General features: G+C 72.4%; 44 protein-coding genes, 3 tRNA genes and 1 pseudogene (1 of these 48 running past the window's edge). 21 read left to right on the forward strand and 27 right to left on the reverse strand.

Annotated features, from left to right (window positions below; all coding sequences use genetic code 11):
- Positions 1-807, forward strand: the 3' portion of a protein-coding gene (locus ACFY2B_RS30615; protein ID WP_376531589.1) for a rod shape-determining protein. The gene continues 231 nt to the left of window position 1, outside the view; 807 of the gene's 1,038 nt are visible here — the last part of the coding sequence; its start codon lies off the left edge, out of view; it ends in the stop codon at positions 805-807.
- A gap of 897 nt (positions 808-1,704) precedes the next feature.
- Positions 1,705-3,291 (forward strand): benzoylformate decarboxylase, encoded by a 1,587-nt coding sequence (mdlC, locus tag ACFY2B_RS30620; protein ID WP_390766309.1) that lies wholly within the window; start codon positions 1,705-1,707, stop codon positions 3,289-3,291.
- Between the two features lie 368 nt (positions 3,292-3,659).
- On the opposite strand, the gene ACFY2B_RS30625 is transcribed toward mdlC, so the two are convergent.
- The 3 genes from ACFY2B_RS30625 to ACFY2B_RS30635 form a co-directional block, all read right to left on the reverse strand.
- Positions 3,660-3,736, reverse strand: a tRNA-Ile gene (locus tag ACFY2B_RS30625).
- A 178-nt stretch (positions 3,737-3,914) separates the two neighbouring features.
- A tRNA-Asn gene (locus ACFY2B_RS30630) sits at positions 3,915-3,987 on the reverse strand.
- A gap of 5 nt (positions 3,988-3,992) precedes the next feature.
- A tRNA-Asn gene (locus ACFY2B_RS30635) sits at positions 3,993-4,065 on the reverse strand.
- Positions 4,066-4,225: 160 nt separating this feature from the next.
- Between ACFY2B_RS30635 and ACFY2B_RS30640 the strand changes: the two genes are divergently transcribed.
- From ACFY2B_RS30640 to ACFY2B_RS30655, 4 genes are all read left to right on the forward strand, one after another.
- On the forward strand, positions 4,226-4,531 hold the full coding sequence (locus tag ACFY2B_RS30640) for a YtxH domain-containing protein (RefSeq protein WP_376531583.1): 306 nt from the start codon (positions 4,226-4,228) through the stop codon (positions 4,529-4,531).
- Positions 4,532-4,826: 295 nt separating this feature from the next.
- Positions 4,827-6,278 (forward strand): FGGY family carbohydrate kinase, encoded by a 1,452-nt coding sequence (locus ACFY2B_RS30645; RefSeq protein WP_390766310.1) that lies wholly within the window; start codon positions 4,827-4,829, stop codon positions 6,276-6,278.
- A 137-nt stretch (positions 6,279-6,415) separates the two neighbouring features.
- Positions 6,416-8,149, forward strand: coding sequence for an ABC transporter ATP-binding protein (locus tag ACFY2B_RS30650; protein ID WP_390766311.1), 1,734 nt, complete (start codon positions 6,416-6,418; stop codon positions 8,147-8,149).
- The gene (locus ACFY2B_RS30655) at positions 8,149-10,074 is read left to right on the forward strand and encodes an ABC transporter ATP-binding protein (protein WP_390766312.1); all 1,926 of its coding nucleotides are present in this window, start codon (positions 8,149-8,151) and stop codon (positions 10,072-10,074) included. The genes ACFY2B_RS30650 and ACFY2B_RS30655 overlap by 1 nt, the downstream gene beginning before the upstream one ends.
- A gap of 51 nt (positions 10,075-10,125) precedes the next feature.
- Here the strand turns inward: ACFY2B_RS30655 and ACFY2B_RS30660 are convergent, their stop codons facing one another.
- The gene (locus ACFY2B_RS30660) at positions 10,126-11,415 is read right to left on the reverse strand and encodes a sigma-70 family RNA polymerase sigma factor (protein ID WP_390766352.1); all 1,290 of its coding nucleotides are present in this window, start codon (positions 11,413-11,415) and stop codon (positions 10,126-10,128) included.
- 243 nt (positions 11,416-11,658) lie between these two features.
- Between ACFY2B_RS30660 and ACFY2B_RS30665 the strand changes: the two genes are divergently transcribed.
- The gene (locus ACFY2B_RS30665; RefSeq protein WP_390766313.1) at positions 11,659-11,955 is read left to right on the forward strand and encodes a hypothetical protein; all 297 of its coding nucleotides are present in this window, start codon (positions 11,659-11,661) and stop codon (positions 11,953-11,955) included.
- 3 nt (positions 11,956-11,958) lie between these two features.
- Here the strand turns inward: ACFY2B_RS30665 and dnaG are convergent, their stop codons facing one another.
- The 4 genes from dnaG to ACFY2B_RS30685 form a co-directional block, all read right to left on the reverse strand.
- A complete protein-coding gene (gene dnaG / locus ACFY2B_RS30670; protein ID WP_390766314.1) occupies positions 11,959-13,869 on the reverse strand; it encodes a DNA primase in 1,911 nt (636 codons plus the stop codon).
- 29 nt (positions 13,870-13,898) lie between these two features.
- The gene (locus tag ACFY2B_RS30675) at positions 13,899-15,164 is read right to left on the reverse strand and encodes an NAD(P)/FAD-dependent oxidoreductase (protein WP_390766315.1); all 1,266 of its coding nucleotides are present in this window, start codon (positions 15,162-15,164) and stop codon (positions 13,899-13,901) included.
- A gap of 136 nt (positions 15,165-15,300) precedes the next feature.
- Positions 15,301-16,632 (reverse strand): deoxyguanosinetriphosphate triphosphohydrolase, encoded by a 1,332-nt coding sequence (locus tag ACFY2B_RS30680; RefSeq protein ID WP_390766316.1) that lies wholly within the window; start codon positions 16,630-16,632, stop codon positions 15,301-15,303.
- A gap of 128 nt (positions 16,633-16,760) precedes the next feature.
- Positions 16,761-17,639 (reverse strand): sirohydrochlorin chelatase, encoded by an 879-nt coding sequence (locus ACFY2B_RS30685; protein WP_390766317.1) that lies wholly within the window; start codon positions 17,637-17,639, stop codon positions 16,761-16,763.
- 243 nt (positions 17,640-17,882) lie between these two features.
- Between ACFY2B_RS30685 and ACFY2B_RS30690 the strand changes: the two genes are divergently transcribed.
- The gene (locus tag ACFY2B_RS30690; RefSeq protein ID WP_390766318.1) at positions 17,883-18,560 is read left to right on the forward strand and encodes a vancomycin high temperature exclusion protein; all 678 of its coding nucleotides are present in this window, start codon (positions 17,883-17,885) and stop codon (positions 18,558-18,560) included.
- A 169-nt stretch (positions 18,561-18,729) separates the two neighbouring features.
- Here the strand turns inward: ACFY2B_RS30690 and ACFY2B_RS30695 are convergent, their stop codons facing one another.
- Positions 18,730-19,599, reverse strand: a complete 870-nt coding sequence (locus ACFY2B_RS30695; RefSeq protein WP_390766319.1) for an SDR family oxidoreductase — start codon at positions 19,597-19,599, stop codon at positions 18,730-18,732.
- 111 nt (positions 19,600-19,710) lie between these two features.
- Between ACFY2B_RS30695 and ACFY2B_RS30700 the strand changes: the two genes are divergently transcribed.
- Complete coding sequence (locus ACFY2B_RS30700) at positions 19,711-20,283, forward strand: TetR/AcrR family transcriptional regulator (protein ID WP_390766320.1); 573 nt, start codon at positions 19,711-19,713, stop codon at positions 20,281-20,283.
- 210 nt (positions 20,284-20,493) lie between these two features.
- On the forward strand, positions 20,494-22,716 hold the full coding sequence (locus ACFY2B_RS30705; RefSeq protein ID WP_390766321.1) for a molybdopterin oxidoreductase family protein: 2,223 nt from the start codon (positions 20,494-20,496) through the stop codon (positions 22,714-22,716).
- On the opposite strand, the gene ACFY2B_RS30710 is transcribed toward ACFY2B_RS30705, so the two are convergent.
- Positions 22,703-23,122, reverse strand: a complete 420-nt coding sequence (locus ACFY2B_RS30710; protein ID WP_390766322.1) for a gamma-glutamylcyclotransferase family protein — start codon at positions 23,120-23,122, stop codon at positions 22,703-22,705. The two genes, ACFY2B_RS30705 and ACFY2B_RS30710, sit on opposite strands and share 14 nt — an antisense overlap.
- Before the next feature lie 168 nt (positions 23,123-23,290).
- Between ACFY2B_RS30710 and ACFY2B_RS30715 the strand changes: the two genes are divergently transcribed.
- From ACFY2B_RS30715 to ACFY2B_RS30730, 4 genes are all read left to right on the forward strand, one after another.
- Positions 23,291-24,934: a M4 family metallopeptidase gene (locus tag ACFY2B_RS30715; protein ID WP_390766323.1), complete on the forward strand. Its 1,644-nt coding sequence runs from the start codon at positions 23,291-23,293 to the stop codon at positions 24,932-24,934.
- An 83-nt stretch (positions 24,935-25,017) separates the two neighbouring features.
- Positions 25,018-25,926 (forward strand): aminoglycoside phosphotransferase family protein, encoded by a 909-nt coding sequence (locus tag ACFY2B_RS30720; protein ID WP_390766324.1) that lies wholly within the window; start codon positions 25,018-25,020, stop codon positions 25,924-25,926.
- A gap of 363 nt (positions 25,927-26,289) precedes the next feature.
- Positions 26,290-26,859 carry a hypothetical protein gene (locus ACFY2B_RS30725; protein ID WP_390766325.1) on the forward strand — a complete coding sequence of 190 codons (570 nt, stop codon included), beginning with the start codon at positions 26,290-26,292 and terminating at the stop codon, positions 26,857-26,859.
- A gap of 218 nt (positions 26,860-27,077) precedes the next feature.
- The gene (locus tag ACFY2B_RS30730) at positions 27,078-27,695 is read left to right on the forward strand and encodes a class F sortase (protein ID WP_390766326.1); all 618 of its coding nucleotides are present in this window, start codon (positions 27,078-27,080) and stop codon (positions 27,693-27,695) included.
- Between the two features lie 21 nt (positions 27,696-27,716).
- Here the strand turns inward: ACFY2B_RS30730 and ACFY2B_RS30735 are convergent, their stop codons facing one another.
- Positions 27,717-28,499 (reverse strand): sulfite exporter TauE/SafE family protein, encoded by a 783-nt coding sequence (locus ACFY2B_RS30735; RefSeq protein WP_390766327.1) that lies wholly within the window; start codon positions 28,497-28,499, stop codon positions 27,717-27,719.
- Between the two features lie 244 nt (positions 28,500-28,743).
- On the opposite strand from ACFY2B_RS30735, the gene ACFY2B_RS30740 reads away from it, so the two are divergent.
- The 6 genes and pseudogenes from ACFY2B_RS30740 (at position 28,744) to ACFY2B_RS30765 (ending at position 35,584) form a co-directional block, all read left to right on the forward strand.
- A complete protein-coding gene (locus ACFY2B_RS30740) occupies positions 28,744-29,961 on the forward strand; it encodes an NAD(P)/FAD-dependent oxidoreductase (protein ID WP_390766328.1) in 1,218 nt (405 codons plus the stop codon).
- Positions 29,962-30,107: 146 nt separating this feature from the next.
- Entirely contained in the window at positions 30,108-32,660 is a 2,553-nt protein-coding gene (nirB, locus tag ACFY2B_RS30745) for a nitrite reductase large subunit NirB (RefSeq protein WP_390766353.1), read from the forward strand.
- Entirely contained in the window at positions 32,657-33,028 is a 372-nt protein-coding gene (gene nirD, locus ACFY2B_RS30750) for a nitrite reductase small subunit NirD (protein WP_390766329.1), read from the forward strand. The genes nirB and nirD overlap by 4 nt, the downstream gene beginning before the upstream one ends.
- A gap of 158 nt (positions 33,029-33,186) precedes the next feature.
- Positions 33,187-34,021: pseudogene (locus tag ACFY2B_RS30755) on the forward strand (alkaline phosphatase PhoX); the annotation flags it as partial.
- A 115-nt stretch (positions 34,022-34,136) separates the two neighbouring features.
- Positions 34,137-34,718 carry a TetR/AcrR family transcriptional regulator gene (locus ACFY2B_RS30760; protein WP_390766330.1) on the forward strand — a complete coding sequence of 194 codons (582 nt, stop codon included), beginning with the start codon at positions 34,137-34,139 and terminating at the stop codon, positions 34,716-34,718.
- A gap of 86 nt (positions 34,719-34,804) precedes the next feature.
- Entirely contained in the window at positions 34,805-35,584 is a 780-nt protein-coding gene (locus ACFY2B_RS30765) for an SDR family NAD(P)-dependent oxidoreductase (protein WP_390766331.1), read from the forward strand.
- Positions 35,585-35,828: 244 nt separating this feature from the next.
- Here ACFY2B_RS30765 and ACFY2B_RS30770 read toward each other — a convergent pair whose 3' ends face one another.
- Positions 35,829-36,446, reverse strand: a complete 618-nt coding sequence (locus tag ACFY2B_RS30770) for a TetR/AcrR family transcriptional regulator (protein ID WP_390766332.1) — start codon at positions 36,444-36,446, stop codon at positions 35,829-35,831.
- Positions 36,447-36,600: 154 nt separating this feature from the next.
- Between ACFY2B_RS30770 and ACFY2B_RS30775 the strand changes: the two genes are divergently transcribed.
- Entirely contained in the window at positions 36,601-37,185 is a 585-nt protein-coding gene (locus ACFY2B_RS30775) for a hypothetical protein (RefSeq protein WP_390766333.1), read from the forward strand.
- Positions 37,186-37,593: 408 nt separating this feature from the next.
- Here the strand turns inward: ACFY2B_RS30775 and ACFY2B_RS30780 are convergent, their stop codons facing one another.
- The 15 genes from ACFY2B_RS30780 to ACFY2B_RS30850 form a co-directional block, all read right to left on the reverse strand.
- Positions 37,594-38,829 (reverse strand): tyrosine-type recombinase/integrase, encoded by a 1,236-nt coding sequence (locus ACFY2B_RS30780; protein WP_390766334.1) that lies wholly within the window; start codon positions 38,827-38,829, stop codon positions 37,594-37,596.
- 63 nt (positions 38,830-38,892) lie between these two features.
- Entirely contained in the window at positions 38,893-39,081 is a 189-nt protein-coding gene (locus ACFY2B_RS30785) for a helix-turn-helix domain-containing protein (RefSeq protein ID WP_390766335.1), read from the reverse strand.
- 241 nt (positions 39,082-39,322) lie between these two features.
- Positions 39,323-40,468 (reverse strand): DUF3631 domain-containing protein, encoded by a 1,146-nt coding sequence (locus tag ACFY2B_RS30790; RefSeq protein WP_390766336.1) that lies wholly within the window; start codon positions 40,466-40,468, stop codon positions 39,323-39,325.
- A gap of 349 nt (positions 40,469-40,817) precedes the next feature.
- Positions 40,818-41,723: a bifunctional DNA primase/polymerase gene (locus tag ACFY2B_RS30795; protein ID WP_390766337.1), complete on the reverse strand. Its 906-nt coding sequence runs from the start codon at positions 41,721-41,723 to the stop codon at positions 40,818-40,820.
- 89 nt (positions 41,724-41,812) lie between these two features.
- Positions 41,813-42,118 carry a hypothetical protein gene (locus ACFY2B_RS30800; RefSeq protein WP_390766338.1) on the reverse strand — a complete coding sequence of 102 codons (306 nt, stop codon included), beginning with the start codon at positions 42,116-42,118 and terminating at the stop codon, positions 41,813-41,815.
- Between the two features lie 16 nt (positions 42,119-42,134).
- Positions 42,135-42,440: a hypothetical protein gene (locus ACFY2B_RS30805; protein WP_390766339.1), complete on the reverse strand. Its 306-nt coding sequence runs from the start codon at positions 42,438-42,440 to the stop codon at positions 42,135-42,137.
- Positions 42,441-42,643: 203 nt separating this feature from the next.
- Positions 42,644-44,773: an ATP-binding protein gene (locus tag ACFY2B_RS30810; protein WP_390766340.1), complete on the reverse strand. Its 2,130-nt coding sequence runs from the start codon at positions 44,771-44,773 to the stop codon at positions 42,644-42,646.
- 97 nt (positions 44,774-44,870) lie between these two features.
- Complete coding sequence (locus tag ACFY2B_RS30815) at positions 44,871-45,110, reverse strand: hypothetical protein (protein WP_390766341.1); 240 nt, start codon at positions 45,108-45,110, stop codon at positions 44,871-44,873.
- Between the two features lie 183 nt (positions 45,111-45,293).
- Positions 45,294-45,470, reverse strand: coding sequence for a pRL2-8 (locus ACFY2B_RS30820; protein ID WP_390766354.1), 177 nt, complete (start codon positions 45,468-45,470; stop codon positions 45,294-45,296).
- Positions 45,467-45,784, reverse strand: a complete 318-nt coding sequence (locus ACFY2B_RS30825) for a hypothetical protein (RefSeq protein ID WP_390766342.1) — start codon at positions 45,782-45,784, stop codon at positions 45,467-45,469. Before ACFY2B_RS30825 ends, ACFY2B_RS30820 begins: the two co-directional genes overlap by 4 nt.
- Positions 45,785-45,786: 2 nt before the next feature.
- Positions 45,787-46,134: an RRQRL motif-containing zinc-binding protein gene (locus tag ACFY2B_RS30830; RefSeq protein WP_390766343.1), complete on the reverse strand. Its 348-nt coding sequence runs from the start codon at positions 46,132-46,134 to the stop codon at positions 45,787-45,789.
- Positions 46,134-47,252, reverse strand: coding sequence for a conjugal transfer protein (locus ACFY2B_RS30835; protein ID WP_390766344.1), 1,119 nt, complete (start codon positions 47,250-47,252; stop codon positions 46,134-46,136). Before ACFY2B_RS30835 ends, ACFY2B_RS30830 begins: the two co-directional genes overlap by 1 nt.
- On the reverse strand, positions 47,249-47,920 hold the full coding sequence (locus tag ACFY2B_RS30840; RefSeq protein WP_390766345.1) for a GGDEF domain-containing protein: 672 nt from the start codon (positions 47,918-47,920) through the stop codon (positions 47,249-47,251). Before ACFY2B_RS30840 ends, ACFY2B_RS30835 begins: the two co-directional genes overlap by 4 nt.
- Positions 47,917-48,171 carry a DUF6303 family protein gene (locus ACFY2B_RS30845; RefSeq protein ID WP_390766346.1) on the reverse strand — a complete coding sequence of 85 codons (255 nt, stop codon included), beginning with the start codon at positions 48,169-48,171 and terminating at the stop codon, positions 47,917-47,919. Before ACFY2B_RS30845 ends, ACFY2B_RS30840 begins: the two co-directional genes overlap by 4 nt.
- Positions 48,172-48,185: 14 nt before the next feature.
- A partial coding sequence (locus tag ACFY2B_RS30850) for a Pycsar system effector family protein (RefSeq protein ID WP_390766347.1) occupies positions 48,186-48,586 on the reverse strand: 401 nt, incomplete at its 5' end.

Consider the following 48,586-nt stretch of genomic DNA (forward strand, 5'->3'; position numbering starts at 1 on the left):
GTCGACATCGAGATGGCCCAGCGGATGCTGCGCCACCTGCTCGGCGACAAGATCCGCCGGGCCCTGCGCCGCAAGACCCGGCTGCGCGCAGCCGCCTGCACCCCGCACGACGCCGATCCACTGGCCCAGCGGGCGACGGTCGAGACGCTCGTCGGTCTCGGCGCCCGGCGGGTCGAACTGGTGGACACGCTGATCGCGGCGGCCGTGGGCTGCGGGCTGCCCGTCGAGCGCCCGCAGGGCACGATGATCGTCGTGTGCGGAGCCGCCGCCACCCAGGTCGCCGTCCTCTCGCTCGGCTCGATCGTCACCGCCGAGCGGATCCCGGTCGGCGGCGAGGCGGTCGACAACGCGATCGTGCAACACCTGCGGCTCCAACACGAGTTGATGCTGCCCAGCCAGTCGGTACGACCCCTGCAACTGGCCCTGTCCGGCAACGGCCTCACCCCGCACGGCCCGGAGTCGACCGAGATCCACGGCCGGGACGTGGCCACCGGCCTCGCGCGCAGCGTGCGGGTCGACACCGCCGCCGTGCGCGACGCCATCCAGACCCCGCTGACCGCCGTGCTCGACGGCATCGGCAAGGTGCTCCGGGGCTGCCCGCCCGACCTGGTCGCCGACCTGGTCGACGTGGGGATCGTGATGGTCGGCGGTTCGGCGCTGCTCCCCGGCCTCGACAAGATGCTGCGGGACGCGACCGGGATGCCGGTGAACATCGCCGAACGGCCCGACGTGTGTGCCGTCCAGGGCATCGGCGCCATGCTGGAGGGCAAGATCGAACCACTGATCCTGGACCCCCTGGCCGCCTGAACCGGCCGCCGCATCAGGGCCGCCCAGCGCACCACGACCGACCGCCGCACCACGGCCAGCCGCCGGACGACCGACGGCCCCCTTCCTCGGGACCTTCTCTCAGAACACCCGTCAGTACGGCAGGATGCGCCCCGAAGGGGTCCTGCGGTCGATCTCCTGCCCGCGGGGGGCGGCGGGCCGACGGCTGACACGAACCCGGATCCGGCGGTCCATGGCGCCCTCCTCATGCTGCGCGGTGTCTCGTCCTGATCGTCCTGCCCGGCTCGGGCCGTGCCGAAGCCCACGAGCCCGCACGAAAACGGAAGTTCGGTCACTGGGACCACAGCAGCACGACCGGCCACCCCGGACGGCCGCTCCGGCCGGACGGCCGCGCCCGCGCCTTCCGACCCGCCCGACAAGCCGCCGCGACCGGCCACTTGACCCGACGGACCGTCGTGCGAGGTCCGGCCCGGCAGCAGCGGCGCGGGGTCCGGGGGGAGTTGGGCCCCGGCCGTTTTCCGGCCCCGGAGGCGAGCGAGGTGGGCGCACCACGAACCCCGACCCCACGCCCGAAGGCGGCTGACCGACCCCGTCACCACGCACGGACACACCACGCGCGGAGACAGCACGCCCGAAAGCACCACGCGCGGACGCAGGTGATCCAACCCCGCCCCACCGGTCCCCGGCCCCGAGCCGAGCCGACCGACGCGAAGCCGCCGCCAGCGGCTGCCGGCTGCCGGCTGCCGCCAGTCGCCGCCAGCCGCTGCTCAGAAGATGCAACGCGTCTCCTGGCCGGTTACTCTGAGTCATGTCGAGGTGGTCGACAAGCTCCTACGACGGCCTTCCGCCGGAGCCACGGTTCCACGGTTCCTTCGGGCGGGCGGCCCCGGACGGCGGCCTGGCTGTGCGGGAGACGTGATGGCGACGGTACGGGAGTGCAGCTTCGAGCTGCTGCGCTCGCTTGGCATGACGACGGTGTTCGGCAATCCCGGGTCGAACGAGCTGCCGTTCCTGGACGGACTGCCCGCGGGATTCCGCTATGTCGAGGGCCTGCAAGAGGCCGCCGTACTGGGCATGGCCGACGGATACGCGCAGGTGACGGGCCGTGCCACGCTGGTGAATCTGCACGCGTCGGCCGGGCTGGGCAATGCCCAGGGGATGCTGGTGAACGCCCGTACGGCGGGCTCGCCGCTGGTGCTGACGTCCGGGCAGCAGGTGCGGGCGGCGCTGCCGGTGGAGCCGCTGCTGACGATCGTCGACGCCACCGTCCAGCCCCGCCCGCTGGTCAAGGGCAGCTGGGAACCCGCCCGGCCGCAGGACGTACCCGCCGCGCTGGCGCGGGCTGCCCGGCTCGCGGTGCTGCCCCGGTCCGGGCCGACCTTCGTCTCCGTACCCCTCGACGACTGGGCGGCCCGAGCCGACGACGCCGAAGCGGTCCGGCTGCTGGGCGGCCGGACGATCGCCACCCGCTCGGCGGCCGACCCCGAGGCCCTGGCCCGGCTCGCCGAGCGGTTGGCGCAGGCCCGCAACCCCGTGCTCGTCGTGGGAGAGGACACCGACGCCTGCGGCGGCTTCGACCTCGCGGTCCGGCTCGCCGAGCGCCGTGCCCTGCCCGTCTGGCACGCCCCCTCGCCCTACCGGTGCGCCTTCCCGACCCGGCACCCGGCCTTCCGCGGCCTGCTCACCCCGGGCCAGGCACCCCTCGCCCGGCAGTTGGACGGCCACGACCTCGTCCTGGTCGTCGGCGCGCCGGTGTTCCGCTACCACCCGTACCTGCCCGGCCCCGTCGTCCCCGACGGCGCACAGCTGGTGCTGGTCACCGCGGACACCGACGCGATCGCCCGCGCCCCGGTCGGCGACGCGGTCCTCGGCGACCCGGCGCTGGTCCTGCGCCGGCTCCTCGACATGCTCCCGCAGGCCGACCGGCCCGCGCCGGAGCCGCGCGCGGCGCCCGAGCCGGCCCGGGGACCGGGTCTGGGCCCGGAAGTGATCGCGGACATCGTCGCGCGGGTCATGCCGGACGACACCACGGTCGTCTGGGAGTGCCCCGTCATCGAGGCGGCGCTGTGGCAGCGCATGCCCGTCACCCGGCCTGCTCAGTGGTTCGGTCCCGGCGGCGGAGGACTCGGTTTCGGCATGTCCGCCGCCGTCGGCGTCCAGCTCGCCCGCCCCGGCGCTCCGGTCCTGGCCGTCGTAGGCGACGGTTCCGCCCAGTACACCCTCCCCGCCCTGTGGACCGCGGCCCAACTGAACCTCCCCGTGACCTGGCTGATCGTCAACAACGGCGCGTACGCCGTCCTCAAGGACTTCGGCCGCCTCCTGAACACCCCCGGCTCCCCCGGCCTCGACCTGCCCGGCATCGACCACGTCGCCCTCGCCGCCGGTTACGGCGTCCGCGCCGAACGCGCCACCGACGCCACGGCGCTCACCGACCTGCTCTACTCGGCCCTGCGCTCCCCGGACCCGGTCCTGGTCGACGCCCCGTTCAACCACCGCGGGAGGTGACGGACTTCGCCCGCGGTTCGTACGGGTTCACCCGAAGGGAGAACGGCCGACCGCAGCAACGGCCTCGGACGGGGACGCGGCCACCGGCTCGGCCGTCCGCTGCGTTCAAGACGCCAGGCGGTCGGCGGGTGACATCTGGTCCGTGGGGGCGCGGACCCGGCCCGGCTCCGGCCCCTCGGCGGGATCACCCCGGCCGGACGGCCCGCCGGACCCCGCCGCGCAGCGGCCTCCGCCCACCGGTCCGGCCGCGGGTCCTCTGCCTGTTCCCAGGATCTTGGACTGAATGAATGAACGGGGACCGCGGCGCTGGCGTGGCAGCCCCCGCCCCTACGTTTCCGCAGCTAGAAACGGTCCTGCCGCACGTGTGGTGGTGGGGCGGGTGGGACTCGAACCCACGGCCGACGGATTATGAGTCCGCTGCTCTAACCGGCTGAGCTACCGCCCCATAGCGGCGTGTCGCGTACAAGTGTGCGCGCCGTCTGCCGCAGCATAGCCGCTCATACGATCTCCTGCCTCGGATGGTCGGCTCTACATGACCTTGAGGACTCCCCTTCGGACCGGACGGTTCCCGGGACACGGAACAGACATGAAAAAGGACCCCTACGGGGTCCTCGTTCAGCATGCTCCCCCGACTGGACTCGAACCAGTAACCTGCCGGTTAACAGCCGGCTGCTCTGCCAATTGAGCTACGGAGGACCGAGCTCCCCCGACTGGACTCGAACCAGTAACCTGCCGGTTAACAGCCGGCTGCTCTGCCAATTGAGCTACGGAGGAATGCCTCGTTGCATCGAACGTACCCACCCGGGTATCCGCCAGGGGGCGCGCGCTCGCTGCGACACATAGATTAGCGCAAGCAGGGGGGTGCTCCGCCAATCGGTAGTCTCCTGCGCCGAATGCCGCACCAGCAGACCTATGCAAGGGAAGGGTGGCCGCCATGCGCTACCGGCTCACATTCGTCGCAGGACTCGCCCTGGGCTACGTACTGGGCACCAGGGCCGGCCGCGAGCGCTACGAGCAGCTGAAGAAGTCCGCTCGGCAGTTCGCGCAGAACCCCGCCGTCCGCAACACCGCGGAGACCGCGGCCCAGCAGGGGCGGCAGATCGCGGGCCGGGCGCTGCACACGGTGAGCGACAAGGTCGGCGACCGCATGCCCGACTCGGTGGCCCACCGGGTCCGCACCCTCCGCGACCGCACCACAGCCACCTCCGGCGAGGACGACTGGGGCACCAGCAACACCTAGCCCGCAGGGCCGCGGGGGAACCGCGCCCCCGACCACGCCCCACCCACACCCCGCACAACCCCCGCGACCCACCCCCCAGGGGCGCGGGGAACCGCGCACCCCACCACGCCCCACCCACACCCGGCACAAAAGCCGCACCCCACCCCCTCAGGGGCGCGGGGAACTGCGCAACCAGCCACAACCCACCCGCACCCGGCACGACAGCCGTACCCCACACCACTCCCCCGCCCCCACGACACCCCCACCCCACCGCCCCCGGCCAAAGCACGCGCAGCGATACGGCAGAATTCGGTCCATGGGGATAGTCGCCGGCCTGGACAGCTCGCCCGATTTCACGCGCATCGTCGTCTGCGACACGGACACGGGAGCCGTGCTCCGGCAGGGCTATGCGCCGCACCCCGTGGAGAACGCCGACGGTGGGCGCCCTTCCGACATCGACCCGCAGGCGTGGCTGCTCTCCCTCGGGGAGGCGGCCGGCGGCGGGCTGCTGGAGGGCGTTCAGGCGATCGGCGTCTCCGCGCAGCAGAACGCGCTGATCCCGCTCGACGCACAGGGCAACACGGTGCGTCCCGCGCTGGTGGGCGGCGACAAGCGGGCGCAGGTCGCGGCGGCGGACCTGGTCGACGCGCTCGGCGGGCGGGAGGCGTGGGCGCAGGCGGTGGGCTGTGTGCCGCAGGCCGCGCAGCCGGTGACCAAGCTGCGCTGGCTCGCCAAGAGCGAATCCGACAACGCCGGGCGCACCGCGCTGCTGCTCCAGGCCCACGACTGGCTGGTGTGGCAGTTGCTGGGCCGGCCGGCCCGGCGGACCACCGACCGGGGCGGGGCCTCCGGGACCGGCTACTGGTCCGCGGCCACCGGTGCCTACCGGTCCGACCTGGTCGAGCTGGCGCTGGGTCATCAGGCCGCGCTCCCCGAAGTGATCGGTCCCGCGGACGCGGCCGGCCGGACACCCGAGGGGCTGCTGATCTCCGCCGGTACCGGCGAGACGATGGCCGCCGCCTTCGGGCTGGGTATCGGTCTGGGTGACGCGGTGGTGTCGCTGGGCGCCTCCGGCTCGGTGATGGCCGTCCATCCCGAGGCGCTCGCCGACCAGTCCGGGATGATCACCTCGCTCGCCGACGCCACCGGCCTGCACCTGCCGGTCGTCACCACTCTGAACGCCGTACGGGCCCTGCGCGGTACCGCCGAACTGCTCGGTCTGGACGGCCTGGATGCCCTGTCGGAGCTGGCGACGAAGTCGACGCCGGGGGCGCACGGGCTGGTGCTGCTGCCCTACCTGGAGGGCGAGCGGACCCCGCAGTTGCCGCACACCGCCGGGACCCTGGCGGGTCTGCGTCGGGAGTCGATGAAGCCGGAACATCTGGCGCGGGCCGCCTTCGAGGGCATGCTGTGCGGTCTCGCGGACGCGCTGGACGTGCTGCGCGGGCGGGGCGTGGAGGTGCGGCGGGTCTTCCTGCTCGGGGCGGCGGCGGAACTGCCCGCGGTGCAGGCCGCGGCGCCCTCGCTGTTCGGCACCCAGGTCGTGGTGGTGCGCCCGGCCGACTACGCCGCGATCGGCGCCGCCCGGCAGGCCGCCTGGGCGCTGGGCGTGTCCCAGGGCACGCTCGACCCGCGTACCCCGCCGGTCTGGCAGGACGCGGAGGCACAGACCCTGGAGCCGGGTGACGACCTGGCCGTGGGGCAGGCGGTGCGGCAGCAGTACGTATCGGTACGGGAACAGCTCCACCCCGGGGCATTTCAGGCATAGCGGGCGAACTTTGCTCATTCTCGACCCGAGCCGGTGCCGCAACTGGATTAATCGGTTGAGGTAACGCGGGTGGAGTGTCCGACGATAGGGGCCAAGGGCGCACCGACCCGCCCACCGCCGACTCCGAGAGACCCAGCGTGCTCATACGACTTCTGCGAACCTATCTGAGGCCCTACAAAAAACCGATAGTCCTCCTGGTGCTGCTGCAACTCCTGCAGACCTGCGCCACCCTCTACCTGCCCACACTCAACGCGCACATCATCGACAACGGCGTCGTGACGGGTGACACGGGTTACATCCTGTCCTTCGGCGCGCTGATGATCGGCATTTCACTCGCCCAGGTCGTGTGCAACATGGGCGCCGTCTACTACGGCGCGCGAACCGCGTCCGCGCTCGGCCGGGACGTGCGGGCCGGCATCTTCGACAAGGTGCAGTCCTTCTCCGCGCGTGAGGTCGGCCACTTCGGCGCGCCGTCGCTCATCACCCGTACGACGAACGACGTGCAGCAGGTCCAGATGCTGGTACTGCTGACGTTCACGCTGATGGTGTCCGCGCCCATCATGTGCGTGGGCGGCATCATCCTGGCGCTCGGCCTGGACGTTCCCCTGTCGGGGGTCCTGGTGGCGGTCGTACCGGTGCTGGGCATCTGTGTGACGCTGATCGTGCGCCGGCTGCGTCCGCTGTTCCGGTCCATGCAGACGCGGTTGGACACGGTGAACCAGGTGCTGCGCGAGCAGATCACCGGCAACCGGGTCATCCGCGCCTTCGTCCGGGACGAGTACGAGCAGGTCCGGTTCGGCAAGGCCAACGGCGACCTGACCGAGATGCAGTTGGCCACCGGGCGGATGCTGGCGCTGATGTTCCCGATCGTCATGACCGTGGTGAACGTGTCCTCGATCGCCGTGGTGTGGTTCGGCGCGCACCGCATCGACAGCGGCGGGATGCAGATCGGCGACCTGACCGCGTTCCTCGCCTATCTGATGCAGATCGTCATGTCCGTGATGATGGCCACCTTCATGTTCATGATGGTCCCGCGCGCGGAGGTCTGCGCCGAGCGCATCGAGGAGGTCCTGGGGACCGAGTCCAGCGTGGTGCCGCCGACGGCGCCGGTCACGGAGCTGCGCCGGCACGGGCATCTGGAGATCCGCGGGGCCGGGTTCCGCTATCCGGGTGCCGAGGAGTCGGTGCTGAGATCCATCGACCTGGTGGCCCGGCCGGGCGAGACGACCGCCGTGATCGGCTCCACGGGCAGCGGCAAGTCGACACTGCTCGGGCTGGTCCCGCGGCTGTTCGACGCCACCGACGGCGAGGTGCTCGTGGACGGCGTGGACGTGGCGAGCGTCGATCCGGCGCTGCTCGCGAAGACGGTCGGGCTGGTGCCGCAGAAGCCGTACCTGTTCGCCGGCACCGTCGCCACCAACCTGCGCTACGGCAATCCGGACGCCACCGACGAGGAACTGTGGCAGGCGCTGGAGGTGGCGCAGGCCAAGGACTTCGTGCAGAAGCTGGAGGGCGGCCTCGACGCGCCGATCGCGCAGGGCGGCACCAATGTCTCCGGCGGTCAGCGCCAGCGGCTGGCCATCGCCCGTACCCTGGTGCAGCGCCCGGAGATCTACCTCTTCGACGACTCCTTCTCCGCCCTCGACTACGCCACCGACGCGGCCCTGCGCGCCGCGCTCGGCCGGGAGACCTCGGAGGCCACCGTGGTGATCGTCGCCCAGCGGGTGGCGACCATCCGGGACGCCGACCGGATCGTGGTCCTGGACGAGGGCCGGGTCGTCGGCACCGGCCGCCACCACGAGCTGATGGCGGACAACGAGACGTACCGGGAGATCGTGCTCTCCCAGCTCACGGAAGCGGAGGCTGCCTGATGGCCGGGCCCATGGGACGCATGACGGCCGGTGCTCCGGACCAGCGGTCGATGGACTTCAAGGCGTCGAGCAGACGGCTCATCGCCCGGTTCCGGCCCGAGCGCTTCATGCTCTACGTCATGCTGCTGTGCACCGTCGTGAGCGTGGCCCTCAGCGTGATCGGCCCGAAGATCCTCGGCAAGGCCACCGACCTGGTCTTCGCGGGCATCATCGGCCGCCAGATGCCGGCCGGGGCCACCAAGGAGCAGGTGCTCCAGTCGATGCGCGAGCGGGGCGAGGGCACCGTCGCGGACATGCTGAAAAGCACCGACTTCACGCCCGGCAAGGGCATCGACTTCGACGCCGTCGGCAAGGTCCTGCTGTTCGCGCTGGGCACCTTCCTGGTGGCCGGTCTGCTGATGGCCGTGGTGACGCGGCTGGTGAACCGGGCCGTCAACCGGACGATGTACCGGATGCGCGAGGACGTGCAGACGAAGCTGTCGCGGCTGCCGCTGTCGTACTTCGACAAGCGCCAGCGCGGCGAGGTGCTCTCCCGCGCCACCAACGACATCGACAACATCGGGCAGACGCTCCAGCAGTCGATGGGGCAGCTGATCAACTCGGTGCTCACCATCGTCGGCGTGCTGGTGGTGATGTTCTGGGTGTCGTGGCTGCTGGCGCTGGTCGCGCTGGTCACCGTGCCGCTGTCGTTCGTCGTCGCCACCCGGGTCGGCAAGCGCTCCCAGCCGCACTTCGTGCAGCAGTGGCGCTCCACCGGCAAGCTGAACGCGCACGTCGAGGAGATGTACACCGGGCACACCCTGGTGAAGGTGTTCGGGCGGCAGGAGGAGTCGGCCAAGCAGTTCGCCGAGCAGAACGAGGCGCTGTACCAGGCCGGGTTCAAGGCGCAGTTCAACAGCGGGGTGATGCAGCCGCTGATGATGTTCGTGTCGAACCTGAACTACGTGCTGGTCGCCGTGGTCGGCGGGCTGAGGGTCGCCTCCGGCTCGCTGTCGATCGGTGACGTGCAGGCTTTCATCCAGTACTCGCGGCAGTTCTCGATGCCGCTGACCCAGGTCGCCTCGATGGCGAACCTGGTGCAGTCCGGTGTCGCCTCCGCCGAGCGGATCTTCGAACTCCTGGACGCGGAGGAGCAGGAGGCGGATCCGGTGCCCGGCGAGCGGCCGGCCGAGCTGCGCGGCCGGGTGGCGCTGGAGGACGTGTCCTTCCGCTACGACCCGGACAAGCCGCTGATCGAGGACCTGTCGCTGACGGTGGAGCCCGGCCACACGGTCGCCATCGTCGGCCCGACCGGCGCGGGCAAGACCACGCTGGTCAACCTGCTCATGCGGTTCTACGACGTGTCCGGCGGGCGCATCACCCTCGACGGCGTCGACATCGCGAGGATGTCCCGGGACGAACTGCGGTCCGGCATCGGCATGGTGCTCCAGGACACCTGGCTGTTCGGCGGCACGATCGCGGACAACATCGCGTACGGCGCGGCCCGCGAGGTCACCCGGGGCGAGATCGAGGAGGCGGCGCGGGCGGCCCACGCCGACCGGTTCGTACGCACCCTGCCGGACGGCTACGACACCGTGATCGACGACGAGGGCACGGGCGTCAGCGCGGGTGAGAAGCAGCTCATCACCATCGCGCGGGCATTCCTGTCCGACCCGGTGATCCTGGTGCTCGACGAGGCGACCAGCTCCGTCGACACCCGTACCGAGGTGCTGATCCAGAAGGCGATGGCGAAGCTCCAGCACGGCCGGACCTCGTTCGTCATCGCCCACCGGCTCTCCACCATCCGGGACGCGGACACCATCCTCGTCATGGAGAACGGTTCGATCGTCGAACAGGGCGCGCACACCGAGCTGCTGGCGGCGGACGGGGCGTACGCGCGGCTGTACAAGGCGCAGTTCGCGCAGGCGGTCGCCGAGGTCGACTGACCGGCCCGACACCGTCGCGGGGGCCGCTCACCGTCCGGTGAGCGGCCCCTTTCAGTCGAGGTAGCCCCGCAGTTGGTCCGCGAAGGCGTGGTCGCGGAGCTTGCCCAGGGTTTTGGACTCGATCTGCCGGATCCGTTCCCGGGTGACGCCGAAGATCCGCCCTATCTCCTCCAGGGTGCGCGGCCGCCCGTCGGCCAGGCCGTAGCGGAGCTGGACGACCTTGCGCTCCCGTTCGCCGAGCGTCGACAGCACCGCCTCCAGATGCTCCCTGAGCAGCAGGAAGGCGGCCGACTCCACGGGGCTCGCGGCGTCGCCGTCCTCGATGAGGTCACCGAGGGCGACATCGTCCTCCTCGCCGACGGGCGCGTGCAGCGAGACCGGTTCCTGGGCCAGCCGCAGCACCTCGCCGACCCGCTCGGGCGACAGGTCGAGGTGGGCGGCCACCTCTTCCGGGGTGGGCTCGTGGCCGCGTTCCTGGAGCATCCGGCGCTGCACCCGGACGACCCGGTTGATGAGTTCGACGACGTGCACGGGCACCCGTATGGTGCGGGCCTGGTCGGCGAGCGCGCGGGACATGGCCTGCCGGATCCACCAGGTGGCGTACGTGGAGAACTTGTAGCCGCGGGCGTAGTCGAACTTCTCCACGGCGCGGATCAGGCCGAGGTTCCCCTCCTGCACGAGGTCGAGCATGGTCAGTCCGCGGCCGATGTACCGCTTGGCGACGGAGACCACGAGCCGCAGGTTGGCCTCGATGAGCCGGCGCTTGGCCATCCGGCCCATGACCACCAGACGGTCCAGGTCGAGGGCCAACTCCTCGTCCACACCAGGGGTGTTGCCGAGCTTCTCCTCGGCGAAGAGTCCGGCCTCGACCCGGCGGGCGAGTTCGACCTCCTCGGCCGCGGTGAGCAGCGATATGCGGCCGATCTCGCGCAGGTACTGGCGGAACAGGTCCGAGGTGGGGCCGCCGGACTCGGCGCGGGCGGCGGGTGGTGCGCCGGACTCCGGCGCCTCGGCCGCGAGCGTCCCGGCGATTGTCCCGGCGAGTGTCCCGGCGAGTTCTGCCGGGGCCGTCGGCTCCGTCTCGGCGTGCAGCGCGGCACGGCTCTGCGCGGGCACGGCCGCGATGACGCCGGGCTCCGCGTCCGGCACCGCCTCCGGCACCGCGGTCGTGTTCGGCTCGGTCTGGGCGAGGGTCTGGGTCTGCACGGGGGCGACCTCCAGGATGATCGCTGCCGGGCGTGCGGCAGCGGTACTTCGGGGGCGGAGTCGACGGCCTCGCCGCTGTCCGTCCCGTACGTGATGAGCGGAACCGCGGGGATGTGGGACCCGTGGGGGACGGATCTGCCGCGCTCCGAGGACTCAGGCACCGCACCCCAGTGTGGGGTACGACACATCTCTGCCACGAGGGGCGTGCGGTGACTTTTTGCGTCCGGTCCGTGACCGGGCGATTACTCAGCTCGTTCGACCATCGGACTCACGGCCGGGGACACTGGGACCCGCTGAGCTAGGGCAGGATGAGGACAAGGGCGAGACCGAGGAACTGCGGCGGCGTCTTGAGGCGCTGGAGGCTCAGGTGAGCCAGTGGTGGCGGAGCACACCACGCCGCGTAACCTCGCCGTGGGCTCCGACAGTGACGTGGCCGCGCTACACGTGCAGCGGCGGGCCGACATGCAGGTGATCCGGGCCTTGCGGGACACGCAGTTGGAGCACGGCAAGACCCTGAAGGAGCACAGCGAACTGCTCGCAGCGCTCGTGACCGGGCAGGTCGCACAGGGCAAGGCTCTCGCCGATCACAGCGAAATGTCGCGGACCCTCGCAGCCGGACAGGCCGCGATCCTCGACCACCTCGGCATCACGCCGCCCGAGCCCCCGCAGGACTGACCCTCACAGCGCCGCCGCGCCCTGCACCTTCAGGGCCTGGTCGTACTGCTGGAGCACCCACAGCTCGTTGCGGGCGGCGGCCAGCTGGGCGGGGTCGCCGCCCGCTTCCAGGCGGCGCACGGTGATCTGGATCTCCTGGATCCGCCGCTCCACCGCCCGGCGGCGGACGGTCACGAGTTGTTCGCCCGCGTACAGCTCGTCGACCGTGCGGCGCAGGATGGCCTCGACCGCCAGTTCCGTGACCATCGCGCGGACGGTGTCGTCCGGGGCCGCCTCGCGCACCCGCAGCAGGTACTCCTGCGGGTCCTGCACGCCGTGCTCGGCGCCGCCCGCCTCCATGACGGCCTCGCGGACGGCCGCGTACGGGGCGGCGGTGAACTCGTCGACGCCGTACGCGTCGAACGCCGGGGAGACCAGCTCAGGGCGTTGCAGGGCGAGTTTCAGCAGTTCGCGTTCGGTGGCGAAGACCGGGTTGCGCAGGGTGAGGGCGGGGCCGGAGCCGGTGCGGCGCGGGGCCGCCGCCTCGTACTGCTGCTGCGGGCCGCGGGCCGGCGCCGGGGACCGGCCGCTCCCGCCGCGCTCGCGCGCCCAGCGGGCCAGCTGGGCGACCCGCTTGACCACGAACTGGGTGTCCAGGATGCCGAGCATGCCCGCGAGTTCGACCGCGACCTCGTGCTGGGCGCCGCTGTTCTTGATGCGGGCGACGACGGGCGCGGCCTCGTCCAGGGCGGCCGCGCGGCCCGCGGGGGTGTCCAGGTCGTAGCGGGCGACGATCTGGCGGAGGGCGAACTCGAACAGCGGGGTGCGGGGTTCGGTCAGGTCGGCGACCGCCTCGTCGCCCTTCGCCAGGCGCAGCTCGCACGGGTCCATGCCGTCCGGTGCGACGGCGATGTACGTCTCGGCGGCGAACTTCTGGTCGTCCTCGAAGGCGCGCAGCGCGGCCTTCTGGCCCGCCGCGTCGCCGTCGAAGGTGAAGATGACCCGCGCCGAGCCGTTGTCCATGAGCAGGCGCCGCAGGATCTTGATGTGGTCGCCGCCGAAGGCCGTGCCGCAGGTGGCGATGGCCGTGGTCACCCCGGCGAGATGGCAGGCCATGACGTCGGTGTAGCCCTCGACGACCACCGCGCGGCTGGACTTGGCGATCTCCTTCTTGGCCAGGTCGATGCCGTACAGGACCTGGCTCTTCTTGTAGATCGCCGTCTCGGGGGTGTTGAGGTACTTGGGTCCGGTGTCCGCCTCGTACAGCTTGCGTGCGCCGAAGCCGACGACCTCGCCGCCGATGTCCCGGATCGGCCACATCAGCCGGCCGCGGAACCGGTCGATGGGGCCGCGGCGGCCCTCCTGGGAGAGGCCGGAGAGGAGCAGTTCCTTGTCGGTGAAGCCCCGGCCGCGCAGATAGCGGGTGAGGTGGTCCCAGCCCTGCGGGCTGTAGCCGACGCCGAAGTGCACGGCCGCCGCCTGGTCGAAGCCGCGCTCGGCGAGGAAGACCCGGCCGGTGTCGGCCTCGGGGCTGGTGGCGAGCTGTTCCGCGTACCACTGCGCGGCGACCTTGTGCGCCTCGACCAGGCGGATCCGCTCGCCGCGCTGGTGCGCGGGGTTGTACCCGCCCTCCTCGTAGCGCAGGGTGAGGCCGGCCTGGGCGGCGAGGCGCTCGACCGCCTCCGAGAAGGAGAGGTGGTCGACCTTCATCACGAACGTGATGGTGTCGCCGCCCTCCTGGCAGCCGAAGCAGTGGAAGAGACCCTTGCTCGGACTGACCTGGAAGGACGGCGACTTCTCGTCGTGGAAGGGGCACAGGCCCTTCAGGTTGCCGCCACCGGCGTTGCGCAGCTGGAGGTACTCGGACACCACGGCGTCGATCGGGACCGCGTCCCGTACCGCCTTCACGTCCTCGTCGTTGATCCGTCCTGCCACGCGGTGATTCTACGGTGGCGGACCGGGCCCTAGGGGACGAGGCTGTCCAGCGGGACGTGCGGGTCGGCCAACGCCTCGGTGTCCACCCGGGCCCTGGCGCGGATCAGCCGCTGGATGGGGTCTGTGACGTCCCACACATTCACGTTCATCCCGGCCAGCACTCGCCCCTCCTTCACCCAGAACGCGATGAACTCGCGCTTGCCCGCGTCCCCGCGGATCACCACCTGGTCGTAGGTGCCCGGCGGCGCCCAGCCGCTGTACTCCATGCCCAGGTCGTACTGGTCGGTGAAGAAGTAGGGCATACGGTCGTAGACGACGTCCTGGCCGAGCATGGCGCGAGCCGCGCTGGGCCCGCCGTTGAGGGCGTTCGCCCAGTGCTCCACCCGCAGCCGGGTGTCGAAGAGTCCGAGCGGGAAGGCCGCCACGTCGCCGACCGCGAAGATGTCGGGGTCGGAGGTGCGCAGCCGCTCGTCCACGACGATGCCGCCGCCGTGCTCCCGGTCGGCGATCTCCAGGCCCGCCGCCTCGGCCAGACCGGTGCGGGGGGCCGCGCCGATCGCAGCGAGGACGTCGTGCGCGGGGTGTTCCTCGCCGTCGTCGGTGCGGGCGGCGAGGACCATGCCGTCCTGGCCGGTGATCTCGGTCAGCCGGGCCCCGAAGTGGAAGCGGACCCCGTGTTCGCGGTGCAGGTCGGCGAAGATCATGCCGAGTTCCGGTCCGAGGACCCGGTGCAGCGGCGTCGGCCCGTGCTCCACGACGGTGACCTCGGCGCCGTACTCCCGCGCGGCGGCGGCGACCTCCAGGCCGATCCAGCCGGCGCCCGCGATCACCAGGTGGCCGTTGTCCCGGCCGAGGTGGCCGAGGACGCCCTTGAGCCGCTCGGCGTGGGCGAGGCGGCGCAGGTGGTGGACGCCTGCGAGGTCGGTGCCGGGGATGTCGAGGCGGCGCGGCTCCGCGCCGGTGGCCAGCAGCAGCTTGTCGTAGCGGACGATGGTGCCGTCGTCGCCGAAGCGTACGGTCTTCGCGGCGCGGTCGATCGCGTCGACCGTCTGACCGAGGTGCAGTTCCACGTCGTTCTGCGCGTACCAGGCGGGCTCGTGCACGAAGACGCTGCTGCGCTCCTCCTTGCCGAGCAGATAGCCCTTGGACAGCGGAGGCCGTTCATAGGGGTGGTCGCGTTCGTCGCAGATCAGTATCACCCGCCCGCTGAAGCCCTCCGACCGGAGTGTCTCGGCCGCCTTGGCGCCGGCCAGGCCCCCTCCGACGATGACGAACGTCTGGTCCGCGTCGACCACTTGATGCCTCCTCGTAAGCGTGCCGCCACATGCGAGCGTCCCGCACGGAGCGTGAACCGGGAAGGGGTAGTGACCCGATCAGGCCACGGAGGGTCACATCCGTGTGGAAATGCACCTCATCAGTCTCACCCGTCGGTCACGTCCGGCGGGTCAGGCGCGCGTGCAGCGAGCGCGCGGAGGCGTCGGTGAGGGAGGCGATCTGGTCGACGACGACCCGCTTGCGGGCGCTGTCGCCGGGCGCCGCCTCGAACAGGGCACGGAACTGCGGGTCCAGCCCTTCGGGGGCCCGCGCGGTGAGCGCCTCGGCCAGTTCGGCGACGACGACGCGCTGGTCGGCGCGGAGCCGTTCCTGCTCGGCGCGCTGCATCACGAACCGGTCGGCGACCGCCTTGAGGACCGCGCACTCCATCCGGGTCTGTCGGGGTACGACGAGTTCGGCGCCGTAGCGGGTGAGCCGCCCGCTGCCGTGGGCCGCCCGGGTGGCGCCCTCGGCGGCCAGGCAGAAACGGCCGATGAGCTGGCTGGTGGCGTCCTTGAGGCGGGCCTGGGCGACCGCGGTGCCGTCGTAGCCGTGCGGCCACCACTCCTGGTCCTGGAGCCGGTCGAGCGCCGCGGCGAGTTCGGCGGGGTCGGTGTCCGCGGGTACGTACCGGCGGACGGCGACCTCGCACACCGAGCGGCGCTCGGGCCCGGCGCGCAGCGCGCGGGGGTCGACGTGGCCGGCGTGCAGGCCGTCCTCCACGTCGTGCACCGAGTACGCCACGTCGTCGGACCAGTCCATGACCTGGGCCTCGAAGCAGGTACGGGTGCCCGGGGCGGCCTCGCGGACCCAGTCGAAGACGGGCCGGTCGTCCTCGTACACGCCGAACTTGCGGGAGGCGTGGTCGGTGGGGTGGGCGCCGCGCGGCCAGGGGTACTTGGTCGCGGCGTCGAGGGCGGCGCGGGTGAGGTTGAGGCCGACGGAGCCCTGCGCGGTGAACCGCTTGGGTTCGATACGGGTGAGCAGTCTGAGGGACTGGGCGTTGCCCTCGAAGCCGCCGCAGTCCCGCGCGAACTCGTTGAGGGCCTGTTCGCCGTTGTGGCCGAAGGGCGGGTGGCCCAGGTCGTGGGAGAGGCAGGCGGCCTCGACCAGGTCGGGGTCGCAGCCCAGGGTGGCGCCCAGTTCGCGGCCGACCTGGGCGCACTCCAGGGAGTGGGTGAGCCGGGTGCGCGGGCTGGCGTCCCAGGCCGGTCCCATGCTGCCGGGCGTCACCACCTGGGTCTTGCCGGCCAGGCGGCGCAGCGCCGCGGAGTGCAGTACGCGCGCGCGGTCCCGCTGGAAGGCGGTGCGGCCCGGACGCTTGTCGGGTTCGGGGGCCCAGCGCTCGGCCGACGCCGGGTCGTAGGCCGCGTAGGCGGCGGTGTCCGGGCCGGAGTCGGCGGGGCCCTGAGGGGCGGAGTCGTAGGCGGCGGAGGGTGCGGGAACCATGTTTCGACAGTAGGCGCCGACCGTGACATTCGGATGGCTGCCGGGCGCCCGCGCGTTGCCGGGTGTGCGGGTCGCGCGGTCGTGCGCGGTCGCACGGAGCGTGTGGGGTCACGCGGTCAGGTGCGGTGTCACGCCGACGCCAGTGCCGGTTCCGTGGCCGACGGCGTCGCCAGCGCCGCCGCGGTCGCCGGGTCCGCCAGCGCCTGGTCGTAGCGGAGCAGGACCAGACGGGCCAGCGCCGGGTGGTCGCCCAGCGGGGCGGACGCCAGCCAGGGGGCCGCCCGCGCGCACTGGGTGGCGAAGCGGCCGGGGGCGGTGAAGCAGGAGGCCACCGCGATCCGGTCCCGGCCGCGGGCGGCCAGCGCCCGCAGCGCCGTGGGCACGGTCGGTCTCGCGGCCGAAGCGTAGGCGGGGACGACGGGCACGCCGAGGCGGTCGGCGAGCAGGCGGGCGGTGCGGCGGGTGTCGGCCGCGGAGTCGGGGTCCCGGGAGCCGGCGGCGGCGAGGACGACCGCGCCGGTACGGCGGGTGGCCTCGGTCGCCGTGGCGGGCCAGCCGGCCTCCATGAGCCGGTCGTACAAGGTCTGCACGAGCAGCGGGTGCGGGCCGAGCGGCGCGGCCACGCGCGCGTGCGCCGCGGTGGCGGCGATCGCATCCGGCAGGTCGTGTTTGACGTGGTGGCCGCGGGTGAGCAGCAGCGGCACCAGGACGGCCGGGGCAGTCCCGAGGGCGGCGAGGGTGTCGGGGAGCAGCGGCTCGTTCAGCTCGACGTGCCCGAGCCGGACCGGCACGGCGGGACGCAGCCGCCGTACCCGCTCCATGATCGCGCGCACGGTGTCCAGCGCGCGCGGGTCGCGGCTGCCGTGCGCCACCAGGACGAGGGCGGGCGGTCCCGGGCGGCGGCTGCCGTCGAGCGGGCGGAGGCCGGGCGGACCTGCCGAGTGGCTGCCGGCCGGATGGCTACTGGTCAGGTGGCTGCCGGCCGAATGGCTGCTGGTTGGGTTCATGAGGTACGGAGCGTGGTGCGGTCGGGGCGGTCGGGAGACTCGTCGCGAGGGGGTTTCGGCGCCGTCATGGAGCGATCCTCGCTGCCGGAGGTTGCACGCCCGTTGCACGGTGGTCACGGGTGTTTTCCGGCGGTTCACACCTCCGGGCGGCCCGGCGTGAGGCGAACCGGACGACCGTGCGCCGCGTCCTCCAGGTCGGGAAACGCCCAGGGTAACGCGACCCTGGGGAGGGAGGGGCATCGCATGAGGATCTGCCGGCCGCGCCTGCCGCGCACCCGAGCCGGGCAGCGGCGGCTGATACAGGGCGTGGTGGCCGGGTGTGTGCTCGCGCTGACCCCGGCCACCTGGCTGCACCTGTCCACGGCCGACCGGCTGCGCCCCCTCGCCGACGTGCCGCGCACCGACGTCGCGGTCGTCTTCGGCGCGGGCCTGTGGCACGGCGAGCCGTCGCCGTACCTGGCGCACCGGCTGGACGCGGCGGCGGAGCTGTACCGGGCGGGCAGGATCGATGTCGTCCTGGTGACCGGCGACAACAGCCGTGCGGACTACGACGAGCCGGACGCGATGCGCGCCTACCTGACCCGGCACGGCGTGCCCGACCGGCGCGTCGTCAGCGACTACGCGGGCTTCGACACCTGGGACTCCTGCGTCCGCGCGAAGAAGATCTTCGGCGTGGACCGGGCGGTGCTGGTCAGCCAGGACTTCCACATCCGGCGCGCGGTGGCGCTGTGCGAGGCGGCGGGCATCGACTCGTACGGCCTGGGCGTGGCCGAGGAGCGTGACGTCACCTGGTACTACGGCGGCGTCCGCGAGGTCTTCGCAGCGGGCAAGGCGGCGCTGGACGCGGTGTTCGAACCCGATCCCCGGTTCCTCGGCCCCCGGGAACCGGGGGTGCGGGAGGCGCTGGCGGGCGGGCGGTGACAGCGGGCGCCGACCGCCGATGTCCGACTTCCGACCGTCGGTGACCACCCGCCGACCACCGGTGACCGCCCGCCAATCGCTGGTGACCGCGGTGACCGTCCCGCCGACGCCGTCCGCCGCCTGCCGCCTGCCGCCTGCCGCCGCGGATCGGCAGCCGGTGTGCTGCCGATCAGCCCTCGGTGAAGTAGTGGTCGCCCTCCAGGTCCGCGATCAGGCCGGGGTGGGCCGGCTCCCAGTCCAGCAGCTCGCGCGTCTCGGCGTTGGGCAGCGTGACGTCCATCGTGACGAACGGGAAGTTCTTGAAGTGGTCCGCGGCCCGGTCGGCCGGGATGCTCACGGCCGGAAGGTCCAGCCGGCGGCCGATGGCCTCGGCGATCTCACGCAGCGGGATGCCCTCTTCGGCGGCGGCGGACAGCTGGGCGCCGGCCGGGGCCTTCTCCAGCCCCAGCCGGAAGAGGCGGGCGACGTCCAGGGTGTGACCGGCGGGCCAGCGGTTGGCGCCGTCGCCGACGTAGCCGGACACGCCCGTGGCGCGGGCGAACCTGATCAGCGTGGGGATGAAGCCGTGCCGGTCCAGGGTGCTGTGGGTGACCGTCGGGACCGCGACGAGGATGCTCCGTACGCCCTGCTCGGCGAATCCGGCGACCGCGCGCGAGACGGCCGAGCGGGGGTTGGCCTCCACCGCCGCGTCGCGCCGTGTCAGGCCGATGCCGATGAGGGTCTTGCCCGTACCGGCCAGCGCGCGGCCGAACGCCTCCACCACGGCCAGGTCGGTGGCGACCGCGCCGGCGAAGTCCCCGGCGGCCATGGCGGCGTGGTCGAACGCGAGGTGGACGACGGCGTCCGCGTCGGCCGCGGCCTCGCCCAGGCCGTCCGGGTCGAGGAGGTCGCCGCGGCGCACCTCGGCGCCCATGGCCTTGACGGCTGCGGCCGAGGAGTCGGACCGGGCGAGCCCGACGACCTCGTGTCCGGCCTGGATCAGTTCGGGCACCACGGCCGAGCCGATGTGGCCGCCGGCGCCGGTGACGAAGACACGCATGAGGACCCCTCCCAGGGTGAGACACCCCGCCGGAACCGGACGAGGTGATGTGACTTGGTAACGTCACCGTACCAGGTGATGTTACCGAGTCACATCACCTATGCTGTGCCCATGGGCCGATGGGAACCGAACGCGCGCGAACGACTGCTGCGCGCCGCACTCGAACTCTTCGTCGAGCAGGGTTACGAGGCCACCACCGTCAACGAGATCGCCGAGCGGGCCGGGCTGACCAAGACCACCTTCTTCCGGCACTTCCCCGACAAGCGGGAGGTGCTGTTCGCCGGCCAGGAGATCCACACCCAGATACTGGCCGACGCGATCGCCGCGGCCCCCGACGCGGCCACCCCCCTCCAGGCCGTGACCGCGGCCCTCGACGCCCTCTGCGCCACCTTCACGGAGGACCGGCGCGAGATCGGCATCCGGCTCCGGGCGGTCATCGCCGTCAACAGCGAGCTACAGGAGCGCGCCGCGTTCAAGGGCACCCGGCTGGCCACGGCCATGACCGACGCGCTCCACACGCGCGGTGTGCCGGAACCGACCGCGAGCCTCGCCGCCGAACTCGGCGTCCGCGCCTTCGACCAGGGCTTCGGCCGGTGGGCCGACCCGGCCAACCGGCAGACGCTCACCGACGTCACCCGCCGGGCCTTCGGCGATCTGCGGGCCGCGGTCGCCGCGCTTGACTGACGCGCACGCCGCGGCACTGACGCACGCGCCGTGGCGATCGCCGTGAGCCGGGTGCCATGACGTCCACCGCGGGTCGGGCACCGTGACGTCCACCGGGGTCCGGCAACGGGCGGCCTCACGGCGGGGCGGAGCGGGCGAGGAGGGTGTCGTCCCGGGGGTGTAACCGGGTGCCCGCACGGGACGTAACACGCCCGGACCACGCTGAACGGCATGGAGACCGCCCCGACGCCCACCCACTGCCCGTACTGCGCCCTCCAGTGCGGCATGCACCTGACGCCCGGGCCCGGCGGCGTCGAGGTGACCGAGCGCGCGGACTTCCCGGTGAACCGGGGCGCGCTGTGCGGCAAGGGGCGCACCGCCCCGGCGCTGCTCTCCTCCGCGGTCCGGCTGACCTCCCCGCTGGTGCGCGCCGGCGGCGTCCTCGTGCCGGCCGGCTGGGACGAGGCCCTGGACCGGATCGCGGCGGGCCTGACCGCGGCCCGGACCGGCCACGGCCCCGACGCGTGCGGAGTGTTCGGCGGGGGCGGGCTGACCAACGAGAAGGCGTACGCGCTCGGCAAGTTCGCGCGCGTGGTCCTCGGCACCTCGCAGATCGACTACAACGGCCGTTTCTGCATGTCGTCCGCGGCGGCGGCCGGCACCCGCGCCTTCGGTCTGGACCGCGGGCTGCCCTTCCCGCTGGCGGACCTCCCGCGGACCGGCTGTCTGATCCTGGTCGGCTCCAACCTCGCCGAGACGATGCCGCCCGCGCTGCGCTACCTCACCGAGCTGCGCGAGAACGGCGGCACGCTGATCGTCGTGGACCCGCGCCGCACCCGGACCGCCGAACAGGCCGACCTGCACCTGGCGCCCCGGCCGGGCACCGATCTCGCGCTGGCGCTCGGCCTGCTGCACCTGGTGGTGGCGGAGGGCCGGACGGACGACGCGTACATCCAGGAGCGCACGTCCGGCTGGGGCGAGGCGCGGGCGGCGGCGATGGCGCACTGGCCGGAGCACGTGGAGCGGATCACCGGGGTGCCGGTCCCGCAGCTCCGGGAGGCGGTACGGCTGTTCTGCGCGCCCGAGGCCGCGATGGTGCTCACGGCCCGGGGCCCGGAACAGCAGTCCAAGGGCACCGACACGGTGGGCGCCTGGATCAACCTGTGCCTGGCGACCGGCCGGGCGGGCCGGCCGCTGTCCGGGTACGGCTGCCTGACCGGGCAGGGCAACGGGCAGGGCGGGCGCGAACACGGCCAGAAGGCCGACCAGTTGCCCGGCTACCGCAAGCTGACGGATCCGGCCGCGCGGCGGCACGTGGCCGAGGTGTGGGGCGTGGACCCGGACACGCTGCCGGGGCCGGGCCGCAGCGCGTACGAACTCCTCGACGCCCTGGGCACGGACGTACGCGCGCTGCTGCTGATGGGGTCCAACCCGGTGGTGTCGGCACCGCGCGCGGCCCACGTCGAGGACCGGCTGCGGTCGCTGGACTTCCTGGCGGTGGCGGACGTGGTGCTCTCGGAGACGGCGGCGCTCGCGGACGTCGTCCTGCCGGTGACGCAGTGGGCCGAGGAGACGGGTACGACGACCAGTCTGGAGGGGCGTGTCCTGCTGCGGCGGCGCGCGCTCGACCCGCCCCCCGGAGTACGCAGCGACCTGGCGGTGCTGCACGGGCTCGCCGCCCGGCTCGGCGTGGAGAAGGGCTTCCCGACGGACCCCGAGGAGGTCTTCGGCGAACTCCGCCGGGCGAGCGCGGGCGGCCCGGCGGACTACTCGGGCATCACCTACCGGCGCCTGTCCGAGGAGAACGGGGTGTTCTGGCCGTGCCCGGACACCCCGCCCCACCACCCCGATCCGGCCACCCACGCCCCGGACCGCACCGACCCGACGCCCCTCGCCCCACCCCACGCCGACCCGACCACCCTCGCCCCGCCCCACGCGCACGCCACCCCCGTGCCCGCCCCGCCGGACGCGACGCACCCGGGTACGCCCCGGCTCTTCCTCGACCGGTTCGCCACCGAGGACGGGCGGGCCCGGTTCGTGCCCGTGGCGCACCGGCCGGCCGCGGAGGAACCGGACGCCGAGTATCCCGTGCTGCTGACCACCGGGCGGGTCGTGGCCCAGTACCAGTCGGGCGCCCAGACCCGGCGGGTGGCCGAGCTGAACGCCGCCGCGCCAGGCCCGTTCGTCGAACTGCACCCGCGGCTCGCGGCGCGGCTCGGGGCGGCCGAGGGCGATCCGGTCGCGGTGGTGTCCCGGCGCGGACGCGCGGTGGCCCCCGCGCGGATCACCACCGCCATCCGCCCGGACACGGTGTTCATGCCGTTCCACTGGCCCGGCGCGGGCCGCGCGAACACGGTGACCAACCCGGCGCTCGACCCGACCTCGCGCATGCCGGAGTTCAAGGTCTGCGCGGTACGCCTGGAGCGTGCCGCGCCGGACGTCACCCCCGGGTGAGCCAGTCGCCGGCCGCGATGCGGACGCCCGCGGTCCGCAGCCCGGCGGCGACCGGGGGCGCGGCCAGGTAGACCCAGGCGCGGGCGGTGGTGCCGTCGGCGCGGTGGACGTCCCGGGCGACGCGTTCGTAGCGGCTGCGCGGGTCGTCCGGCACGTACTCCTCCAACTCGTCGAGTTCGGCGAGAAGTCGGCCGTAGGCCGTGGGCAGCGCGGTGATCAGGTCGCCGTGCACGACTCCGGTCGGCGCCGCGACGGCGTACGGATAACCGGGGCCGTCGTACAGGACCGCGCCGGTGAGCCGGGCGGGTTCCGTCGCGTGGGTACGGCCGCGCAGATACCGGGCGTGGTGGGGTTCGCCGGGGCGGAGGGTGCCGTAGACGAAGAACGGCAGCGGCGGAGAGGTCACAGAACCGATTCTCCCTCTCCGCCGCACCGGCCACAGCTCCCGCAGGCGGCGCGGGACGTGGCTCCGGCGTACGGACGCACCCTGGACACGACTTGTCATGCCCTCTTAAATCTCTGGGGACGTCAGTGTCATCCCCACGCCTCACAGGGCGCCTCCCCAAGGAGACCGATGAGTCGGACACGGCACATCCGAGGATCCCGCCTCGCGACGGCAGGTCTGGCCGCCACCACCGCCACCCTGCTGGCCGCCACGCTCTCCCCCACCGCGCACGCCGTCGACAGACCGAGCCGCGCCACCGCCGTCGAGAACGCGGCGACGGCCCTCGTCCGGCACGCCACGGGCCTGGGCCTCACCGCGGCCCAGGACACCCAGGTCCGCGACGTCATCGTCGACGAGGACGGCAGCCAGCACGTCCGCTACGACCGCACCTACCGCGAACTCCCGGTGCTGGGCGGCGACTTCGTGGTCCACCTGGCCCCCGACGGCGGCTACCGCGGCGCCGACCGCGCGACCCGCCGCGCGATATCCGTCCCCACCGTCACCCCGAAGCTGTCCGCGCCCAGGGCCGCCGACCTCGCGATGAACGCCCTGCGCGCCGCCAACCTCGGCGAACGGCTGAGAAAGGCCACCGCCAAACCGGCACTCGTCGTCGACGCGCTGCACGGCGCCCCCACCCTCGCCTGGCGCACCGACGCCGCGGCCCTGGACCCGCTCGGCAACCCGGTCGCCCGCACGGTGCTGACCGACGCCGGGACCGGCGCCCGGATCGACGCCTGGGACAGCATCGAGACGGCCACCGGAGACGGCCGGTCCCTCTACAGCGGGACGGTGCCGCTGGAGACGACCGTCTCCGGCTCGACGTACCAGCTCAAGGACCCCACCCGGGGCAACACGTACACGGGTGACGCCGAGAACAAGACCGACGTGTGCGTCTTCGGCATCTGCGTCAGCCGCGCCCCCGCCACCCTCTTCACGGACGCGGACAACCACTGGGGCACGGGGACGACCGCCGACCGCGCCTCGGCCGCGGTGGACGCGCAGTACGGCACCGACGAGACGTGGGACTACTACAAGAACGTCCACGGCCGCAACGGCATCGCGGGCGACGGCCGGGGCTCGTACAACCGCGTGCACTACGGAACCAACTACAACAACGCCTTCTGGGACGGCAGTTGCTTCTGCATGACGTACGGCGACGGTGACGGCACCACCTTCGGGCCGCTGGTGGCGCTGGACGTCGCGGGCCACGAGATGACCCACGGGGTGACGGGCTCGACGGCGGCGCTGAACTACACGGGCGAGTCGGGCGGCCTCAACGAGGCCACCTCGGACATCCTCGGCTCGCTGGTGGAGTGGTACGCGGGCAACGCCGAGGACCTGGGCGACTACCTGATCGGCGAGGAGATCGTCCGCCCCGGCTTCGGCAAGGCCGCGCTCCGCTTCATGGACCAGCCCTCCAAGGACGGCAGTTCGGCCGACTACTGGAGCAGTTCGGTCGGCAACCTGGACGTCCACTACTCGTCGGGCGTCGCCAACCACTTCGCGTACCTGCTCGCGGAGGGCAGCGGCGCCAAGACCGTCAACGGGGTCAGCTACAACTCCCCCACCTACAACGGCACCACGGTCACCGGCATCGGCCGGGACAAGCTCGGCAAGATCTGGTACCGGGCGCTGACGGTCTACATGACGTCCACGACCAACTACGCGGGCGCGCGGGCGGCGACGCTGAACGCGGCGGCGGGCCTGTACGGCGCCGGGAGCACGGAGTACAACGCGGTGGCGGCGGCCTGGAGCGCGGTCAACGTGAACTGAGGGGAATTCCGTGGCACGCCGGGGCCCGGCGCGGCTACGCTCCGGGCCCGGCAGCCGCCACCGCCCACCCGACACGGAGACCCATGCCCGGCGCGAAGATGCACGACGACGAACTCGACGTCGACGGCCCGCTCGTGCGCCGGCTGATCGCCGGGCAGTTCCCCGAGTGGGCGGGGCTGCCCGTCACCGGGATCGCGTCCGCCGGGACGGACCACGCCATGTTCCGGCTGGGCGACGACCTGGTCGTACGGCTGCCGCGCCGGCCCGGTACGGCCGGGCAGGTGGCCAGGGAGCAGCACTGGCTGCCCCGGCTCGCGCCGGACCTCCCGCTGGCGGTCCCGGTACCGCTCGGGCTGGGCGCACCGGCCCCGGGGTACGGCCATCCGTGGTCGGTGCTGCGCTGGCTGGCGGGCCGCGACGCCCACACCGCCCCGATCGCCGAACTCGGCTCCGCCGCGGTGGAGCTGGGCCGTTTCGTGGCCGCGCTCCGGAAGGCCGACGCCACCGGCGGTCCGGTGTCCTGGCGGGGCGGCCCGGTCGCGGCGAACGACCGGTACGTCCGCGCGGCCATCCGCGACCTGGGCGCGGCGGGCGCGGTGGACCCGGCCGCCGCGACGGCGCTGTGGGAGGAGGTCGTACGGCTCCCCCAGTGGGACGGCGAGCCCGTGTGGCTGCACGGCGACCTGCTGCCGGGGAACCTGCTGACGGTGGCGGGCCGGCTCACCGCGGTGATCGACTTCGGCGGGCTCGGCGTCGGGGATCCGGCGGCCGACACCCTGGCCGCCTGGGCGGTCCTCACCGCCGGCACCCGCGGCCTGTTCCGCGAAGCGTCCGGCACCGACGCCACGACCTGGGCGCGCGGGCGCGGCTGGGCGCTGTGCTTCGGCCTGATGGCGGAGCACTACTACCGTCGGACGAACCCGGTCCTGGCAGCGGTGGCCCACCGCACGACGACGGAGGCCCTGGCGGACCATGCCGCCGGCGGGGCCTGAGGCCCGACCCCCTGCGGGCTCCTTCCTCCCCCGACCCCGGCGGGCTCCTCCCCCCGACCCGGTGGGGGCTCCTCCCCAGGGTCCGTGCGGCGGCTCCTGAGGGAGTGTCACCCGTTCACACGCCGTGGGCGGGCCGTTCGTGTGGTCTTTCGCCATGGGCCCCCGCACGCCCATGACCTGCCGAAACGCCGTTCCCGGCGCGGGCTCGCGGTGCCCGCGCGACACCCGTTCACCGCAGTTCTGACGGATCGTCAGGAAGCGGGGTCGGCCGTGTGGGCTTTACCTCGGTAGGACAGGGGCGCGACCTCCGACGCGGCACAGGGGGTGCCGCGGGTCGCGGCCCCTGGAACGCGAGGGAGCACGATGCGAAGCACCGCCCGCATGCTGACCGGTACCGCGCTCGCCGTCGCGGCAGCGGGTCTCGCCACCGCGCCCGCCCACGGCGGTGGCACCGCCGCCGCGGCGCACCCGCGCAGCGCCCCGGGCGCCGCGACGGCGACCGCCGCTCTGGAGGTCTCCCCGTCCATCGCGATCCCGGGCGGGCAGATCACGGTGAACACCACGGCGTGCGGGGGGAAGGGCACGGCGGCGGGCGACGCCTCCGCGGTCGGCGCCGGCACCTTCACCCTGGCGCCGAGCACGCACGAGGGCAACGCGATCGGCCAGTTCCGGGTGCCGCCGAGCGCGCAGCCGGGGACGTACGAGATCGTCGCCCGATGTGCCGTGGGCAACCGGCAGGTCACCGGCGATCTGATGGTGACGCTGGCCGCGGCGCACTCACAGGCGCAACCGCACGGCAGCGTGAAGACGGGGGTCGGCGGCGCGCTCGGCTCCGACCCCGTGCAGACCGCGGCGGGCGTGGCGGCTCTGGCCGTCGCCGCCGCAGGCGGTACCTGGCTCCTGCATCGCCGGGCGAGAGGCGACGGGATCTGACGGACACCCTCCGCTGTCCGTCTGCCGGTACCGCCATTCCCCGCCCCCTCCGGGTCCGACGCCCCTCGCGGCCCGGAGGGGGTACGGGGTTCCGGTCCGGGAGGTCCGGGAGGTTCAGGAACTCCCGGACGGTTCGGGAGGTCCGGGCGGTCCGGGAACTCCGGGCGGTCCGTCAGTTCCGACAGGTCCGGGAGGTCCATGAGTTCCGGGAGGTTCGTATGCGCAGGATCGGGGACACCGCGATAGCCGCGGTCACCTTGGTCGCCCTGGGCTCCGGCGTGTGGCTGCTCGGCACCGCCCACCTGTCCGCGCCGCCGCAGCCCGCCGCCGCGGAGGGCGTCCCGGACCCGGGCGAGGAGCGCCTGACGGCGCCCGCGCTGCCGCCCTCCCCGCCCACCCGGATCCGGATCCCGTCGATCCGGGTCGACGCCCCCATGACCGGCCTCGGTCTGACCCCGTCCGGCGGTCTCGACGTGCCGCCGGCCACGAACAAGAACCTGGCCGGCTGGTACGAGGCCGGCACCGCGCCCGGTGAGACGGGCACCGCGATCGTCGCCGGGCACGTCGACAACTCCGAGGGGCCGGCCGTCTTCTACGACCTCGGCGCGCTCAAGCGGGGCGCCGCCGTCGAACTGGACCGGCGGGACGGCAGCGTGGCGGTGTTCACCGTGGACGCGGTCGAGGTCTACCAGGCGCAGGACTTCCCCGACGAGAAGGTGTACGGCGCCGCGCGACGCCCCGAGCTACGGGTGATCACCTGCGGCGGGGGCTACTCCAAGGCCACCGGCTACCGGGGGAACGTGGTCGTCTTCGCGCACCTGACCGGCAGCCGGTAGCGCACGGCCGGGCGGCGACCGCTAGGCGATCCACTGCTCGTAGGCCAGATCCGCCACCAGCGCGAACACCACCGTCAGCAGCACGATCCGGACGAACCCGCTGCCCTTCTTCAGCGCGGTGCGCGCGCCCAGGGTGCCGCCGACGAGGTTGAACACGGCCATCAGGGCGGCGAGCCGCCACAGGACCGTGCCCTGCCAGGCGAACATGGCGAGCGCCCCCGCGTTGGTGCAGCAGTTGACGATCTTGGCGGTGCCGGAGGCGGTGACCAGGTCGAGGTGGAGCACGGCGGTGAGGGCGAGGACGAGGAAGGTACCGGTGCCGGGCCCGACGAGCCCGTCGTAGAAGCCGATGCCCAGGCCCGCGAGGCCGATGGCCGCGAGGATCCGGCGGCGCCCGGCGGGACCGGCCGCCGCTGCCGCGCCGAAGGAGGGGCGCAGGATCACGAAGGCGGCGACGGCGAGCAGCACCACCATGATCACCGGCTTGAGCACGTCGGTGCTCATCCCGGCCGCGAAGAACGCCCCGGCGGAGGAGCCCGCGAGCGCGGCGAGGCCGATGCGGACGGCGTTGCGCACGTCGACGGGTGCCCGGCGGGCGTACGTCACCGCCGCGCCCGTCGTGCCGACGATGGCGACCGCCTTGTTGGTGCCGAGCGCGTACGCGGCCGGGGTGTGCGCGGGCAGGCCGAGCAGCAGCGCCGGCAGGAGCAGCAGCCCGCCGCCGCCCACCACGGCATCGATCCAGCCGGCCGCGAGCGCGGCGAGGCAGAGCAGGACGACGACGGGCAGGGTTATGTCGGGCATGATCGCGACCCTACGGAGCGATCGACCGCACGGGCCACCCTTCCTGAGCTACTTCTGAGCTTCGCCGGACCGGCCTCACGGCCGCCCCCTCATGTCCCCGTCCGAGGCCGCGGCCCTGTCCCGCCCCGCCCCGTACGGTCGATCCGTCCCTCACAGCCGCCGCAGCAGCCCGCTGAGGGCAGCGTTCCTCCCGGGAAACAGTCGTGATGCGGCCGGGTAACGTCGGCGCCGCACGCTGCGGTGCATGACCTCGGACACGCGTGTGGTGGTGATCGGCGCCGGCCTCGCGGGCGAACGGCTCGCCCGGCGCCTCGCCGAGCTGGGCACGTCCGCGCTGCTCGTCGGCGAGGAGGAGCACCACCCCTACAACCGGGTGCTGCTCGCCGAGGTGCTGGCCGGCCGCTACGCCCCCGAGGTGATCGCCCTCCCGGCGCCCGCGCACCTGGTGCGCGCCCGGGTCACCGGCGTCGACCGCGCCGCGCGCCGGGTGCGCTGCGCGGACGGCTCGGAGATCGCCTACGCCACCCTCGTCCTGGCCACCGGCTCCCACCCGGTCCTGCCGCCGTTGCGCGGCCTGTTCGGGACGGACGGAGCGGGACTTCCCGAGGGCGTCCACGCCTTCCGCACCATGGACGACTGCCTGGGCCTGGCCGGGGCGGTACGGCCGGGCGTGCGGGCGGTCGTCGTCGGCGGCGGGCTGCTCGGTGTGTCGGCGGCGCGGGCGCTGGCCGCGCGCGGCGCCCAGGTGGTCCTCGCCCAGCAGGCCGAACGGCTCATGGAGCGCCAGCTCGACCCGGACGCCTCGCGGCTCGTGCTGCGGCATCTGGCGGACCTGGGCGTCGAGGTGCACACCGAGTGCCGGGTACGGGACGTGCGCTGCGCGGACGGCGCGGTCCGCTCGGTCGAGCTGGCCGACGGATACGCCCTGGACACCGATCTCGTGGTCGTCGCCTGCGGGGTCCGGCCGCGCGTGGCGCTCGCCGCGGACGCGGGTCTCGCCGTCCGCGCGGGCATCCTCGTCGACGACGAGCTGCGCACCTCCGACCCGCACATCCACGCCGTCGGCGACTGCGCCCAGCACGCCGGCACGGTGTACGGCCTGGCGGCCCCGGCCCTCGAACAGGCCGACGTGCTGGCCGAGCTGCTGGCGGGACGGGCCGGCGCCCGCTACACCGGCACCCGTGCGCTGACCCGGCTCACCCTGACCGGCCCCGGCTCCCCCTTCGATCTCGCCGCCTTCGGCGAGGCCGAACCGCGCCCCGGCGACGACGTCGTCCGGCTCACCGACGCCACCCGCGGCACCTACCGCAAGGTCGTCGTCCGCGACGACCGCCTGGTCGGCGGGGTCCTGGTCGGCGAACTCGGCACCGTCGGCGCGCTCGCCCGCGCCTGGGAGGGAGCGGAGCCGCTCCCGGACGACGGCCCGCTGCTGCACCTGCTCACCAACGACGGAGGCTCCTGATGTCCACGACCGCACCCGTTGGGGACCGGCCCGGACCCATGGGGGACCGACCCCGGGCCGCCGGAGACCGACCCCGGCCCGTCAGGGACAGCTCCCGGCCCGGCAGGGACAGCTCCCGCCGCACGATCGTGCTCGTCGGCCACGGCATGGTCGGCCAGCGCTTCCTCGAAGCGCTCGCCGAGCGCGGCCTGACCGCCACGCACCGGGTGGTCGTGCTGTGCGAGGAGCCGCGTCCGGCCTACGACCGGGTCCAGCTCACCTCGTACTTCTCGGGCCGGACCCCCGAGGACCTGTCCATGACCGACCCGGGGTTCATCGCGGACCACGGCATCGAGCTGCACGTGGGCGACCCGGCTCAGGCCGTCGACCGCGAGGCCCGCGAGGTCACGGCCCGTTCCGGGCTGACCGTCGGCTACGACGTGCTCGTCCTGGCCACCGGCTCCTTCCCGTTCGTGCCGCCCGTCCCGGGCAAGGACGCCGAGGGCTGCTTCGTCTACCGCACCATCGAGGACCTGCTCGCGATCGAGGAGTACGCGAAGTCCCGGGCGACGACGGGCGCGGTGGTCGGCGGCGGGCTGCTCGGCCTGGAGGCCGCGGGCGCGCTGAAGGGCCTGGGCCTGGCCGCCCACATCGTGGAGTTCGCGCCGCGGCTGATGCCCGTGCAGGTCGACGACGGCGGCGGCGCCGCGCTGCTGCGCACCATCCAGGAGATGGGGCTCGCCGTGCACACCGGGGTGGGCACGCAGGAGGTGGTCGTCGGCGCGGACGGCGCGGTCCGCGGCATGAAGCTGTCCGACGGCTCCGAACTCGCCACGGACATGGTGGTGTTCAGCGCCGGTGTCCGCCCCCGCGACCAGCTCGCCCGCGCCTGCGGCCTCGCGGTCGGCGAGCGCGGCGGCATCAGCGTCGACGAGCGGTGCCGTACGGTCACCGACCCGCGGGTGTTCGCGATCGGCGAGTGCGCGCAGGCGGTCGACGGCCGGGTGTACGGCCTGGTCGCGCCCGGCTACGAGCAGGCGGAGACCGCCGCGGCGGCCATCGCCGAGGCCGACGCGGACCGGCCCGGGTTCACCGGCGCCGACCTGTCGACCAAGCTGAAGCTGCTCGGGGTGGACGTGGCGTCCTTCGGCGACGCGCACGGCACGGCCGCGGACTGCCTGGACGTCGTCTACTCCGACTCCCGGGCCGGGCTGTACAAGAAGCTGGTCATCGGCCGCGACGGCACGCTGCTCGGCGGGATCCTGGTGGGCGACGCGGAGGCGTACGGCACGCTGCGGGCACTGACCGGCTCGGTCCCGCCCGTACCGCCGGAGCGGCTGGTCCTGCCGGCGGACGCGGGCGCCCCGGCGGCGCTCGGGCCGTCCGCGCTGCCCGACGAGGCGGTGATCTGCTCGTGCCACAACGTCACCAAGGCCGCGATCCGCGGCGCGGTGAGCGAGCACTCCTGCACCACCGTGCCCGAGGTGAAGAAGTGCACCAGGGCGGGCACGGGCTGCGGCAGTTGCGTCAAGGTGCTGGGCCGGCTGGTCGCCGCGGAACTGGAGGCGTCCGGCGTCGAGGTCGACAGGGGCCTGTGCGGCTGCTTCGGCCAGACCCGCGAGGAGCTGTACGAGATCGTCCGCGCCCTGCGCGTCACGTCGTACCGTGACCTGCTCGACCGGTACGGCAGGCAGGCGGCCCGGGGCGGCGAGGGCTGCGAGATCTGCAAGCCGGCGGTGGCCTCGGTGATCGCCTCCCTCGCGCCGTCCATCGGGGCGGACGGCCATGTCCTGGACGGCGAGCAGGCCGCGCTCCAGGACACCAACGACCACTTCCTGGCCAACCTCCAGAGGAACGGTTCGTACTCCGTCGTACCGCGCGTCCCCGGCGGTGAGATCGCCCCGGAGAAGCTGATCGTGCTCGGCGAGATCGCCCGCGACTTCGGCCTCTACACCAAGATCACCGGCGGGCAGCGGATCGACATGTTCGGCGCCCGGGTGGAACAGCTCCCGCTGATCTGGGCCCGGCTGGTGGACGCGGGCTTCGAGTCCGGGCACGCGTACGGCAAGGCGCTGCGCACGGTGAAGTCCTGTGTGGGGCAGACCTGGTGCCGGTACGGCGTCCAGGACTCGGTGCGCATGGCGATCGACCTGGAGCTGCGCTACCGGGGGCTCAGGTCCCCGCACAAACTCAAGTCGGCGGTCTCCGGCTGCGCCCGCGAGTGCGCGGAGGCCCGGTCGAAGGACTTCGGGATCATCGCGACGGCGAACGGCTGGAACCTGTACGTCGGCGGCAACGGCGGCGCCACCCCGCGCCACGCGGACCTGCTCGCGCAGGACCTGGGCGACGCCGAACTGGTCCGGCTGATCGACCGGTTCCTGATGTTCTACATCCGCACCGCGGACCGCCTGGAGCGCACGAGCGCCTGGCTGGAGCGGATCCCGGGCGGCCTGGACCATGTACGGGACGTGGTGGTGCACGACTCGCTGGGCATCTGCGCGGAGTTGGAGGAGCTGATGGCGGCCCATGTCGCGCACTACCGCGACGAGTGGGCCGAGACCCTCGACGACCCGGAGAAGCTGGCCCGGTTCGTGTCGTTCGTGAACGCGCCCGAAGCCCCCGACCCGCTGGTGGGCTTCGTCCCCGAGCGCGACCAGATCAAGCCCGACCTGCCGCTGCTGACGCTCGGCACCCGCCCCCTGGAAGGAAGCGCCCGATGACCCTGGCACCCGAGACGACGGACGTGACCGTCCAAACGACGGACCCGACCGTCGAGTTGCGGTGCGACGGGGACTGGCTGACCGTCTGCGACCTGGCGCGGCTGCTCCCCGGCCGCGGCGTGGCGGCACTGCTGCCCGACGGCCGGCAGGCGGCCGTCTTCCGGGACCGCGCGGGCCGGCTGCACGCCGTCGACAACCGCGATCCGTTCAGCGGCGCCGCGGTCCTCTCCCGCGGTCTGACCGGCACCCACCAGGGCCGCCCGTTCGTCGCCTCCCCGCTGCTGAAGCAGCGTTTCTGCCTGGAGTCGGGGCAGTGCCTGGACGATGCGTCGGTGCGGGTGGCGACGTACGAGGTCCGGACCCGGTAGGGACCCACCCGCCGCCAGGGGCCCGGGACCGGCAGACGGACAGAACGCTTCCGTTAGGTCATATGCACGACATATCTACGGGGTACCCATCCGTGGGCCCTGGGGTCCGTCTCCGCACGACCTCGCCGCCGGACCGGCGGCGACGCGGTCACGACCACCCCTGGGGCGTGCAGGCGGCGGTCCGCCGGGACGCGATGGGCCGTTTCCAGCACGAGGCCGCGGCGGCGGATCCGGTCCGGGGCGTGATCCACCTCACGGAGGACGTCACCGACGGGTGCTACTACCGCTTGGGGCGACCTGTCGGCCGGCACCCTGGAGGTGCTGGTCGGGGGCACGGCCACCAGCGGCCCGGTCAGCTGGGCGCGCGTCCCCGACCCGACGGGCGCGACGGCCACCCGCAACCAGGTCTCGGGCGCCAAGCGGTTCAACGGCGGCGAGGGCTGCCACGACGTTGACGGCACCTGCTGGTTCACCACCAAGGGCGACAACCGCGTCCGGCAGTACGACGCCGCGGCCCAGACCACCGAACTCGCCTACGACGACTCTCTGGTGACGGGCGGCAGCGCCCTGCTGACCGGCGAGTGGGTGCAGAACACGACGGCGGGCACCATCAACGCCAATGGCATCGTCGGCACGCCCGACGGGTCCGCGCTGATCGTCGTCAACGGCGGCAGGCTCTACCGCGTACCGGTCGACACCGGCGAGACCGTGCAGCTCACCCTCAGCGGCACCGACGCCCTCACCTACGGCGACGGCCTGCTCCGGATCGGCCACACCCTCTACGCCGTACAGAACAGCGCCAACCAGGTCAGCGTGCTCGACCTGGACGACAAGGCCGGCACCGCCACCCTGACCCGCACGATCACGGACGCGCGCCTCGACGTCCCCACTACCGCGGCCTCCTACGGAGACCTCCTCTACCTGGCCAACGCCCGCCTCACCACGCCCCCGACCGCCGACACGACGTACCACGTGATCGCGGTGCCCCGCTGACGCTCGCCGACGGGCGACACCGCGACGCCACCTGGGCGGCACCCTCCCCAGGGTGCCACCCCTCTCCACTTGACCTACTTGACCGATCGTTCTGGAAAACTCTAGGCTCGTGTACGTGGCGAGGACCAAGGAATTCGATCCGGACACCGCCCTCCAGGCAGCCATGGAACTCTTCTGGCGGCGCGGCTACGAGGCGACGTCCATGGCGGACCTGGTGACACACCTGGGCATCGGACGGGCCAGCATCTACGCGACCTTCGGCAGCAAGCACGAGCTGTACCTGAAGGCGTTCGACCGGTACTGCGAGAACCGCGACGCCCTGCTGCTGCGGGAGCTGTCCCAGCCCGGCCCGGCGCTGCCCGCCGTCCGCGCCACCGTACGGCGGTTCGCCGCCGAGTCGGCGGAGGAACTGCGGCTGTGCGGCTGCCTCGTCACCAACACGGCCGCCGAACTGGCCCCGCACGACCCGGCCGCGGCCCGCCGCGTCGAACAGCGGTGGGACTACCTGGAGACCTTGCTGCACTCGGCACTGACCCGGGCGCGGGCGCAGGGCGAACTGCCCGCGGAGCGCGATCCGCGGGCGCTGGCCCGCATGCTGCTGGTGCTGATGCAGGGCCTGCGGGTCACCGGGAAGGCGTCGCCCGACCCGACCCGCGTGCGGGACGCGGCCGAGCAGGCACTGACACTGCTGGACTGAACCGCCCGACCGAGCCCGGAGCCCGGACCTCGGGCTCCTTTTCCCTGCCACCATACTGAACCGAACGGTCAAATAAAGGGGAGATCATGACCACTGCCGCCGCACGGACCCGTTTCGCCGGCCGCACGGCCCTCGTCACCGGAGCCGGCTCCGGCATCGGACGCGCGACGGCCCTCGCGTTCGCGACGGAGGGCGCCCGGGTCGTCGTCGCCGGACGCCGGCGGGAACCCCTGGACGAGACCGTCCGGCTGATCGCGGAGCGGGGCGGCGAGGCGTTCGCCGCGACCGGTGACGTCACGCTCGCCGCGGACGCCGAGGCACTGGCCGCCACGGCGGCGGAGCGCTACGGCTCACTGGACGTGGCGGTCAACAACGCGGGTGTCTTCCGGGGCGGGCAGCCGCTCGCCGACCTCCCGGAGGCCGACTGGCACACCCAGCTGGAGATCAACGTCACCGGCGTCTACCTGGCGATGCGGGCCCAGATCCAGCACATGCGGCGGCAGCCGGCCGGCGGAGCGATCGTCAACGTCTCCTCCAACCTCGGCCTGCACGCCACCTCCCCCGGCGCCGCCGCCTACGCCGCCACCAAGGCCGCGGTGACCGCGCTCAGCCGCGGCGCCGCCCTCGACCACATCCGCGACGGCGTACGGATCAACGTGGTCAGCCCCGGCGCCAGCGACACCCCGATGTCCCTGCGGCCCGGCGAGACGGAGGCCGCCCGCACCGAGCGAGCGAAGGCCACACTGCCGCTCGGCCGCATCTCCGCCACCGACGAGATCGCCAGCGCCGTGCTCTACCTGGCCTCACCCGAGGCGGCATCGATGGTCGGCTCGGACCTGGTGGTGGACAGCGGGGGGTCGCTGTGAGCGTCTTCGTGTGAGCGGCGCGTCCGGGGCCGCACCGGCCCCGGACCCGGCCGTGGTCGGGCTGCTGGTGACCGATCCTCGCGACCACGTGGCATCACCGGTACACGTCACCGGTCACACGCGGACATTTTCCGCGCTCGGGCGGCGACCGCTCCGGCCGGCTCCCCTGATCGTTGCCGAAGCCACCGGCCGTCGGATTACGTCCCGTCGGATCACGTCCCGTCGGATCACGTCGCCGAGCGGGTCAGCGGATCCCGGAAGGCCGGCCCACGTCGCGTCCGTTCTCCGGCTCAGGCATCCGGCGGTCACGACTGCGGTAGGTGAGGAGTCCTTCAATCCCCCGCAGGAACGTCTCGCAGACGAGCGCGGGGTCGGCCAGGCAGCCGGCGGACATGGCCCCGTCGCGCAGCATGACGAAGTGCCGGGCGGCGGGTTCCGGGTCGGGCTTCCCCGTTTCGGAGAAGAGTTCGACGATCGCGGCCAGGAACCACGCGCGGTGCCTGATGACGGCCTGGTGGACCGGATGGGCCGGGTCGGGGTACTCGGCGGCGGCGTTGAGGAAGGCGCAGCCGCGGAAGCCGGGGCTCTGGATGTCGTCGGCGATCGCCGCGGCAACAGCCCTGATCACGTCGTCGGTGGATGCGCCCTCGGTCCGTGCGGCACGCACGCGTGAGCGGATCGCCTCGTCGCCTTGCGTCAGGTACGCGACGACGAGGTCGTCCTTGCTGGGGAAGTGCCGGTACAGCGTCGCCCGAGTGACCCCGGCCGTGGCGATGATGCGGTCGATCCCGACGGAATGAAGACCTTCGGCGTAGAACAGCCGGCTCGCCGTACTGAGCAGTCGCGCCCGCGCCTCGGACATCCGATCCTCCGCAAATTCGTCGCCTGTCGCCACGAGACTAGCAGATAGAACGGTCGGTCTTGACATTTCCCATCACCTCCAGCAGAGTCGGCGAGACCCGACGAGACCGATCGGTCTGTCCACCTGCTCCACGTGAGTGAGAAAGAGGAGTCCGATGTCGCATCCCACCGAAGCCGACGAGCTCATCGCCCTGCCCGCGACCGACGGCAGCACAGCAGCGCTGCGAAACCTGTACCTCGTCCGATTCGGCTTCGCCGTCATCTGGGCGGGCCTGCTCGCCGGCAGTGCGTCGACGCTGAACCCGCTCAGCGTCACCCTGCTGGTGGTCTATCCGCTCTTCGACCTCGCCGCCGCCGTGTACGACTTCCGGTCGTCGGGCGTCGCGAGGCGGAGCGTGCCGCTCTACGTCAACATGGCGCTGAGCCTGCTCACCGCGATCGGGCTGGCCGTCGCCGTCGGCTCCGGGATCCCGGACGCCCTGCGGGTGTGGGGAGCCTGGGCGATCACCGCGGGCATCGTCCAGTTGATCGTCGCGATCCAGCGGTACCGGCTCGGCGGCCAGTGGGCGATGATCCTCAGCGGCGGAATCTCCGTCCTCGCCGGCTCCAGCTTCATCGCGATGGCTTCGGGCGCGAAGGCGTCGCTGGTCAGCCTCAGCGGGTACGCCACGCTCGGCGGCATCTTCTTCCTGATCTCGGCGATCCGCCTGCACCGCAACGCGGCGAGGGCGGACCGATGACCCACCCGGCCCGAGAACCCGCGTTCGACATGTCCGAGACCCACGAGACATTCGATGCGGTGATCATCGGCGCCGGCCCGGTCGGTGTGGGCGGTTTCGCGGGGAAGGCGATGCCCACCCACCGGTACAACTGCAAGCGCGGTGTGGGAACGGCCATCTGCGCCGGGCCGGCTTCACCTCGGCCGGCGCCGGCGTGGTGGACGCCCCGCAGGCCGGACACCTCGGCACCCGCACCGTCCACGCCTGCGCCTGAGCCGTTCGCCGCCCCGTACGCGGCTCCGCCGGCAACCACCTCCGGCTCGGCGGAATGCGCGTGTTCCCGCACCAAGGGGCGGCACCCCCGCACAGGGTGCAAGACCAACCCCCTGAACAGGGGATTCGGGGTCTGCCGCCCCTCACAGGGCACTCTCAGGGCACATCGTTCAGTGCCGCCTCCATCATGTCGGCGGTCCGGTCGTCCTCCGCCTCCCACAGATGGGTGTAGACGTTCAGCGTGATCGATGGCTTAGCGTGACCGAGCCTCTTCTGTACCTGCTTCGGCGTCGCCCCGTTTTTGATCAGCACTGAGGCGTAGAAGTGGCGCAGATCGTGAAGCGTCGTGTCCTCGGGGACACGGACCTTGCTGCCTGACTTCGTCAGGTGGGTGTTGGCCCGCTTGACATTCCGGGCCCACACCTTCGCCCAGCTCCCCCGCCGGATCGCTCCGCCGGTCTCGCTGGTGTACAGCAACCGAGCATGGCGCCATACGGGCTTCCTGGGGTTCGTCCGATCCTCGATGTACACGAGCTGCGGCGGGAACTTCTCACGGTGGCGTGCGATCTCGTCCACGACCGAACGGCCTTGAGGAACAGCCCGATAGCTCTGCCTAGTCTTGGGTTCCCCGAGGTACGGCACCCCCTTGTCGGGACCGATCAACTGCTGTTTGACCGTCACAGTCTCGGCAGGGTCTCCGTCCTCCAGCCCGAACAGCTCACCTTGCCGTAGGCCGGTCGATGCGGCTTGCCTCACCAGGGCGCGGTATCGGGGAGACGCGGTCACGATGAGCGCCTTCACCGCTTCCGGCTGAAGCGGGTGGATCTCCGGATAGAAGACCTCCGGCGGCTTCAGTCCCTCCCATGGGTACTTCGGGATGATCCCTTCCTGGTGGGCCATCTTCAGAATGCTGGTGCAGACGTTCCAGGGCGTTGCGAAGGTCGACGGAGCGATGACCGTCGACCGCTCTTTGATCCACCTCTGTCCGTCTGCCCGCTGAATCCGGCCGATCTCCCGATTGCCGAACGTCGGGTAGATGTGCAGCCGTAGGGCCCGCTCTACGTTCGTCCCGGTCCGCTCGCGGTGTACGGCCGTCTCCTGCCAGCGTTCCGCGATGGTCCTGAACTTCTGCTTGCCCAACTCCCGGTTCACAAAGGTGCCGTCGTCGAGTTCAGTCGTCACCTTGGCCGCACGGGAGTCCGCAGCAGTCTTCTTCTCGAAGTTCTCCTTGCACTGCTTGCCGGACAAGTCCCGGTAGCGCACCTGCCAGCGTTTCCCTGTGCCGTGATCGGCGCTGGGATACACCGTCTGGGTCTTGCTGCTGTGCGCCTCGCACGGCTTAGCATCGGTCGGCGGTCGGGAGAGGTGCCAACGGTCGTACACGTCAGCCATCGGTGCCCCTCCCCTCAGAGCGAGCCGAGTCGGCCATGAGGTGGGAGTCGTTGCTGTTTCGGGTCATGCTGCGCACCGGCCTCCGATCTCCTCGGCGTCGTACTTGTCGAGCGCTTCGGCGTCGTATAGAACGTGTCGACCGCGCCGTATGAAGCACTGCGGGCCGGTGTCGGCGTAGCGCCAGTAGCGGACGGTTGAGGGCGAAGTGCGGTAGCGCTCGGCGACTTCCGCAGTCGTCAGGTACCTCTTCATGACGTCCTTCCTGTGGGGAAGGGGTGAGAGCGAGTCCCGCCCCGGCGTTCCAGGCTGTTTTCGAGGCGCGGATTTCAGAGCGGGGCCCCACGGGCCCCTCTGAGGGCCGCTACTTCCGCTACCACCGCTACCGTGCAGGTCAGAGCCCTGTTGGAGGTAGCGGGATGGGGTAGCGGTAGCGGATGGGTAGCGGTGGGGTAGCGGCTCGCGGTGGCGCTTGCCGCTACCCCGTTGTTGCTGGTCAGACCGCGTTTTCCGTGCCGGGTAGCGGAGGTAGCGGACTTTCCGGGGGTGGGGGGCAGTAGCGGGCCCATGCGTCGTGCAGATCGGCCGCGTAGTAGCCCTTGAGGACGCTTCCGGCGGTCTTGATGTTGCGGGATGCGATGGGCTCGTTGTCGGCCGTCATGTACTCAGCGAGCATCTTCGACAGGCGCCGGTTGTCGAGCGGCTTGCCGCTCAGGTCGGCCCACGGGGCGTCGTCGAGAGCGTTGAGCCGGTCCAGGATGGCGACGGTCGGCAGGCGGTCGATGCCGACCATGACGTGGTCGCGCAGGTCGGTCAGCAGCCGGACTCCCAGGCTGCCCTTGTCGTTGGCCTTGGAGGCGGTCACCAGCGTCACGCACGCGGTACGGGCCCGCTGCGGCCAGTCCCCGCCGACCGCATCGGCGATGGCGAGCAGGGGCTCCCACACGTCGGCGGGCCGGTCGGTGACGCCGTCGGGCATCTCCGGCCACGCTCCCAGGACGAACCCCCGGGCGGCTTCGGCCCACTGGGCGAGGCGGTCACGGAGCTTGTGCCCCTCTGCCTCATGGATGCGGGCCCGGAAGGCTTCCACCTTCTCGTTGCGGGCTCTGCGTCGCATGCGGATGATGACGGAACGGGTCATGATCGTGTCGGGCAGGTTGCCGAGTCCGGCGACCGCGACGGCGCAGTACGAGGGGAATGCCTGAACGGTCTGGTTGCCGCCGTCGCCGATGCACCGGTAGGTGACCCCGGTCCGGCGGTGCCCAGCGTTCAGGAATCCGCGCAGTTCCTCGTTGTCGCCTGCCTTGGGACCAAAGATCGTGTCGATTTCGTCGAACAGGATCGTGGGCCGCCCGCTGGGGTTGGACACGGACCGGAACAGGGCAGCAGCGGATGCGTTGACCGCCGTCATCGGCGCCGGTACGAGGGTTTCGACGACTTCCATCGCACGCGACTTGCCCGACCCCGGTTCCGGGGACAGGAACGCAAGACGGGGCGTGGAGTCGAAGCAGTCGAGCAGGTGGGCGTGGGCGTCCCACAGGGCGACGGCGACGTAGGCGGCTTCGGTGGGGAAGACGTTGAAGCGGCGGTGGAAGGCTTCCACCTCGTCGAGCAGCGCGGCCCCGTCGATGGTGGGGGTCATGCGGCGGCCCTTCCTTCCTGGGGGTTGCGGAGCGGGCAGGCGTTCCGGTGAGCTTCGTGGTCGGCGATCAGGGCCAGCACGCGCTTGTGGCCGACGGCGCTTCGATCCCGGCCACACAGGCACGTGGATGTGGCGGTGGGGGTGGCGCCGCGCGGGGCGCGGATGTGCAGCCACGAGACGGGGTACCTGCCGTCACCGGCCTGCGGGTCAGGACTAACAGCAGTTCGGACGCCCTTGCGGGCGGCGCCTGTCGGCTCGCCCACGGCCGCCGGAGGCACGGCCGGTCCGGCGGCGCGCGGGTCCGTCGTGGCGGCGTGGACGCTCTTCAGAGGGGGATGGGAGCGGGGGTTCATGCCATCTCCCGGCGGCGCTGGTTGTGGGCGATGGACCAGTTGAGGGCGCTGCGGAGGGTGGAGCGGCACTCGGACGCCGACAGTCCGGCCGCCTCGCCCCCCTCCTGAAGAGCCTGTTCCACCACGTGCCGGGGGAGGTCGCCCCACGCGACGAACCGTCCCAGGGCGCGCGCGGCCCGAAACAACGCAGCTTCCCTGCCGCCGGGTTGAGCCGACGCGACGTTCCGCGCCTCACTGGCGAGTGCTACATCCGCATATCGGCGAGATTGCCCCAGGGTGGCCGTTGAGGGCGCCTGAGACGTTCTGGGGGCGGGTTGCAGGATGCTTTGGAGCCAGCCGGGCAGAGAGACAGCCACAGAGCCGCACAGGGCCTCGTAGGGTCCGGTGGGAGTGGTGCTGCCCGCGGCGACGACGTACCCGCCCCACCCGCGGGTGTCGACCAACTCCCCGACGGTTCCGGCGGTGTTGGTCAGCCGGGCGCCGTCCGGGGCGGTGAAGTACAGGTGCCTACCGCTGCTCGCGGTCCGCACCCGGTAGGTGTCGGGGACGGCGTGCCCGGAGCGCTCGCAGAGCGCCTTGAAGGTCGCCGCGCCGCAAGGCGCGTCCATACTGCTGTTGTCCTTGGGCTTGTCGAGGTCGATGACCAGCAGTCCGGAGGGGCCGGTCGCGACCCCGACGTTGTACGGGGCCCGTGTCCATGCGGCGCGGATGCGGTCGGGGTTGGTGGTGGCGCGCTGCTCCCACTTGCGGTGTCCGCTCGCGCACGGGCCGGTGCCGGGGCACGCGGCCGTGCCGTGGAGGGCAGGGCGCTTGGTGCCGGGGCGGAGGGGGAAGACGTGCCAGCCGCGTGCGGCGGCTTCCAGCGCTGCCGACAGCAGCGCGGAACGGGGGTCATGGGTCATGCTGGAGGTCTCCAGTTCCGTGATGGGTGCTGGCTGGCAAGGGCGGACCCGCGTTCTTTGGCGAGATGGAGGGTCCGCCCTTGGCGCAGTTAGAAGGGCGGTTCGTCGCTGTAGCCGCCGGGGCCCCACGGGTCGCGGCTGGTGTCGTGGCGGCGCAGCCACCGGGGCTTGCGCGGGAGGGTCAGCAGGGTCCAGCGGCGGTTTTCGTTCCAGCAGGTGCAGGGCTCCCATTCGGTACCGGCGTATTCGCCGGTGTGGTCGCCGTAGTCGTGCTCGAAGCCGCCGTCTCCCCCGCACTTCCCGCAGTGGGGGTCGGGGGTGTCGGTCAGGATCAGTACGCGGCGTGACCAGCCGTGGACGTGGATGCGGAGTCGGGGCAGGGGGCGGGGGTTCATGGGCGGGGATCTCCAGTCAGCGCTTGGAGCCGAAGAGCTTGAGGCTGATCCCGCCGACGCTGATCGGGCCGGTTGCGGCAGCGATCTGGACAGCGGTGTGAACGGCGAAGTCGAGCAGCGCGAGGAACGCGGCGACGGTAGCGAACACACCGACGGCGCCCGCGCTGGCGACGGCGAGCGGGTACAGGTACTGCCCCAGCGGGCGGCCGACGGGGTCGGTGGTGTGGACGACGATGACGACCGGCTGGCCGGTGGCTTCGGCGCGGCGGTAGGCGTCGGCGGGGATGTGCGGGGCGATGATCCCCGGCGGGTCACGATGCATGCGGAATCCCTTCCGGTGTCGGTTCAGGGAGGCGGGGGCACCCCCTTGCGGGAGGCTCTGGGAGGGGGTTTTCGGGTGCTGACCTGCGTGCCTCCCTGCCTCCCTGAACGATCATTCGTGCAGGTCAGGGACAGGGAGGCGGGTCAGGGAGGGGGTCAGGGAGTTCTCCCTGCCTCCCTGGCCCGCCGGGGGTCGGCTCCCTGTCATCCGTCGGCGGAAGCGGAACCCTCGCCGTTGCTGTCGCCGTCGCGGTTGATGAGGGCGCGGGCGAGGCGGTCACGGCCGACGACCATCCGCCCGTCGGACTTGTACGGCTCGGCGCCGGTGCCGTCCAGGACGCGCTTGAGGTCGAGGAACGACCACTTGCCGTAGGCGTCCTCGTTCAGCACCGCGAGCCGCTTGAGCACGTCGGCGGTCAGCACCCGTGCCGCGGTACCGACCACGGACGCGATGTCCGCCAGCGGGTCGCGGTCCTCGCCCCGCTCGATCACGGTCAGGGTGGTCACGCCGTCCCGCACGGCCTTGGCACGGTCGGCGATCACGGTCGCTTCGTCGGTGCTGATGTAGTGCGTGCGCACCGTGACGGACGACTGTCCCTTGGGGATCTCGATCCCGTCCGAAGCGACGACCAGAGTTCCCTTGTCCAGACCGGGGCGCAGCAGGTGCGGGGCGGCACCACCGTTGACGGCCTTCTCTCCCAGAGCCATGACGGCCTGCGACTCGGTACCGAGAGCGAGCGACGCGCGGGTGTGGGCGCCCTCGCGGACCAGCTTGGGAAGGTTCTGGTCCGTGGGGTCCTGAGTGCCCTGCCACAGCAGCACGTTCACCGCACGCCCCTGGTTGTGGATCTTCCGGGCGGCCATGAAGTACCGGGACGTCGAGGACGACCCGCCGTACGGCCGCTTGTCCTCGTCCTTGACCGGGCACATGAACGCCACCTGCGCTTCGTCCACGACGACGATCAGCGCCGGGAACTCGCTCCCGGTCGGCGCCATCAGGCGGCGGTTCATCTCCTCCACGGCGTCTTCCAGCATCTCCGTGACCTGGATGACGTGCTCGTCGGTCGGACCCTGGATCAGCTTGGTGGCCAGCCCGTCGAACATGGCCCAGTCGCCCACGCCCTTCAGGTCGCCCATCCAGAACTCGACCGACCGGTCCAGCGCCACCCACAAGGCGAGAGCACGCAGCGCGGCGGTCTTGCCCTGGTTGGACAGGCCGGTGATGAGCAGGTGGCGCTGATACACGCTCAACGCGGCAGCGTCGCCGCGCAGGTCCTGCCCCCACGGCGCGCGGCCCTTGGCGTAGTCGGCGGTCATCGTCTCGTCGGTGACCAGCGGCGACGGGCCGATCGGCTCATCCAGCGCCCCCGAGTCCGCGATCCACAACCTGACGGTGCGGGCGGCTTCGGGGATCGTGATGAACACCTCGTGCTCATGCCGGGTCAGATTCTCCGCCAGCTTCCGGCGCCGGTTCTGTACCTCGATCGTGGAGACGCCGGAGGGAAGGGTGACGTCGACTTCCACGCCGCATCCGGCGATCCGGATCGGCCCGAGCATCGCGGCACCCGCGTCGCCCATCTCCTTGATGGCATTGCGCAGCGCGGGCACTCCGAGGTCGCGCAGGGCCTTGACCACGATGGACGGGGTGATCGGCTCCCCCTCGCCCGACCGCACGTTGGCCGGTAGAGCCCATTGGGGTGCGGCTTGCTGTTTGCTGCCGACGGCCCACAGGGCGAGCAGGGCGAGGAACGGGCCGATCGTGACTGCCGGGCCCCACACCACCTGAACGATCCTGATCAGAGTCGCGATGAACTCGATTGTGGCCGCGAGTGGGGTGATGACGTCGGCGGGGTGTTTGGTGTTGAGGGCCATGATGACCCCGAGTGCGACCAGGACCCCGGCACCCAGACCGGTGCCGATGGCGACGCCTTTGGCGGCTTCGGCCGGGGAGTGCAGGAGGTCCATGCGGCGGCGGTGGCGGGCCTGCTTGAAGCGCTGGAGGCGTTCCTCCCACTCCTGGGCCACTTCGAGGTTCCCGGCGGCTTCGGCGGCGCGGATCATGCGTTCGTAGCGGGCTCCGGTGCGGCCGTCCCAGGTACGGCGGGCCACGATCCGGCCCCCGTTGAGCGTGTACAGGCCGTGCCGGGCAACCGCCCGCACCACGGTCTTGGTGGTCTCGTTGGTGGCGGTGGCCTTGATGGCGCGGCCGGAGCGCACCCACAGGGGTACCAGCGGGGCGGCCGGGGGGTCGGGGACGAGGGTGAGGACGGTCGGGGCGTTGGCGCCGGTGGGCGGGTCGGTGGGCTTGTGGAGGTGAACGACGTTCCCGGTCATGCTGGGAGTGCTCCTGACTGCCCCGTGCCGGGGCGGGAGTTGAGGAAGAGTGCCAGGGTGGCCGGGTCCGTGGCAGGAGCGGCCACCTCGGTGCAGGTCAGCGGCTGTGTCGGGCGCGGTGTGCGATGTCGCTGAGCTGCGTCGGCCCGGTACGCGGGCCATCCAGCCAGCAGAACGGGCGCAGAGTGGCGGCGGCCGTGAAGGTGCGGATCGCGGCCCCGGACGGCGCGTCGGGGAGGGCGTAGACGCGGCCCCGGTCGAGTGAGGCCAGTAAGCGGGCGCCGTGGTGCTCGCACCCGTCAGCCCCCGCGTTGACCGCGTCGAGCACGGTCACCACGACCGGACCGTCACAGGGCGTCGGGTCTTCCGGATGCGCGGCCGGACAACGGGAGTCGGTCACTCGTCCCCCTCGTCACCCGGTGCCCAGGGGATACGGGTGATACCGGGCCACACCGCGAGCCAGCCGTTCACCGCGGGCACGAGGATGTGGCAGATGATCTCAAGCCAGGTCATGGCGTGCTCACCACCAACTCGACTTCTTCTTGGGCACGAGGTAGGGGCAGCCGTTGCGCATGTGGTCCACGCACTGCGGGCAGTCCTCACGGGGCTTCAGGTGGCGGTGTGCGCGCCGGTCGTGGGCGTGCTGCCAGCACTGCGGGCACTCGCCCGGCGGCGTGTCCTGCGCGTCCACGGTCACCACCACCCCGAGGACTTCTTGGTGGCCTTGTCGCGAGCCTGCTCGGTGATGAGACGCTGCCGCTCGCCGTGGAGGGCGCCCAGTTCCGCCGTCAGGCGGGTCTCGGCAGCGGAACCGATGGTGTCCATCCGGTCCTCGGCACGGCCGGTGTCGCGGCCCTGGTGGATGCTGCGGGCGCCGCCGACCATCGCGCGGGCCATGTCCCGCCGCTCGCGGCCGGTCAGCGGCCACCACTCGCCCTGACGGACGGCTTCCAGCTTCCTGGCCGTCTTGGCGATCTCGCGGTCCAGACGGCGTATCTCGGAGTTCCCCACGGTCAGGCAGTCCCTTCAGAGGTGTGCGGGTCGGGGTAGGCGCACGGCACGCACGTGCCGAGCGAGGGAGGGATGACGTAGCCCGCATCCCGGCAGCACCGCGGGCAGGTGCGGCGGGCGGTGTTGGCCCGCTCCAGCGCCGCCCATTTGGCGGGGGTCATCGGCCGTACGGGCTTGGCCCGGTCGATGCGGTACAGGTAGGCGACCAGCGGCCCACGGCGGCGGCGTGGCCGCTCAAGCTGAGCGGCCACCCCCTGACCACCGGGCCGCAGACCGCGCGCCCGCAGTTGGCGGCGGGTGGCGTATCCGTCCGGCGCCAGGCGCCACCGGAAGACCGGCAGCGCGGCCATCACGCGGCCTTGGCCGCGCGTTCGGCGAGCAGCGCGTCACGCAGGATGCGGGCGTTGGCCGGGGAGGTGTGCAGCTCCCGGCGGATGCCCTCCGCCGTGATCTGCCCGTCCGGCCAACCCTCCGTCGCCTTGCGCGCCTCGGTCAGCAACTGCTCCGGGGTGCGGCGGGTGCGGGGCGACTTCGCCGACGCCGGAACCCGACCTGTCACCCGGCGCTGCCGGGCCGACTCTGCGGGAACCGACCCGGCGGGTGCGGCGGGCGCTGCCTCGATCGGGACCGGCTTCACCGCCGGTGCAACCGCCGGAGTCGGCTTCCCGATCGTGTCCGACTTGCCCAGATCGAAGGGCAGCGGATCGGGCACGGTGAGGCGGGTCAGGGTGACCGTGGCGGGGGTCGATTCCGGCAGGTCAGCCATAGACCGTTCTCGACTGGTCTCAGTCGATTCCTCCACATTCGGGATCGGGGTGGGTGCTGGTCCGGTGCCGCCGAACATCGACGCGAGCGCGGCATCCGCTCCGGCGGTGACCCGATCGCGCTGGACATCCAGCAGCCTCGATCCCAGCGCCGTATCCCCGACCCCGACCTTGCGGGCCAGACGCCACGACACGCGGTCCGACCGCTTCCTGACCCAGTCGGCCGGGTGATGGGCGGCACGGGCGCGGTGGTAGGCGAGTGCCTGCACCAGATCGGCAGTACGCCGCTCGTTCTCCGCATCGCGGCCGTCGGTGTGGACGACGATCCGCCGGGCGAGGAACGCCATGCCCTCCGCCGACACCGACATACCCATCGGGGTCAGTGCGTAGATCACCATCCGGCCGGTGTCGGGCGCGGCCATGGCCCCCATAACAGCAGCACCGGCAGGCAGGGCCCACAGACCCGAGCGCACGATGCGCGGGGAGGACTGTCCCAGCATGGTCAGCCCGAGCAGGACCAGGGCGAGAACGGCCGTGGCACCCTCACCAGCGGCCAGCGCCCCGAGCGCGGTGCCCTTGCCGTAGGCATGCCCGATGTTGCTGTAGGTGCCGATACCGCCGAACACGCCGGTGGCCAGCATGGGCACGAACGCAGCCGTCAGGACACTGATCTGCGTCTTCGTCAGGGATGTTCGCTGGTTCATGCCGCGTCCTTCCTCTGCGTGGTGTGGGTGCCGGACCGTCCCGTGCGCCGCCCTGCCGTCGTACCCGCCGCGGGAGCCCCCGCGGCGGGGTAGTTCCAGCCGCCCCCGGCGCGCTTGGCCGCGTACATGGCTTCGTCCGCCAGCCGCAACAGCACCGCCAACGTGTCCGCACCGACGGCGGGCGTCAGGTCGTCAGAGAGGGCCGCGCCGATGGACACGCCGACCGTCAGGTCACGTCCGCCGTGGCGGAACGGCGCGGTGATCTCGTCGTGCAGGCCGTTCAGCAGCCACGGCAGCGTGAACGGGTCAGGCAGGGGCACGACCGCGGCGAACTCATCCCCACCCAGCCGGGCCGCGACCGCCCCCGGAATCCCGTTCAGGGCGTCGGTGAGGCTTGCGGCCGTGGCACGGATCGAAGCATCCCCGGCGGCATGCCCGAACGTGTCATTGAGGGCTTTGAAGCCGTCCAGGTCGGCCAGGATCACCGCGGTGAGCGGGCGGCGGGCCAGCACCCGGGCCGCACGCCGGTAGAACGGGGCACGGGTCCACAGCCCCGACAGCGGATCACGCCGCGCCGCCGACAACCGGCGGCGCATCCACACCCCGTGGACACCCCACCCGGCCGCCACCGGCCCCGCAGCAGACACGATCGCCAGCAGGCCGTTCATGCCGCACCGCCCATCGGCCGGACATCGACCGACGCCAGCAGTTCCACGCGGTCCATGGCGCCGTCGGGGATCTCCTGCCACTCCCAGACAGCACCGTCCGGGACGGCGTAGCCGAGCAGAGCGAGCGCGTCTGCCCGCTCCTGCACAGTGGGCACGGGCGCGGTCCGCTCGAAGGAATGCTCGGGCCATTCCAGCGTCGTGCCGTCGGTGACGACGTACAGTTCCCACTCGCCGATGAAGCTGTTGGTCATACGGGCGCTGCACTTCACGCCGCACCCCCGAAGACGGTGAGCAGGGCGGCGAGGACGAGCAGGGCCCCGCCCGCGCGGATGAGCTGGACGGCGCGGCGCAGGCAGGTGAACTTGGCGACGGCCAGCCGGGACAGCCCGGCAATGTCCGCGGCCAGGTCACCCGAGACGGTGTCGGTGATCTCCTCAGGGGTCAGGGTGGCCCACAGCGGGAAACCGTGACGGCCCCGCAGGTTCGGCATGACTGAGCGCAGCAGCCTCTCAGCCGCGGCGACCAGCAGCGCCACGCCCACACCACCGACGATCGCGGCGGGCCAGTTCAAGGGCAGTTCACGGCCGACCGTCCAGGCACCGGCCAGCACCGCACCGACGAACGCCAGCAACAGCGCGACCTTGTTGTCCGTCCGCGCGATCTCCG

This window comes from Streptomyces sp. NPDC001270 (assembly GCF_042896695.1).
Classification (GTDB): Bacteria; Actinomycetota; Actinomycetes; order Streptomycetales; family Streptomycetaceae; genus Streptomyces.

Bases quoted from the DNA above. Each gene is read 5' to 3' on its own strand.
- mdlC (WP_390766309.1), top strand. From the start codon at position 1,705: ATGGCGACGGTACGGGAGTGCAGCTTCGAGCTGCTGCGCTCGCTTGGC.
- ACFY2B_RS30640 (WP_376531583.1), top strand. From the start codon at position 4,226: ATGCGCTACCGGCTCACATTCGTCGCAGGACTCGCCCTGGGCTACGTA.
- ACFY2B_RS30645 (WP_390766310.1), top strand. From the start codon at position 4,827: ATGGGGATAGTCGCCGGCCTGGACAGCTCGCCCGATTTCACGCGCATC.
- ACFY2B_RS30655 (WP_390766312.1), top strand. From the start codon at position 8,149: ATGGCCGGGCCCATGGGACGCATGACGGCCGGTGCTCCGGACCAGCGG.
- ACFY2B_RS30680 (WP_390766316.1), bottom strand. From the start codon at position 16,632: ATGGTTCCCGCACCCTCCGCCGCCTACGACTCCGCCCCTCAGGGCCCC.
- ACFY2B_RS30685 (WP_390766317.1), bottom strand. From the start codon at position 17,639: ATGAACCCAACCAGCAGCCATTCGGCCGGCAGCCACCTGACCAGTAGC.
- ACFY2B_RS30690 (WP_390766318.1), top strand. From the start codon at position 17,883: ATGAGGATCTGCCGGCCGCGCCTGCCGCGCACCCGAGCCGGGCAGCGG.
- ACFY2B_RS30695 (WP_390766319.1), bottom strand. From the start codon at position 19,599: ATGCGTGTCTTCGTCACCGGCGCCGGCGGCCACATCGGCTCGGCCGTG.
- ACFY2B_RS30700 (WP_390766320.1), top strand. From the start codon at position 19,711: ATGGGCCGATGGGAACCGAACGCGCGCGAACGACTGCTGCGCGCCGCA.
- ACFY2B_RS30705 (WP_390766321.1), top strand. From the start codon at position 20,494: ATGGAGACCGCCCCGACGCCCACCCACTGCCCGTACTGCGCCCTCCAG.
- ACFY2B_RS30715 (WP_390766323.1), top strand. From the start codon at position 23,291: ATGAGTCGGACACGGCACATCCGAGGATCCCGCCTCGCGACGGCAGGT.
- ACFY2B_RS30720 (WP_390766324.1), top strand. From the start codon at position 25,018: ATGCCCGGCGCGAAGATGCACGACGACGAACTCGACGTCGACGGCCCG.
- ACFY2B_RS30725 (WP_390766325.1), top strand. From the start codon at position 26,290: ATGCGAAGCACCGCCCGCATGCTGACCGGTACCGCGCTCGCCGTCGCG.
- ACFY2B_RS30730 (WP_390766326.1), top strand. From the start codon at position 27,078: ATGCGCAGGATCGGGGACACCGCGATAGCCGCGGTCACCTTGGTCGCC.
- ACFY2B_RS30735 (WP_390766327.1), bottom strand. From the start codon at position 28,499: ATGCCCGACATAACCCTGCCCGTCGTCGTCCTGCTCTGCCTCGCCGCG.
- ACFY2B_RS30740 (WP_390766328.1), top strand. From the start codon at position 28,744: ATGACCTCGGACACGCGTGTGGTGGTGATCGGCGCCGGCCTCGCGGGC.
- nirB (WP_390766353.1), top strand. From the start codon at position 30,108: ATGGTCGGCCAGCGCTTCCTCGAAGCGCTCGCCGAGCGCGGCCTGACC.
- nirD (WP_390766329.1), top strand. From the start codon at position 32,657: ATGACCCTGGCACCCGAGACGACGGACGTGACCGTCCAAACGACGGAC.
- ACFY2B_RS30765 (WP_390766331.1), top strand. From the start codon at position 34,805: ATGACCACTGCCGCCGCACGGACCCGTTTCGCCGGCCGCACGGCCCTC.
- ACFY2B_RS30770 (WP_390766332.1), bottom strand. From the start codon at position 36,446: ATGTCCGAGGCGCGGGCGCGACTGCTCAGTACGGCGAGCCGGCTGTTC.
- ACFY2B_RS30775 (WP_390766333.1), top strand. From the start codon at position 36,601: ATGTCGCATCCCACCGAAGCCGACGAGCTCATCGCCCTGCCCGCGACC.
- ACFY2B_RS30780 (WP_390766334.1), bottom strand. From the start codon at position 38,829: ATGGCTGACGTGTACGACCGTTGGCACCTCTCCCGACCGCCGACCGAT.
- ACFY2B_RS30785 (WP_390766335.1), bottom strand. From the start codon at position 39,081: ATGAAGAGGTACCTGACGACTGCGGAAGTCGCCGAGCGCTACCGCACT.
- ACFY2B_RS30790 (WP_390766336.1), bottom strand. From the start codon at position 40,468: ATGACCCCCACCATCGACGGGGCCGCGCTGCTCGACGAGGTGGAAGCC.
- ACFY2B_RS30795 (WP_390766337.1), bottom strand. From the start codon at position 41,723: ATGACCCATGACCCCCGTTCCGCGCTGCTGTCGGCAGCGCTGGAAGCC.
- ACFY2B_RS30800 (WP_390766338.1), bottom strand. From the start codon at position 42,118: ATGAACCCCCGCCCCCTGCCCCGACTCCGCATCCACGTCCACGGCTGG.
- ACFY2B_RS30805 (WP_390766339.1), bottom strand. From the start codon at position 42,440: ATGCATCGTGACCCGCCGGGGATCATCGCCCCGCACATCCCCGCCGAC.
- ACFY2B_RS30810 (WP_390766340.1), bottom strand. From the start codon at position 44,773: ATGACCGGGAACGTCGTTCACCTCCACAAGCCCACCGACCCGCCCACC.
- ACFY2B_RS30830 (WP_390766343.1), bottom strand. From the start codon at position 46,134: ATGGCCGCGCTGCCGGTCTTCCGGTGGCGCCTGGCGCCGGACGGATAC.
- ACFY2B_RS30835 (WP_390766344.1), bottom strand. From the start codon at position 47,252: ATGAACCAGCGAACATCCCTGACGAAGACGCAGATCAGTGTCCTGACG.
- ACFY2B_RS30840 (WP_390766345.1), bottom strand. From the start codon at position 47,920: ATGAACGGCCTGCTGGCGATCGTGTCTGCTGCGGGGCCGGTGGCGGCC.
- ACFY2B_RS30845 (WP_390766346.1), bottom strand. From the start codon at position 48,171: ATGACCAACAGCTTCATCGGCGAGTGGGAACTGTACGTCGTCACCGAC.